Source organism: Pullulanibacillus pueri (assembly GCF_014639255.1).
Taxonomy (GTDB): Bacteria; Bacillota; Bacilli; order Bacillales; family Sporolactobacillaceae; genus Pullulanibacillus; species Pullulanibacillus pueri.
Genome location: NZ_BMFV01000008.1, coordinates 57672 through 115342 on the forward strand (window position 1 = coordinate 57672; position 57671 = coordinate 115342).

General features: G+C 40.3%; 63 protein-coding genes, 1 tRNA gene, 1 pseudogene and 1 riboswitch (2 of these 66 cut by a window edge). Of the genes and pseudogenes, 11 read left to right on the forward strand and 54 right to left on the reverse strand.

What is annotated here, in order from left to right; genetic code table 11:
* The 3 genes in view from IEV91_RS07085 to IEV91_RS07095 are tightly spaced (at most 43 nt apart) and all read right to left on the reverse strand, a layout consistent with a single transcriptional unit that may run on beyond the window.
* Positions 1–291 carry the beginning of a thiamine pyrophosphate-dependent dehydrogenase E1 component subunit alpha gene (locus tag IEV91_RS07085; protein WP_188496805.1) on the reverse strand. The gene continues 702 nt to the left of window position 1, outside the view, so only the first 291 of its 993 coding nucleotides appear in the window; the start codon lies at positions 289–291; its stop codon lies off the left edge, out of view.
* A 43-nt stretch (positions 292–334) separates the two neighbouring features.
* Positions 335–1756 carry a dihydrolipoyl dehydrogenase gene (gene lpdA, locus IEV91_RS07090; protein ID WP_188496733.1) on the reverse strand — a complete coding sequence of 474 codons (1422 nt, stop codon included), beginning with the start codon at positions 1754–1756 and terminating at the stop codon, positions 335–337.
* A gap of 36 nt (positions 1757–1792) precedes the next feature.
* On the reverse strand, positions 1793–2887 hold the full coding sequence (locus tag IEV91_RS07095) for a Leu/Phe/Val dehydrogenase (protein ID WP_188496734.1): 1095 nt from the start codon (positions 2885–2887) through the stop codon (positions 1793–1795).
* A 555-nt stretch (positions 2888–3442) separates the two neighbouring features.
* Between IEV91_RS07095 and IEV91_RS07100 the strand changes: the two genes are divergently transcribed.
* Both IEV91_RS07100 and IEV91_RS07105 read left to right on the forward strand, forming a co-directional pair.
* Positions 3443–3682, forward strand: a complete 240-nt coding sequence (locus tag IEV91_RS07100; protein WP_188496735.1) for a DUF2627 domain-containing protein — start codon at positions 3443–3445, stop codon at positions 3680–3682.
* 62 nt (positions 3683–3744) lie between these two features.
* On the forward strand, positions 3745–4842 hold the full coding sequence (locus IEV91_RS07105; RefSeq protein WP_188496736.1) for a mechanosensitive ion channel family protein: 1098 nt from the start codon (positions 3745–3747) through the stop codon (positions 4840–4842).
* A gap of 147 nt (positions 4843–4989) precedes the next feature.
* Here IEV91_RS07105 and IEV91_RS07110 read toward each other — a convergent pair whose 3' ends face one another.
* The 26 genes from IEV91_RS07110 to IEV91_RS07235 form a co-directional block, all read right to left on the reverse strand.
* The gene (locus IEV91_RS07110) at positions 4990–6204 is read right to left on the reverse strand and encodes an MFS transporter (RefSeq protein ID WP_188496737.1); all 1215 of its coding nucleotides are present in this window, start codon (positions 6202–6204) and stop codon (positions 4990–4992) included.
* 12 nt (positions 6205–6216) lie between these two features.
* Positions 6217–6651, reverse strand: a complete 435-nt coding sequence (locus IEV91_RS07115) for a MarR family winged helix-turn-helix transcriptional regulator (protein WP_188496738.1) — start codon at positions 6649–6651, stop codon at positions 6217–6219.
* Between the two features lie 296 nt (positions 6652–6947).
* Positions 6948–7745: a sporulation transcription factor Spo0A gene (gene spo0A, locus IEV91_RS07120; RefSeq protein WP_188496739.1), complete on the reverse strand. Its 798-nt coding sequence runs from the start codon at positions 7743–7745 to the stop codon at positions 6948–6950.
* A gap of 430 nt (positions 7746–8175) precedes the next feature.
* Entirely contained in the window at positions 8176–9471 is a 1296-nt protein-coding gene (gene spoIVB / locus IEV91_RS07125; protein WP_188496740.1) for a SpoIVB peptidase, read from the reverse strand.
* 120 nt (positions 9472–9591) lie between these two features.
* Positions 9592–11292 (reverse strand): DNA repair protein RecN, encoded by a 1701-nt coding sequence (recN, locus tag IEV91_RS07130; RefSeq protein ID WP_188496741.1) that lies wholly within the window; start codon positions 11290–11292, stop codon positions 9592–9594.
* Positions 11293–11343: 51 nt separating this feature from the next.
* Entirely contained in the window at positions 11344–12165 is an 822-nt protein-coding gene (locus tag IEV91_RS07135; RefSeq protein ID WP_229745453.1) for a TlyA family RNA methyltransferase, read from the reverse strand.
* Positions 12162–14063 carry a 1-deoxy-D-xylulose-5-phosphate synthase gene (dxs, locus tag IEV91_RS07140; RefSeq protein WP_188496742.1) on the reverse strand — a complete coding sequence of 634 codons (1902 nt, stop codon included), beginning with the start codon at positions 14061–14063 and terminating at the stop codon, positions 12162–12164. The genes IEV91_RS07135 and dxs overlap by 4 nt, the downstream gene beginning before the upstream one ends.
* Positions 14064–14876: 813 nt before the next feature.
* Positions 14877–15101 (reverse strand): hypothetical protein, encoded by a 225-nt coding sequence (locus IEV91_RS07145; RefSeq protein WP_188496743.1) that lies wholly within the window; start codon positions 15099–15101, stop codon positions 14877–14879.
* A 466-nt stretch (positions 15102–15567) separates the two neighbouring features.
* Positions 15568–16452 carry a polyprenyl synthetase family protein gene (locus IEV91_RS07150; RefSeq protein WP_188496744.1) on the reverse strand — a complete coding sequence of 295 codons (885 nt, stop codon included), beginning with the start codon at positions 16450–16452 and terminating at the stop codon, positions 15568–15570.
* Positions 16452–16718: an exodeoxyribonuclease VII small subunit gene (xseB, locus tag IEV91_RS07155; protein ID WP_188496745.1), complete on the reverse strand. Its 267-nt coding sequence runs from the start codon at positions 16716–16718 to the stop codon at positions 16452–16454. The genes IEV91_RS07150 and xseB overlap by 1 nt, the downstream gene beginning before the upstream one ends.
* Positions 16715–18067 carry an exodeoxyribonuclease VII large subunit gene (gene xseA, locus IEV91_RS07160; protein ID WP_188496746.1) on the reverse strand — a complete coding sequence of 451 codons (1353 nt, stop codon included), beginning with the start codon at positions 18065–18067 and terminating at the stop codon, positions 16715–16717. The genes xseB and xseA overlap by 4 nt, the downstream gene beginning before the upstream one ends.
* 53 nt (positions 18068–18120) lie before the next feature.
* Positions 18121–18516, reverse strand: a complete 396-nt coding sequence (nusB, locus tag IEV91_RS07165) for a transcription antitermination factor NusB (protein ID WP_188496747.1) — start codon at positions 18514–18516, stop codon at positions 18121–18123.
* A 129-nt stretch (positions 18517–18645) separates the two neighbouring features.
* Positions 18646–19080, reverse strand: coding sequence for an Asp23/Gls24 family envelope stress response protein (locus IEV91_RS07170; protein WP_373284406.1), 435 nt, complete (start codon positions 19078–19080; stop codon positions 18646–18648).
* Entirely contained in the window at positions 19080–20450 is a 1371-nt protein-coding gene (accC, locus tag IEV91_RS07175; protein ID WP_188496748.1) for an acetyl-CoA carboxylase biotin carboxylase subunit, read from the reverse strand. Before accC ends, IEV91_RS07170 begins: the two co-directional genes overlap by 1 nt.
* Before the next feature lie 11 nt (positions 20451–20461).
* Positions 20462–20953, reverse strand: a complete 492-nt coding sequence (gene accB / locus IEV91_RS07180; protein WP_188496749.1) for an acetyl-CoA carboxylase biotin carboxyl carrier protein — start codon at positions 20951–20953, stop codon at positions 20462–20464.
* Positions 20954–21222: 269 nt separating this feature from the next.
* Positions 21223–21756 (reverse strand): SpoIIIAH-like family protein, encoded by a 534-nt coding sequence (locus IEV91_RS07185; RefSeq protein WP_188496750.1) that lies wholly within the window; start codon positions 21754–21756, stop codon positions 21223–21225.
* 2 nt (positions 21757–21758) lie between these two features.
* On the reverse strand, positions 21759–22421 hold the full coding sequence (gene spoIIIAG / locus IEV91_RS07190) for a stage III sporulation protein AG (protein WP_188496751.1): 663 nt from the start codon (positions 22419–22421) through the stop codon (positions 21759–21761).
* Between the two features lie 3 nt (positions 22422–22424).
* The gene (spoIIIAF, locus tag IEV91_RS07195) at positions 22425–23099 is read right to left on the reverse strand and encodes a stage III sporulation protein AF (protein ID WP_188496752.1); all 675 of its coding nucleotides are present in this window, start codon (positions 23097–23099) and stop codon (positions 22425–22427) included.
* A gap of 11 nt (positions 23100–23110) precedes the next feature.
* Complete coding sequence (gene spoIIIAE, locus IEV91_RS07200) at positions 23111–24298, reverse strand: stage III sporulation protein AE (protein ID WP_229745455.1); 1188 nt, start codon at positions 24296–24298, stop codon at positions 23111–23113.
* A gap of 12 nt (positions 24299–24310) precedes the next feature.
* Positions 24311–24700, reverse strand: coding sequence for a stage III sporulation protein AD (gene spoIIIAD, locus IEV91_RS07205; RefSeq protein ID WP_188496809.1), 390 nt, complete (start codon positions 24698–24700; stop codon positions 24311–24313).
* Positions 24701–24712: 12 nt separating this feature from the next.
* On the reverse strand, positions 24713–24919 hold the full coding sequence (spoIIIAC, locus tag IEV91_RS07210; RefSeq protein WP_188496753.1) for a stage III sporulation protein AC: 207 nt from the start codon (positions 24917–24919) through the stop codon (positions 24713–24715).
* Between the two features lie 60 nt (positions 24920–24979).
* Positions 24980–25495, reverse strand: coding sequence for a stage III sporulation protein SpoIIIAB (gene spoIIIAB, locus IEV91_RS07215; RefSeq protein WP_188496754.1), 516 nt, complete (start codon positions 25493–25495; stop codon positions 24980–24982).
* Positions 25492–26424, reverse strand: a complete 933-nt coding sequence (gene spoIIIAA / locus IEV91_RS07220; RefSeq protein ID WP_188496755.1) for a stage III sporulation protein AA — start codon at positions 26422–26424, stop codon at positions 25492–25494. Before spoIIIAA ends, spoIIIAB begins: the two co-directional genes overlap by 4 nt.
* Before the next feature lie 345 nt (positions 26425–26769).
* Positions 26770–27327, reverse strand: coding sequence for an elongation factor P (gene efp, locus IEV91_RS07225; protein ID WP_188496756.1), 558 nt, complete (start codon positions 27325–27327; stop codon positions 26770–26772).
* A 128-nt stretch (positions 27328–27455) separates the two neighbouring features.
* Entirely contained in the window at positions 27456–27911 is a 456-nt protein-coding gene (gene aroQ, locus IEV91_RS07230) for a type II 3-dehydroquinate dehydratase (protein WP_188496757.1), read from the reverse strand.
* Positions 27912–27964: 53 nt separating this feature from the next.
* Positions 27965–28471: a YqhR family membrane protein gene (locus tag IEV91_RS07235; protein ID WP_188496758.1), complete on the reverse strand. Its 507-nt coding sequence runs from the start codon at positions 28469–28471 to the stop codon at positions 27965–27967.
* 252 nt (positions 28472–28723) lie between these two features.
* On the opposite strand from IEV91_RS07235, the gene IEV91_RS07240 reads away from it, so the two are divergent.
* On the forward strand, positions 28724–29620 hold the full coding sequence (locus tag IEV91_RS07240; RefSeq protein WP_188496810.1) for a DUF1385 domain-containing protein: 897 nt from the start codon (positions 28724–28726) through the stop codon (positions 29618–29620).
* A 33-nt stretch (positions 29621–29653) separates the two neighbouring features.
* Complete coding sequence (locus IEV91_RS07245; RefSeq protein ID WP_188496759.1) at positions 29654–30043, forward strand: SA1362 family protein; 390 nt, start codon at positions 29654–29656, stop codon at positions 30041–30043.
* Between the two features lie 94 nt (positions 30044–30137).
* On the opposite strand, the gene IEV91_RS07250 is transcribed toward IEV91_RS07245, so the two are convergent.
* The gene (locus IEV91_RS07250) at positions 30138–31031 is read right to left on the reverse strand and encodes a patatin-like phospholipase family protein (protein WP_239541160.1); all 894 of its coding nucleotides are present in this window, start codon (positions 31029–31031) and stop codon (positions 30138–30140) included.
* A 508-nt stretch (positions 31032–31539) separates the two neighbouring features.
* Entirely contained in the window at positions 31540–31965 is a 426-nt protein-coding gene (gene mntR / locus IEV91_RS07255) for a transcriptional regulator MntR (RefSeq protein ID WP_188496812.1), read from the reverse strand.
* Between the two features lie 581 nt (positions 31966–32546).
* Between mntR and IEV91_RS21965 the strand changes: the two genes are divergently transcribed.
* A complete protein-coding gene (locus IEV91_RS21965) occupies positions 32547–33116 on the forward strand; it encodes an AraC family transcriptional regulator (RefSeq protein ID WP_308420018.1) in 570 nt (189 codons plus the stop codon).
* A 104-nt stretch (positions 33117–33220) separates the two neighbouring features.
* Positions 33221–33460, forward strand: a complete 240-nt coding sequence (locus IEV91_RS21970) for a helix-turn-helix domain-containing protein (protein WP_308420019.1) — start codon at positions 33221–33223, stop codon at positions 33458–33460.
* Between the two features lie 485 nt (positions 33461–33945).
* Here the strand turns inward: IEV91_RS21970 and IEV91_RS07265 are convergent, their stop codons facing one another.
* The 4 genes and pseudogenes from IEV91_RS07265 to IEV91_RS07285 all read right to left on the reverse strand — a co-directional run bounded on the left by IEV91_RS07265 (position 33946) and on the right by IEV91_RS07285 (position 39091).
* Positions 33946–34758, reverse strand: coding sequence for an NAD(P)-dependent oxidoreductase (locus IEV91_RS07265; RefSeq protein ID WP_188496760.1), 813 nt, complete (start codon positions 34756–34758; stop codon positions 33946–33948).
* A 71-nt stretch (positions 34759–34829) separates the two neighbouring features.
* Complete coding sequence (locus IEV91_RS07270; protein WP_188496761.1) at positions 34830–35219, reverse strand: MerR family transcriptional regulator; 390 nt, start codon at positions 35217–35219, stop codon at positions 34830–34832.
* Positions 35220–35799: 580 nt separating this feature from the next.
* Positions 35800–36378, reverse strand: a pseudogene (locus IEV91_RS21975) (TnsA endonuclease N-terminal domain-containing protein); the annotation flags it as partial.
* A 145-nt stretch (positions 36379–36523) separates the two neighbouring features.
* The gene (locus IEV91_RS07285) at positions 36524–39091 is read right to left on the reverse strand and encodes a vitamin B12-dependent ribonucleotide reductase (RefSeq protein ID WP_188496763.1); all 2568 of its coding nucleotides are present in this window, start codon (positions 39089–39091) and stop codon (positions 36524–36526) included.
* 547 nt (positions 39092–39638) lie between these two features.
* Between IEV91_RS07285 and IEV91_RS07290 the strand changes: the two genes are divergently transcribed.
* Both IEV91_RS07290 and IEV91_RS07295 read left to right on the forward strand, forming a co-directional pair.
* Positions 39639–39962 (forward strand): rhodanese-like domain-containing protein, encoded by a 324-nt coding sequence (locus tag IEV91_RS07290; RefSeq protein ID WP_373284407.1) that lies wholly within the window; start codon positions 39639–39641, stop codon positions 39960–39962.
* A 114-nt stretch (positions 39963–40076) separates the two neighbouring features.
* Positions 40077–40153 (forward strand) — tRNA-Pro (locus tag IEV91_RS07295).
* A gap of 145 nt (positions 40154–40298) precedes the next feature.
* On the opposite strand, the gene IEV91_RS07300 is transcribed toward IEV91_RS07295, so the two are convergent.
* The 7 genes from IEV91_RS07300 to gcvT form a co-directional block, all read right to left on the reverse strand.
* Positions 40299–40544: a hypothetical protein gene (locus IEV91_RS07300; RefSeq protein WP_188496765.1), complete on the reverse strand. Its 246-nt coding sequence runs from the start codon at positions 40542–40544 to the stop codon at positions 40299–40301.
* A gap of 13 nt (positions 40545–40557) precedes the next feature.
* Positions 40558–40968: a DUF6220 domain-containing protein gene (locus IEV91_RS07305; RefSeq protein WP_188496766.1), complete on the reverse strand. Its 411-nt coding sequence runs from the start codon at positions 40966–40968 to the stop codon at positions 40558–40560.
* Between the two features lie 510 nt (positions 40969–41478).
* Positions 41479–42165: a response regulator transcription factor gene (locus tag IEV91_RS07310; RefSeq protein ID WP_188496767.1), complete on the reverse strand. Its 687-nt coding sequence runs from the start codon at positions 42163–42165 to the stop codon at positions 41479–41481.
* Positions 42143–43627, reverse strand: coding sequence for a sensor histidine kinase (locus tag IEV91_RS07315; RefSeq protein WP_188496768.1), 1485 nt, complete (start codon positions 43625–43627; stop codon positions 42143–42145). Before IEV91_RS07315 ends, IEV91_RS07310 begins: the two co-directional genes overlap by 23 nt.
* Positions 43628–43825: 198 nt before the next feature.
* Entirely contained in the window at positions 43826–45301 is a 1476-nt protein-coding gene (gene gcvPB, locus IEV91_RS07320) for an aminomethyl-transferring glycine dehydrogenase subunit GcvPB (protein WP_188496769.1), read from the reverse strand.
* Complete coding sequence (gene gcvPA, locus IEV91_RS07325) at positions 45294–46649, reverse strand: aminomethyl-transferring glycine dehydrogenase subunit GcvPA (RefSeq protein WP_229745457.1); 1356 nt, start codon at positions 46647–46649, stop codon at positions 45294–45296. Before gcvPA ends, gcvPB begins: the two co-directional genes overlap by 8 nt.
* A gap of 10 nt (positions 46650–46659) precedes the next feature.
* The gene (gcvT, locus tag IEV91_RS07330) at positions 46660–47754 is read right to left on the reverse strand and encodes a glycine cleavage system aminomethyltransferase GcvT (protein WP_188496771.1); all 1095 of its coding nucleotides are present in this window, start codon (positions 47752–47754) and stop codon (positions 46660–46662) included.
* Between the two features lie 168 nt (positions 47755–47922).
* Positions 47923–48016: riboswitch (glycine riboswitch) on the reverse strand.
* A gap of 127 nt (positions 48017–48143) precedes the next feature.
* Here gcvT and IEV91_RS07335 point away from each other — a divergent pair.
* Together IEV91_RS07335 and IEV91_RS07340 are read left to right on the forward strand one after the other, a co-directional pair.
* Complete coding sequence (locus IEV91_RS07335; RefSeq protein WP_188496772.1) at positions 48144–49829, forward strand: DEAD/DEAH box helicase; 1686 nt, start codon at positions 48144–48146, stop codon at positions 49827–49829.
* Positions 49807–50598 carry a YqhG family protein gene (locus IEV91_RS07340; protein WP_188496773.1) on the forward strand — a complete coding sequence of 264 codons (792 nt, stop codon included), beginning with the start codon at positions 49807–49809 and terminating at the stop codon, positions 50596–50598. The genes IEV91_RS07335 and IEV91_RS07340 overlap by 23 nt, the downstream gene beginning before the upstream one ends.
* A 292-nt stretch (positions 50599–50890) precedes the next feature.
* Here the strand turns inward: IEV91_RS07340 and IEV91_RS07345 are convergent, their stop codons facing one another.
* The 10 genes from IEV91_RS07345 to IEV91_RS07390 all read right to left on the reverse strand — a co-directional run bounded on the left by IEV91_RS07345 (position 50891) and on the right by IEV91_RS07390 (position 56210).
* Positions 50891–51091 (reverse strand): YqzE family protein, encoded by a 201-nt coding sequence (locus IEV91_RS07345; protein WP_188496774.1) that lies wholly within the window; start codon positions 51089–51091, stop codon positions 50891–50893.
* A gap of 15 nt (positions 51092–51106) precedes the next feature.
* Positions 51107–51625: a shikimate kinase gene (locus IEV91_RS07350; protein WP_188496775.1), complete on the reverse strand. Its 519-nt coding sequence runs from the start codon at positions 51623–51625 to the stop codon at positions 51107–51109.
* On the reverse strand, positions 51626–52015 hold the full coding sequence (gene comGG, locus IEV91_RS07355; protein ID WP_188496776.1) for a competence type IV pilus minor pilin ComGG: 390 nt from the start codon (positions 52013–52015) through the stop codon (positions 51626–51628).
* Complete coding sequence (locus tag IEV91_RS07360) at positions 52015–52452, reverse strand: ComGF family competence protein (RefSeq protein ID WP_188496813.1); 438 nt, start codon at positions 52450–52452, stop codon at positions 52015–52017. The genes comGG and IEV91_RS07360 overlap by 1 nt, the downstream gene beginning before the upstream one ends.
* Complete coding sequence (gene comGE, locus IEV91_RS07365) at positions 52431–52763, reverse strand: competence type IV pilus minor pilin ComGE (protein ID WP_188496777.1); 333 nt, start codon at positions 52761–52763, stop codon at positions 52431–52433. Before comGE ends, IEV91_RS07360 begins: the two co-directional genes overlap by 22 nt.
* The gene (comGD, locus tag IEV91_RS07370) at positions 52747–53220 is read right to left on the reverse strand and encodes a competence type IV pilus minor pilin ComGD (protein WP_188496778.1); all 474 of its coding nucleotides are present in this window, start codon (positions 53218–53220) and stop codon (positions 52747–52749) included. Before comGD ends, comGE begins: the two co-directional genes overlap by 17 nt.
* Positions 53217–53528 (reverse strand): competence type IV pilus major pilin ComGC, encoded by a 312-nt coding sequence (gene comGC, locus IEV91_RS07375; protein WP_188496779.1) that lies wholly within the window; start codon positions 53526–53528, stop codon positions 53217–53219. Before comGC ends, comGD begins: the two co-directional genes overlap by 4 nt.
* A 37-nt stretch (positions 53529–53565) precedes the next feature.
* Entirely contained in the window at positions 53566–54597 is a 1032-nt protein-coding gene (gene comGB / locus IEV91_RS07380; protein WP_188496780.1) for a competence type IV pilus assembly protein ComGB, read from the reverse strand.
* Entirely contained in the window at positions 54584–55660 is a 1077-nt protein-coding gene (gene comGA / locus IEV91_RS07385) for a competence type IV pilus ATPase ComGA (protein ID WP_229745458.1), read from the reverse strand. Before comGA ends, comGB begins: the two co-directional genes overlap by 14 nt.
* A 166-nt stretch (positions 55661–55826) precedes the next feature.
* Positions 55827–56210 carry a Spx/MgsR family RNA polymerase-binding regulatory protein gene (locus IEV91_RS07390; protein ID WP_188496781.1) on the reverse strand — a complete coding sequence of 128 codons (384 nt, stop codon included), beginning with the start codon at positions 56208–56210 and terminating at the stop codon, positions 55827–55829.
* 359 nt (positions 56211–56569) lie between these two features.
* Between IEV91_RS07390 and IEV91_RS07395 the strand changes: the two genes are divergently transcribed.
* Complete coding sequence (locus IEV91_RS07395; RefSeq protein ID WP_188496782.1) at positions 56570–56815, forward strand: DUF2626 family protein; 246 nt, start codon at positions 56570–56572, stop codon at positions 56813–56815.
* A gap of 39 nt (positions 56816–56854) precedes the next feature.
* Here IEV91_RS07395 and IEV91_RS07400 read toward each other — a convergent pair whose 3' ends face one another.
* Together IEV91_RS07400 and IEV91_RS07405 are read right to left on the reverse strand one after the other, a co-directional pair.
* Positions 56855–57571: a class I SAM-dependent methyltransferase gene (locus IEV91_RS07400; RefSeq protein WP_188496783.1), complete on the reverse strand. Its 717-nt coding sequence runs from the start codon at positions 57569–57571 to the stop codon at positions 56855–56857.
* A gap of 79 nt (positions 57572–57650) precedes the next feature.
* On the reverse strand, positions 57651–57671 hold the end of the coding sequence (locus IEV91_RS07405; protein WP_188496784.1) for an MBL fold metallo-hydrolase. It continues 609 nt past the right edge of the window; 21 of the gene's 630 nt are visible here — the last part of the coding sequence; its start codon lies beyond the right edge, outside the window; the stop codon is at positions 57651–57653.

Below are 57671 nucleotides of genomic sequence, written 5' to 3' on the forward strand. Positions count from 1 at the left end.
AGCCTTAGCAAAACCTGAAAGCATCAAATCACGTGCCGTCATTCCAAAGCTCAAAACAACGCCAAGATCGCGATAGTATGGAGCGATGACATCTTTCTCACGATCTAGGGCAAAAGCAGCTCCCACCTGAGCAGCTTCTTGCCCTTGGCAGGAAATAACAAATGGAATTTTACCTGCACGATTTAATTTCCACATCCGCTCATCTACTTTTCTTGCAAGTAGCATCGTTTCATACATCTCTAACACCTGATCATCTGATAATCCAAGCGCCTGATGGCGATTTTCTACCATTACCATTCTAATACCCCCTTCAGAAAGCTACTTACTATCTATGTCAAAAATGAAGCGCTCGTCCGTCAACAGCCAAAGCCGCCTCACCAATGACTTCGGATAATGTCGGATGAGGATGGATGGTTTCGGCCACTTCCCAAGGTGTGGCATCAAGAACCCGTGCTAAAGCCGCTTCAGAAATCATATCGGTCACGTGTGGACCAATCATGTGAATGCCCACAAGATCGTTGGTTTTCTTATCAGCAATTAGCTTGACAAATCCATCAGTTTCTCCATGAACAAGGGCTTTACCAATAGCTTGAAAAGGAAACTTCCCAATTTTAATGTCTAGCCCTTTTTGTTTTGCTGCTTCTTCTGTAAGGCCAACCGAAGCCGCTTCAGGATGTGTATAAATACATTTGGCTACATCGATAGCCTTTAATGGTGCAGGATTTTCCCCAGCAATATGCTCAACCGCCTTGATTCCTTCATGGGAGGCCACATGGGCAAGTTGAAGACCCCCAATCACATCACCGATGGCATAAATATGACTTTCTGCTGTTTGATAGTGTTCATTTGTTAAGATAAAGCCTTTTTCGGTTTTAATGGTCGTATTTTGCAGTCCAATGTCTTCCACATTAGGCGCACGGCCAACAGATACTAATATTTTTTCTGCGCTATAAGTTTGCTGCTGACCATTCACTTCAGCTTGAATGCTGGCTTGTGCTGTTTTCGACACTGTCTCCGGAAGGACTTTGGCTTCAGTAACCACGGTTATGCCCTTTTTCTCAAGTTGACGCTGCATTTCCTTGGAAATGTCTCTATCCTCTGTAGGTATTACACGATCGGCGTATTCTAGAATGGTTACTTCCACTCCAAAATCGGCAAATAACGATGCCCATTCCACACCAATGACACCACCACCGACAATCATGATTGATTTCGGAAGTGATGTTAACGCTACAGCATCATCCGAAGTAAGAACAAAATCACCGTCAATCTCTAAACCAGGAAGCGTCCTTGGCTTTGAACCGGTGGCTATGATGAGATGTTCAGGGATGACAATATCATTTTCCTTACCATCGCTGTATTCCACAGAAATTGCACCTGCAAGTGGAGAAAAAATGGATGGACCCAGAATCCGCCCATGACCTTCATAAATGTCGATCTTACCTTTTTTCATTAATCGTTGAACACCATTGTGCAATTGCTCTACAATTTTTTGCTTTCTTAAGTGTACTTTCTCAAAATCAAATGAGACATTCTCAGTTAAAATGCCATAATCTTCAGCTGAACACGCTGTTGTATAAACTTCAGCACTTCGGAGTAAGGCCTTACTTGGAATACATCCTCTATGAAGGCAGGTCCCTCCTAATTTGCTAGCCTCAATAATTGCGGTTTTAATACCCAGTTGGGCAGCACGGATGGCAGCAACATAGCCACCCGTTCCACCTCCTAGGATCACAAGCTGATAACTTTCAGCCACGAATAAGCACTCCTTCCAATCCTATTCTTTACTTTATTAACGGTAAGATAACAAGTGCTTTTCATTTTGCAAGAACGTGCTTCGTGATTGTTTCAACTGAGCAATTCGACCCTCAGCAAGGCGGTCTGCTGCTATATAAGTCGGGACATTCTCACGTTCAGCGATCGCAAAGATTTCTAGAAGTTTGTCATATAGACCTTCTACCTTTTTCATCGCACGGTCGCGATTATACCCGAGTAATTCGTCAGCAACATTGATGACGCCACCAGCATTGATCACATAGTCTGGAGCATAAATAATCCCTTTCTCATGAACAATATCGCCGTGACGCTCCTCTTTGAGTTGGTTATTGGCACTCCCGGCGATGACCTTTGCTTTAAGCTGAGGAATGGTTTCATCGTTAATGATGGCACCTAAAGCACAAGGCGCAAAGACATCACAATCGACACCATAGATATCGTCAGGATCCACTGCCGTTGCATTAAAAGCTTCTACAGCTCGGCTAACAGAGTCCTTATTAATATCGGTTACGATTAATTTCGCTCCTTCTTTATGGAGCAGTTCACAAAGAATATAAGCAACATGCCCAACCCCTTGAACAGCCACTTTTTTACCTTCTAAAGAATCGGTTCCAAAAGCCACTTTAGCCGCAGCCTTCATGCCTTTATAAACGCCGTATGCCGTAACCGGTGATGGGTTACCTGAAGAACCAAATGCAGGTGAAATCCCAGTCACATAATTGGTTTCTTGATGAATAACATCCATATCTTCCACTGTTGTCCCTACATCTTCAGCAGTTATGTATCTTCCATTTAAACCTTGAATAAAACGTCCTAAAGCTCTGAACATAGCTTCGTTCTTATCTTTTCTAGGATCACCCATAATGACTGTTTTCCCGCCTCCAAGATTTAAACCTGCAGCCGCATTTTTATAAGTCATGCCCTTGGCGAGTCTTAGCGCATCTTCAATAGCCGCTTCTTCAGACTTGTAGGTCCACATCCGTAAACCACCTAGAGCTGGACCTAAAGTAGTATCATGTATGGCAATAAAGGCCTTCAAGCCAGATTCTTTATCCTGACAGATGACAAGTTGCTCATAGTCATATTTCTCCATATATTTCATTATTTCCATGCTAAATGACCTCCTTGAATTCTTAGAAGAAGTGTTTTCATGTGACCCCATGTATTCAAAAAAATGACCCCCTAAATGATTCCTTCTCTTTCTATTATAGATTAACATCAATCCCATTATAAATGAAAGCGCTTTATTTTTCCATTCCCAAATATATCCTCTTATCATTTTGAGAGAATCCCAAATATCTGCTAACGGTTGAGGCTTGTTCGCATGTCTCTTCTTATCACTTTACTCATTTAAATGTGAGGGGATGAAACTTAACCAAGTGGGGCACCATCCAACGCTTTACTTTCTTTCTTTTGTTGTTTATTATCTTTTGTAAATCTTAAGGGTCTTATCAGTTCTTGCCTTTTAAAGGGGGAAATTAAATAGACGTGATGAACTGCAATCATATTAAAAGAGTTTTTTCTCTTTATACCAGTCTTTACAAATAGATTCATCTTATATTGTACCCAATTTTCATCAACTACACAAATGGACACTTTTCTTGAGATCCGCTAGAATTATATAAAGAATGCAATAAATATATTTCGATTTATAAAGGAGTACACTATGGCAAAATATATGGCACTCATTATTATCGTTATTCCCATTGTTTTAGCTGTTATTGGGGTTAAGCTCATGCGTGATACTGTTTTTGATATTATTAATACCCCCTTCACTAATCTGTGGCTTCAATTTATAACCGGTCTCCTTTTATTTATTATAGGAATTGCTTTTATAGGCGGTTGGATCTTTTATCGTGATCGGAAAAGAAATTACGTCGCCAAACGTTTCAAGAAAAAGAAATAAGTGTGTTTAACCATGCACGTTAAAAACCGTATTAAAGGTTAAATGTTCATTGGAGGATCAATATGACGCAAGAAATTATGAATTGGGTAACTAGCCTCACCTGGAAAGACGGGCTCATTTCCTTAGGGATATGCATTGTCTTTGTCGTCTTGGGACGGCCCTTCACCACCTTTCTTCTAAAAATCGTGACGCATTTCACACAAAAAACAAGGACTAAAATAGATGATCATTTTATCGAAAGTTTTCATAAACCAATCTATTATTTGATCGGACTATCTGGACTTTATTTCGCATTAAACTACCTGGGGCTTCCTCCAAAATTGGATCAGGTCCTTTTAAAACTTTATCGCACGAGTATTATTCTTTGTATTGGTGCTGGACTCTTTAAATTATGTAATTCAACTGAACTCTTTTTTGGGCATTTCAATAAAAGGCTAAACTTGCAGTTTGACCGTATTGTCATCCCTTTTTTGACAAGAATATTAAAATTTATTGTTATAGCGCTTATGGTCACAATGGCTTTAGCAGAATGGGGTTACAGTATAAATGGCTTTGTCGCCGGCCTCGGTCTTGCCGGATTAGCAATATCTTTAGCCGCCAAAGATACAGCAAGTAATTTTATTGGAGGCTTCATCATCATTACCGAGACACCTTTTTCCATTGGTGATTGGATCATGACGCCTAGTGTTGAAGGTGTAGTGGAGGATATTTCCTTTCGATCCACAAAGATTAGAACCTTTGCCGATGCCTTAGTAGCTATCCCGAATTCCACACTTGCAAATGAAGCTATTACAAACTGGACAAAGATGAACAAACGACAATTAACCTTTGAAATTGAACTGGATCTTCGAACACCCAGGGACCGCATCGAAGCTTGTCTCAAGGATATCAGAGAGATGCTACATAACAATGAAGCAATAGATAAAGATGCCATCTTTGTTCATTTTAAAGACATGAAGACCACCGGCTATACGTTGTACTTTTATTTTTTCACTAAGACTACTGTTTGGGAAGAATGGCTCACAATCCGAGAAAGCGTCAATTTAGAGGTGTTAAAAATTCTTGAAGCTCACCATGTCGAGCTCTCAATACCGGGGCGCACCGTTTTTTACCAAAACGATCACCCTTCTGACGCCCTTGAACGTTCCCGAGATTCATAAAAAGCTGCCTTTTAAGCAACATTTAACTGTGGTAAATCACGAGCACATTCAAAAAGGGTCTAAAAAATTCGATGAATGAATTTTTTAGACCTTTTTTATATTTCTATAAAAATAAATGATGGTAATAACTTTCTCTTGTCACTATGCTTATGCCCCTCTCCTTTGCTCCTGTAAAGAATGTTTATTTTTCGTTGAGCGCCCCGATAACGTTGTGACCAAAATATAGAGAAGGATAAAGACAAAAATAAGGACTGAAGAGGTTCCAAACATTTTATGAAAACTTGTGGCATCGGCTACGGTTCCTAATGAGACAGCACCAAGGGCCATCCCTAAATCCATAAAATTAAGGGTCATGGCATTCGCTGTACCTTTTTTATCTGGAGCTACCCGACTCACTGCCCAGGCTTGAAGTGTAGGCTGAATGACCCCATAGGCGATACCATAAAATACTGCAGATAAGATTAATCCTCCTGTCGTCCCTGTCTGTGATAAGCATAAAAGTCCAACAATCCCACAAATCGCTGAAGGAATAATAAGAAATTTGTGTCCGAAACGGTCATAAATTCTTCCTGAAAACGGACGTGTTACAATCATCGCAACAGCGGTAACCAAGAAAAACAAGGAGGTATGATCCTGAATATGAGATTCTTTTCCTAGGCCATCGATAAAATTGACGATTCCTGAAAACGTAATATAAAATAACATCACCAAAAAGGTCGGCATAAAGGCTTTTTTATCAAAAGCATAAGAAAGAACGGATCCTCTTGGTGTCTTAGTTTGCGCAAGGGGTTCTGAACGTTTATTCTTTATAAAAAAGCTACCCACTAAGGTCAATAGGGCCAATACAATGGTCAGACCTAACAACCAAATAAAAGGCGTTGATTGTAAAAGCGCTAAGGCTAGCATTGGCGCTAAACTGGTTCCGAGACTTGTAGCCAGACCAAAATAACCAATGCCCTCACCAAGCCTTTTCGTGGGAATTAATTGCGTCGCGAAGGTCGCTAGAAGCGTCGTCGCAATACCAAAGGTCATACCCTGTAAAAACCGAAGTAGCATTAATAAAGAAAAAGACTCTTGACCTAAACTTGCCGCAAGAGTAAGTGTTAAGAATATTAATGTTGAAATTAATGTGATTTTCATGTTGATTTTATGAACGAATATACCAATAAATGGACGAATAACAATAGCCCCTAACATAAAAAAGGTCGTCATCAGCCCACCTTTTGATGAACTTCCGGTTGTTCCTGTTATAAATATGGGAAACCCCGCTGTTAATGATTGTAAACATAGAAAAAATAAAAATGTTAAAACGATGACCATTACAAATTGGGTGGTCCATAGCTTTGATGATTGATCTGTCATGTATTATCCCTCTTAATCTTTGATGTCTTGAATATTATGAATGATTTTTCTTAACACGTCTTGGTAGTTGCTTAATTCCTCAGTAGAGAGTCCTGCTACTATTTGTTCAAAGATCTCTTCGATAACAGTATATATGCTTTTCGTGAGTTCGCGTCCCTTTGGCGTCAGACAAACAAGAAAAGAACGGCGATCATTAGGATTTTTCACCCTCTCAATAAATGCATGGGACTCCAGCAAATCTAAAATTTTTGTAAGTGTCGCCTGGTCCTTATCCGAAGCCTCTGCAAGCCTCTTTTGGCTACTATCCCCCTGTTGATCCAATCGTTTTAAAACCGTCCACTGCTCAGCTGTCAGATTATAAGGCTTTAAACGCGAATTAAGTAAGCGCGTTATGTGCTTCCCGGTTTTTACAGTATTAAATCCAATGGCTTCATCATAATCCACCATAATTAATCCCACCTTTTTCAACTTCCTTTATTATATCAACGGACTTATATGGTGTAAATATAATTTGTGCACTAATTATTTTTATACAAATAAAATGCACCCTTACTAATGGAGGGCTTCCAATAAAAAAAACACCTCTATCTACTGAATTCTTTCCAAATCCAATAAATAAAGGTGTTTAATTGTATTAAAAAAGTCCAGTAGTTGACTTTCCAAACAGCTTAGTTGGCTCCTTGCTTTGGTTACTAATTATTAACAAGCACTATTGATCCTTATGTAGCAATGCGGGTTACCTACTATCCTGCCTTATGTTCAATTCTCAGTTTGTCAGCAACCATCGCAATAAACTCTGAATTGGTTGGCTTTGCCTTTGTCATGGAGACGGTGTAACCAAAGAGATCGGAGATGGAATCAATGTTACCCCGACTCCAAGCGACTTCTATAGCATGGCGGATCGCTCGTTCAACACGGCTAGCGGTTGTTTTATATTTTTTGGCAATATCCGGATAAAGAACCTTAGTAATGGATCCGAGAAGCTCAATGTCGTTATAAACCATCGAAATCGCCTCTCTTAAATACATATAGCCCTTAATATGAGCGGGTACACCAATCTCATGAATTATACTTGTGATATTCGCATCTAAATTATGCGATTTTTGAACAGGCGGTTGTTGTGTAGTGGTAACAAGTGGACGGCTAGGCTTCAAAGTTGGAACCTTTTTTCCATGAACCTGACGAATATTATTGATCAAATTCTCAATATCAAAAGGTTTAAGTATGAAATATGACGCTCCGAGTTCAACCGCTTTCTTTGTCACATCCTCCTGGCCAAAAGCCGTGAGCATAATGACACTCGGTTGTGGTGATGTGATGTCTTCGCGCATGCTCTTAAGGACACCGAGTCCATCGAGATGAGGCATAATTATATCTAAAACCAAAATATCTGGTTTTGTTTCTTTAACAACAGATAAACAATCCTGCCCGTTATTTGCTACACCAACGATTTCAATATCTTCTGTTGCCTCACAATATTCCTGTATAAGATGAATAAGTTCTTGATTATCATCAGTTAAACACACCCTGATCTTTTCCAATTTGCTGCTCCTCCTTGAGTTCTTCTATTTTCTCTGTGATATAAACTTCGACAATCACTTTCCTGTTCCCTTTTAATCATAACATTAAATAGAGTGGCGTTAAGGGGCACTCGATTCTATTTTTATCACTTTATTTCGACAATTATTTACATTTAAAGAGAAATTCTATTCTGAAATGACTTGATTGCCTATCACAATTTCGACGGATTGTTCTTAAAATCTGTTTTTTAATTCTTTAAGTTTGTTGTTTCAATTGAGGTTTTGTCGAAAATTATTTTAATTGTTTTTCGAAAAAAGCATCAAAAAAGACAGGAAATAGGAGAAAAACGATTCAACGTCTAATTATTGGAATAAAGAGGTGATCCCTAAAGAGAATGGCTCCCATAACTAAGACAAGCAAAAAGGTGCAAAAGAAAAAGCGAGCTGCCATTTAGCTCGCTTTCTTCTTCTCATGTTGATCATTATAAATATCAATACCCGCTTCTTTTAACATCCATTCGATATGACATCCATACCCACTGGTCGGATCATTGACAAAAACATGGGTGACCGCTCCAATGAGTTTGCCATTTTGAATAATGGGACTGCCGCTCATCCCTTGGACAATACCTCCTGTTTTGTTCAGAAGTTCTGGATCTGTAACCTTAATGACCAATCCCTTCGTGGCAGGGAAATCTTGTTTCACCGAATTAAGGATTTTTACATCATAAGCCTCGACTTTACTTCCATTCACTACCGTTAAGATTTTGGCTGGCCCTTCCTTGACTTCATCTTCTAAAGCAATTGGCAGACCCTTTTCAAACATTCCATTCGAAATGTCTTGATTAAGTTTACCAAAAATGCCAAACGGTGTGTTTTTATCTACACTTCCTATTGGCTTTTCATCAGAAGGAAAGCTCGCAATTTTCTCTCCTGGATGACCATCCTTGCCTTTATCAATTGCGCTCACTTGAGAATTTACAATTTGTCCATTATGGACACGGATCGGTTCCTTGGTATCAATATCTGAAATCACATGGCCTAAGGCCCCGTATTTACCTGATCTAGGATCGTAGAATGACATGGTGCCTATACCTGCTGCCGAATCTCTAATGTATAAACCAATTCTATACTTTTGATCATTCTGATCCTTTAATGGCTGCAAAGTAAGTGTCTTCTGTCCTCCATCGCTACGCACTACCACAAGTTTTAACGCTTTTCCTTCAGCATCATTGATGGCATTTTTTACATCTGCCATTTTCTCAATTGTTTCACCGTTTATCTTAGTTATAATATCGCCAACCTTAACACCGGCTTCTTCCCCTGGCGATTTTTCTCCAGCCTTTGTATCCACTAAATGATAGCCCACAACAAGAACGCCAACAGAATTCAACTTAATTCCAATTGACTCTCCACCTGGAACTAAACGAATATCTGGTACCACATTAACTCCCACCTTTTTTACGGGAATGTGTCCGACGGATACCATCATATCAGTTTGACCTGTCTGTTTTCCGTGTAGAGTTCCTTTGGTTTGACCGCTAACGGTTATGACCTTGGGGTTTTGACTTGTGACATGGGTAGCTGTTGGTAATTGAGATGCTAAAGATGATGTTTCTTGACTGAAGATAGTTAAGTGATGCGGTATTGCAAGATACTCGTGTACGGGTTTAAAAAATCCTAGGCTTATTAAGAAGCCAAGGAGAACCAAACCAATCGTGCGTCTTATTACCTCCGACTTCTTCATGATTCACTCTCCTCGCTCCTAACCTACACCTTATTGCATTTATTAACTTTGCCTTTTATGGGGAGAAATATAACTGCTTCGATGAAAAAAAGCTATCCAAAAGGTGGATAGCTAGTCATGTCATGCTTTTACTTCCTTTGCAAGCCCTAACAACTCGTAGGCGTGTTGTTTCGTCAAATCCGTCATTTCTACCCCCGAAATCATCCTGGCAATTTCTGATGCTTGATCATCCTCATTTAAACGGGTCACGGTCGTCTTCGTGCGGTTTCCTTTAACCTCTTTGGAAATAAACAAATGATGATCTGCCATGGCTGCGACTTGAGGCAAGTGCGTAATACAAAAAATTTGTGAGGCCTGTGATAATTGAAAGATTTTTTCTGCCATCGCCTGAGCCACTCGACCGCTCACTCCAGTATCAACTTCATCAAAGATAATGGAAGTGATGCCTTGGAAGGACTTGAAATGAGACTTTAACGCCAGCATAATACGTGACATTTCTCCACCTGATGCAATACGCGCCAACGGCTTTAATGGCTCTCCTGGATTAGTTGCAATGTAAAATTCGACGCGATCAATGCCTTCACGTGAATAAGTATTCAAATCCTCAGGGGCTTTGTTGGATGCTTTGACAACAACATCAAACCTGGCCTTCTCCATATATAGATCCTTAAGTTCACGATTAATGGCTTTGGTTAATTTCTGTGCAGCCTGCTTCCGAATGGAAGAAAGAGCCTCAGCGTGGGTGCGGAGCTTGTCCATATACGTTTTTAATTGTCCGCTTAAATCCTCAATCGTTTGGTCACGATCCATTAAATCATCATACTCACGCTTGATGTCTTCATAATACGCCAGCACATCGGATAGCGTTCGTCCATATTTTCTCTTTAAATTATTGAATTCATTCAAACGGGCTTCCACTTGATCGATTCGACCTGGCTCATATTCCATCTGATCAAGATAATCACGCAGGCGATACATCTGATCCTCAAGTGTATAAAAATGATTTGATATCGCATGGGTCATTTCATCTAAATCAGATTCAAGTGCTTGAACATGTTCGAGCTCATTGACTGCTATTCTTAACCAATCTAAGCCTTTTTGTTCACCACTTAATGCTTCATAACTTGTGGCAACGGCTTCATGAATACGTTCAAAGTTATTGAGTTTTCGCTTCTCCTCCATCAGAAAGGTTTCTTCGTCTTCCTTAATAGCAGCCTCTTCAATCTCTTTCATCTGATAACGTAAAAGATCTAATCTTTGCGCAATATGACGTTCATTATCACTAAATTGTTGTATTTTAGAATAAATTTCCCTAGCCTCATGATAATAAGCACTATATTCCTTTTTGAGGCTCTCGAGTTTGGGGCCGCCAAATCGATCAAGTAGCTGAATATGATTTTCTGAATGCAACAATTCCTGGTGTTCATTCTGACCATGGATATCAATAAGATATTGACCCACTTCTCGCAAATGAGAAAGTGTCACCATTTTGCCATTCACTCGACATACACTTTTGCCATTGCTATAGATCTGTCTTCTCAGAATGACCATATCATCTCCATCATCAATCCCAATATCCTTAAGAACAGCTTTACAAGCATTGGATCCTGTAATGTCAAACAAGGCTTCAATCTCGGCTTTTTGGGCGCCATGTCTGACATATTCAGAGGAACCTCTTCCCCCAACCAAGAGAGTAATAGCATCTATGATGATGGACTTACCAGCTCCAGTCTCACCTGTGATCACCGTTAATCCGTCTTCAAAAGAAATATTTAACTTCTCTATAATCGCAAAATTTTCCACTCGAAGTTCGACAAGCATATCCCTTCCCCTTTCCAACTCCTAACCCTTTACAAAAGGAGGTGTTATACTTTATGAATGAAAAGACCGATGAGCCAGCTGAATGACTTCTTGAAGACGACCTGGTTCAAGAGTACTCTGCCCCTGGTCATCTGCTCCCGACCACTTAAGATGGGCTAGAAATTCTATATTTCCTTCTCCCCCCGTGATCGGTGAAAAGTCCACACCCATGACACTATAGCCTTCCTGGATAGCAAAGGAAAGAATCTCCTCAAGCACTCGAAGATGAATTTTGGGATCACGTACAATCCCTTTCTTTCCAACTTCTTCGCGCCCGGCCTCAAATTGAGGTTTGACGAGAACCACCGCTTCACCTTGAGGAATGAGGATTTCTTTTAACGGGACAAGAATTTTCTTTAAAGATATAAATGATACGTCTGCCGTTGCAACATCAGGAAGACCCACTTCAAAATCCTCTGGCCTTGAATATCGAAAATTTGTCTTTTCCATAACGATAACACGTGGATCATTACGTAATTTCCACGCCAACTGATTATAGCCTACATCAAGGGCATAAACGCTTAACGCCCCATTTTGCAAGGCACAATCAGTAAACCCACCTGTGGAAGAACCAATATCCAACATTTTTTTGCCATTGACTGAAAAAGAAAAAACTTTCAAGGCTTTTTCAAGTTTTAGTCCGCCTCGACCGACGTAAGGCAATGGATCCCCCTTTACACGTAAGGCAACATCGGCACTTAACTTAGTCCCTGGCTTATCAATACGCTCATTTTCATGGAAAACAAGCCCGGCCATAATTGCACGCCGAGCTTTCTCTCTTGATTCAAAGAATCCATTTTGCACTAGTAATATGTCCACACGTTCCTTCATCATTTATAAGCCCTTTCTGTACTATTTTGGGGCAATAAATGTTGGATACGAGCAACAACATCGTCTGATGTCAGCGCAATTTCCTTTAGAAGCTTCTTCACACTGCCATGCTCAATAAACCGATCAGGAATCCCCATGCATTCGATTAGGTGGTGATGATACCCATGTTCATGGAAAAATTCTAAAACACCACTGCCAAATCCACCCTTAAGGACCCCTTCCTCCAGTGTGAGTATGGGGATATTTTCTTCAGCTAAATGTTCAAGCATTTTTTCGTCCATTGGCTTTATAAAACGAGCATTGATGACTCTAACAGAGATGCCTTCCTTCTGTAGGCTTTTTGCAGCCTCTAACGCTTCCTGAAGCATCGGCCCAAAGCTAAGAATAGCGACATCATGCCCTTCACGAAGAACCTCCCATGAACCAAAAGGAATGGGGTGAAGTTCTGTGTCCATTTTAACCCCTAGTCCGTTCCCTCGCGGCAAACGTACAGATACAGGTCCATGTTGATCCTTTATAGCGGTATAAACCATATGTCTAAGCTCATTCTCGTCTTTGCCCATCATGATTGCCATGTTAGGAATACTTCTCAAAAAGGCAATATCAAAAACGCCCTGATGTGTTTCTCCATCAGCACCGACTAATCCAGAACGATCAACTGTGAACACAACATTGAGATTTTGTCGGCAAACATCATGTAAAATTTGGTCATAAGCTCTTTGCATAAATGTTGAATATATTGAAACAACTGGCTTCATATTTTGAGTAGCCAGACCCGCGGCCATTGTTGTAGCATGCTGCTCAGCAATGCCAACATCGAAAAGGCGTTTGGGAAACCGTTTTTGGAAGCCCTCCAATTTTGAACCGACAACCATGGCAGGTGTAATCACAACAACTTTTTCGTCTTTTTCAGCAAGCTCTGTTAACGTATCTCCTACAACCTGACTATATGAAGGAGCCGAATCGACCGGTTTAATAAAAGCACCAGATTCAATTTTATAAGGCCCAGGTCCGTGCCATTTCCCTGTTGCATCGGATTCCGCAGGTTGATACCCCTTCCCTTTTTGGGTTAACACATGGACGATCACGGGACCGTTAGTCTTTTTAGCATAATTCAAATTATCCCTAAGATCATCAAAGTTATGACCATCTACTGGACCTAAATAGGTAATACCAAGTTCTTCAAAAAAGATGCCCGAAACCAATAAATACTTAAGGGTATCCTTTACACGTTCAGCTGCAGCTGAAATTTTCCCACCAAAGGCAGGGATCTTTTTCATTAGATATTCCAAATCTTCTTTGACCTTTTGATATCTTCCGGCTGTTCGCAAACGCCCTAACATATTATTTAATGCACCTACGTTAGGCGCAATGGACATTTTATTATCATTAAGGATAATAATCATGTTTTTTTGTTCATGTCCGATGTGATCTAGGGCTTCTAAGGCCATCCCTCCGGTTAATGCACCATCACCAATAATAGGGATAATATACTCATCAGTTCCTCTTAAATCACGCGCGATCGCCATTCCCATAGCGGCAGACAATGAAGTCGAACTATGCCCTGCTTCCCAAACATCATGAACGCTTTCATTTCTTTTAGGAAAGCCACATAATCCTTTATATTGTCTCAATGTATCAAATTGATCGGCGCGCCCTGTTAATATTTTATGGACATAAGCTTGGTGTCCCACATCCCATAAAAATTTGTCCTTAGGGCTATCAAAGATTTTATGAAGCATAAGGGTTAATTCAACGACACCTAAATTAGGTGCGATATGCCCTCCGGTGACGGAAAGTTTCTCCACAAGAAATTGGCGGATATCACTTGCCAAAGCTTCTAACTCTTGCTTGCTCGTATTTTTTAAAAACGTCGGATCCTTAATTGTATTTACGTCCATTTTTGAACACTCACTTCATTTCGCATTCTAAGCTATTTGAAAAAATAGCCGCTAACACAAGCGTGATAACGGCAATGCATATGACTCCATTTAAGTGACTTCTGTATATCAACCTGAGCCTAATCAATTTCTCGACCCCGAATCTACACACTATGTAGATAAGGTGGTCATTTAGAGAGTAAACGCTGCGGCTTAGGTCCAGTAGGTTTTCCCGTAAAGCTACCCGAGCGTCGCCACTCTGGCAGTTTCCCTTTAAAGCTTTACCAATGCCGTCACCGAACATTGAACTAGATCACCACTTAGTCCGCACTATAATCCCCTCTAAATGTCTTACGAACAGTCTAGGAGTTTTCCTCAGGCAGTCCGCTGCCATTTCCTAGCCTCTTTTGCAGGATTGATTTCATATGTCATAAAGTGCCGTTGTTGGCCGACAAGCGCCAAATTATGAACATAATCCCCTCAGGACCCCACTCAAGGCAGGCTACGCTGTCCGATCCATAGGACCCAAGACAGGTTTTCCAATGCTACTTGCCCTTGGGCAGCAGCAAAGTCTCCGCGAATGCAGGGTCATCGCCCACATGCCATTGTGGATCGCCCTACATTCTTTACTCCCAGAATTAACCCAAGGCTGGGCGCCCCGAGCCAATACTAAGAACTTCATCGATGTGCCCTTTGGCGGATTTTTAGGCCCGCCCTCAGAAATGGTGGACTGACTAGAATACTGCACCACCTTCTAACTAAGTATATTATACCATAAATCTTAATGGGTCTCAATGAATGGTGATGGCTTGATAGGGCTTATAAATGGATCATCTACTGATAGTACTGCCATTGATTCCATACATTTGAGGAGATTTTAGATTTATTCACAAGGTCCATTGAATCATCATAACCTGTCAATTCATCCTCATCCCAGATAACATCTCCAGGATGCTCTTGATAGGTTTGAGATTCAGATTGGATCCAATCATTAAGCTCTATTGAATCTCCGCCTTGTTCTCTCATTTTATAAACGTGTTGACGTCTTATCTGACTCATTCCTACCACTCCTTTTCCCCTTAGTTTGTCTGTTTTTCAATAAAAATACGCATAAGAGTGGATAAGAAAAACCGGCAAAGAGCACCCGGTCCCATTTAGACATTGAAAAAGTTTTTAACCAAAGGCAGCGTCAGCAACCCAGTTGATTGGAACGGAAGGTGTGAGACTCCTTCGGGAATAGCACGCGTCCGAAGATCCACTTGGGAAATCTTATAGAACATCCCAAGTTAGCTGAGGCCACTAAGGACGATCGGCTAAAAGCGTCACGTCCTGTGACAACGCCGACCCTACCCACATCGAAAAATCGTAAAAACACAATTTTTCTGCGAGGATTATCCTCTTAGAAGCTTTCCTTAGTCGTGTGGGCATGAGGAAAGCGAGCAGCCTGGAGTGGAGATCAACACCTATTTGATGACCAAAAGTTATACTTTCTTACTTCTCAACAAAGGAGTCAAGAGAGGTCGTTTTAATAGGTACGTTCAATAATAAAGCGAGCGATGCCTTCTAAAGCTGTATCATTGATCTTCGCATCCTCTAATGCGTCCAAGGCTTTTTCAAAATGCGCTGCTAATTGTTCTTTAGCGCCTTCTATACCTAGAATTTTTGGGTAAGTATTTTTTTTATTGCCTTCGTCACTTCCGATGGGTTTCCCCATACGTTCTTCTTCTCCTTCAACATCCAAAATATCATCTTGGATTTGAAAAGCGAGACCGAGATGGCGAGCAAACATTTTTAGTTTCTCTTTTGTTTGCGCATCTGCACCTGCAATAACTGCGCCTGCCATCACAGCATATTCAAGCAGACGGCCTGTTTTTTTCTGATGCACACGTTCTAATGCAATCAGATTGAGATCAGCGCCTTCCGCTTCAATGTCCTCGATCTGGCCACCGACCATTCCAGCAGGTCCAGCAGCAGATGAAAGGGCTTGTACGAGCCATACTTTTTGTTCAGCCTCTAAATGTGGCGCCCGTGTAAGACACTCAAAGGCAAAGGTTAATAATCCATCCCCTGCTAATATAGCGGTAGCCTCATTGAATTTTTTATGGTTGGTTGGAAGACCGCGACGCAAATCATCATTATCCATTGCCGGGAGGTCATCATGTATAAGCGAATAGGTATGAATGTACTCCAAAGCACAGGCGGGTTGAATCCCTTTGCTAATCTCACTATTTAAAGCCTCAATAACCGCGAGCATTAAAATGGGTCGAAGCCGTTTTCCACCAGCCTCAACCGAGTACAACATCGCTTCTTTAAGTTGTTTAGGGGCTTCTGCCATTTTAAGCAATTGGATCAGTTGATAATCAACCAATTTCTTTTTGTCATCAAGATACCCTTGAATAGTCACATTCATTATTGATCATCCTTGTCTAACTGAAAAGGTTCTTCTGTGCCATCTTCGCGAAGAATTTGATCCATTTGCTCTTCGACCTTCTGTAATTTTTGATGACAGGTTTTAGAGAGGGTGACCCCTTTTTGGAACAAATTAATGGCCTTTTCTAGTGGCACCTCATTTTCTTCAAGTTGCTTTACAATGATTTCAAGTTCACGCATGGCGTCCTCGAAGCTAGCCTCACCCTTATTCTCCTCTTGTGTTTCTAATTCAAATGGCTCACTCATCCTTTATCTCCTTCCTCAATTCCCCATACCTGGCAATCCACAACACCATCTTGTAAACGGACACTCATACTTTCTCCAGGGTTAATATGTTTAACAGATTTAACGAGTTGCTGGTCAGCGTTATAAGCTAAGGCATACCCACGTTCCATAATACTTAAGGGGCTCAAGGCATTTAATTGACGGATTAATGTTTGCAATTGCGTTTCCTTTTTTTCCTCATGCTGCTTAAATGCCCGTTCTAGCCTTTGAGAGAGATTCTCTCTATCTTTTGCCGCTTGTCTTAATTGCTCTTCCGGATGATGTTTATAAATTAATCGCGTAGCATGCTCTGTTCGTTGTCTCCATTGATGAAGAATGCGCTGTGACTGATGGGTTATTCTTTCAAATGCGCGATCGAGATCTTGTTCTTTTTGTCGTACAAGCTGCATAGGATATCTAAAAGCATACGAATTTCTTAGGACAGATAACCGCTCACGTTCATTGGCCAGCCGCCGTTTCATTGCCTGAAGTAAGCGTTTCGTACGATCATCTACTTTTTCTTGTAATTCCAATATATGAGGAACGACAAGTTCACCCGCCGCTGTTGGGGTGGCCGCGCGTAAGTCAGCAACAAAATCAGAAATAGTAAAATCCGTTTCGTGACCAACAGCTGAAATTATCGGAAGGTTCGAGGCGTGAATCGAGCGCGCAACACTTTCTTCGTTAAAAGCCCAAAGCTCCTCAATCGAGCCTCCCCCACGACCAATAATCAAGACATCCACATTTTTTTTGGCGTTCGCAAGATTAATGGCTTGGACAATCGAGGGAGCCGCATACTCTCCTTGAACAAGGACTGGAAAAACAGTGATCCCCGCCACAGGATAACGCCTTTTTATTGTTGTGAAAATATCACGGATTGCAGCACCTGTAGGCGATGTGACTACGCCAATTCTTCTCGGATAAGTGGGGAGGGGTTTTTTTAAACGTTGATCAAAAAGACCTTCTTGTTCAAGCTTGTTCTTTAATTGTTCAAAAGCTAAAAATAGATTCCCAATCCCATCTTGCTGCATTTCTTTGATATAAATTTGATATTGCCCATACGGTTCATAAACAGAAATCTCACCACGCACAAGTACCTTCATCCCATTTTCCGGATTAAAAAGTAACCGCCGATTATCAGCAGCAAACATCACTCCAGATATGCGTGATTGCGTGTCCTTTAGGGTTAAATACATATGTCCACGACTATGTTTTTTAAAGTTAGATATTTCTGCACGTATCCACACATCTTGAAGACGCCTGTCATGATCAAATAAAGTTTTTATATACCGTGTTAACGCCGTCACACTTACATAACGTCTCTCAGCCATGAAACCCTTCCTTTTAGTAGTTATCTCCGTTTTGCTTTTATAAAAATTTTTCTTTATTGATCCAATTCCTGATTCGCAATCTTTGAAAGAACCCCATTTGTAAACCGACGTGTATCATCATCACCAAAAGTTTTTGCCATTTCAATCGCTTCATTTAAAGTGACATTTGTCGGAATATCCTTGATATATTTAAGTTCACATACCGCCAGGCGCATAACTGCCTTATCAATATTCCCAAGCCGTTCAAACGGCCATTTAATAAGATATTTTTTGATAAGGGCATCGATTTCATCTAAATGTTCAAGTGATTGATTCACAAGATTTTCTAAAAACGGGTCACTTTTTTGCCCATCTAAAGCACTTTCGAGTGCATCTCTAGCAGAATGCTTTCCCACGTCAATTTGGAAGAGCACTTGTATAGCCTTTTCTCTTGCCTTTCTCCGGTTCATCCTATTAAGTCTTCCCTTCTCTAGCTGCACATAGGTCCATTAAACTTACGATGGCTTCCATCATTATATTTAACATATTGTGCTTGTCCTAAAACATAGTGAAAAAATCAAAGGGGGACCCCCTTTGATTTATTGAAAGTGATCTGTACTTACGCTACCCGTTTGTTCAAATTCTACACCCACAACGTGAATGTTTATTGCGTTCACTTCTAGGGCTGTCATCGTCCGTAAGGTTTGGGCGATATTCTCCTGTACGGCACGCCCAACCTCTGGAATAGAGACACCGAACTTCATTCGGAGTTGAACATCGATAGAGATGCCCTCCTCTTTCAGGTCGACTTTAACCCCTTTTCCCAAATTTTTTCGGCCCATTTTTTCAGCAACACCCGAAGCAAAACCGCCTTGCATAGAGGCTACGCCAGCCACTTCATTTGCAGCCATCCCAGCGATAACCTCAATAACCTCTGGAGAAATTTCCACTTTACCCAAATCTGTTTGGCTTTCTTCCATTTCAAACATCGGTGTCGTGTCTACATCATCAAAAAAGTGATTTTTCTCATCCATCACTCTTCACCTCCGAAGTTTTCTTGACCAGTAATAGGATATTTCTCTAAGAATTTCGTATTAAAATCTCCTTTTACGAAAACCGGATGATTAAACAAACTCAAATGGAAAGGAATCGTTGTGTGAATACCATCTACGACCGTTTCCCCAAGTGCGCGTTTCATTTTGGCAACGGCTTCTTCCCGTGTAGCGCCATAAGTGATAATTTTCGCGACCATGGAATCATAAAAAGGAGGAATCTTATAGCCAGGATAAACAGCAGAATCCACACGAACCCCTGGTCCACCTGGTGGAAGGTACATGGTGACTTCCCCTGGGGAAGGCATAAAGTTTTTAGCCGGATTTTCAGCGTTAATTCGGCACTCAATAGCCCAACCTGTAAATGTCACATCCTCTTGCTTAATCGTTAACTTTTCACCAGAAGCCACGCGGATTTGTTCTTTGATAAGATCAATTCCTGTGACGTACTCGGTCACCGGATGCTCCACTTGAATACGCGTATTCATTTCCATGAAGTAAAAAGAACCGCTCGCATCGTAAATAAATTCAATTGTTCCTGCTCCAGAATAATTGACAGCCTGTGCTGCTTTAACTGCCGCGTCACCCATTTCTTGGCGTTTTTCCGGCGTTAAAGCTGGCGACGGTGATTCTTCAACTAATTTTTGCAAGCGACGTTGTATGGAGCAGTCCCTTTCACCTAAGTGAATGGTGTGACCATAATTGTCAGCTAACACTTGAATTTCGACATGGCGAAAATCTTCAATGAATTTTTCAATATAAACCCCAGGGTTTCCAAAAGCTGTTGCGGCTTCTTGTTGGGTAATTGAAACCCCTTTTCTTAATTCCTCTTCATTTCTCGCGATTCTTATCCCTTTACCTCCACCACCAGCCGTGGCTTTAATGATGACCGGATAGTGAATATCTTCGGCAACTAAGAGCGCATCTTCAATGGTTTCCACTACACCCTCGGAACCAGGAACAACCGGAACTCCCGCTTGTTTCATTGTACTCTTAGCAACGTCTTTTATTCCCATTTTACTAATCGCTTCAGGGCTAGGACCTATAAACGTAATCTTGCATTCTTCGCACAGCTCCGCAAAATCTGCGTTTTCTGCAAGGAAACCATACCCTGGGTGAATAGCGTCTACACCTGTAAGTATAGCCACACTCATGATACTCGTGAGATTAAGATAGCTGTCCTTTGAAGCGGTGGGTCCAATACAGTAAGCTTCGTCAGCCAACTGAACATGTAGGGCTTCCTTATCTGCTTCTGAATAGACAGCCACTGTTTCAATATCCATTTCTTTACATGCTCTGATAATCCGAACTGCAATTTCACCACGGTTAGCAACAAGTATTTTTTTTATCATATGTAAAACCCCTATTCTGCTTTAACAAGGAAAAGTGGTTGTCCATATTCAACGAGCTGGCCATCTTCAACGAGCACTTCAACTATTTCGCCTTTAACATCTGCCTCTATTTCGTTGAATAATTTCATGGCTTCAATGATACAAACCACTGAATCTGCATCGACCTTGGAACCTTTTTTAACAAAGTTTTCTTTTTCTGGTGAAGGCTTTGCATAAAAAGTCCCAACCATTGGAGATTCGATTTTATGTAGATTAGAATCTGTGTTCAAGTCCTCTTGTGCGTTATTGTCCACTGGCTTTTGTGTGGATTGAGAAACCTGGGTTGGTTGTGCTGGTGATTGTGGTGCTACATGTTGGACGACTGGTTCAGCCACCGTTGTAACCACAACTTCTTTATTCTTTTTTAAAACAACTTTAGAATTCTCAACTTCATATTCAAATTCATCGATCGATGAGTCATCGATTAACTGGATAAGCTCCTTTAATTCTTCAACTTTCAACAAGGTTTTGCACTCCTTTTTCATCTCTCATATTAAACCTTCTTAGCTTGATGCCTAATGGTAAAAATGAGAGTATTCACTTTTCTTATCTCTTGTCCTATACTTTGCCTCTAAGGCATTATAAAACCTTATACTAGTAAAAGCAAAGATAATTATACTATATCACTATTTTGCCTGTGTGAAAACGTCTGACCTCTTCTCAAAATAATTAAATAGAAAAAAATAAAGAGACTGCGGTTAGACCAACAGCCTCTTAGGGTCAATCAATGCCATTACTTAACAGGTTCACGGGTAACCGTGACTTGAACATCTCCTAGCTCGCTATTGACCATACGCATGATCTCATTTGTTTGCTTATTGGAGAGGCTCCCTGCTTTAACATAAACACTCACCGTCGAACCTGAAGTACTCACCACTGCATCTTTATAGCCTTTGGCCATAATTTCATCTTCTAACTTAGATTCTGTTTGACTCATTGTTTGTAATGATTCGAGACCATCTTGTGCTTTACTCACTTCAGCAGCTGTACTATCATCGGAAGCCATCGTGGCCTCATATTGTTGAGCTGTTTTTCTGTCTTCATCGTCCTTAGCTAAACGGTATTCGGAAAGTGCGTCATCACTAGTGGCATCGCTAGTCGTCAGTCCATCTTTTACATCAGAGCTTGCTGTGGCTTGATCTTTCGTCTTTGAAGACTGTGCTGTGGGTGTATTTGTCGTCGGAGACGAAGTGATATAGTATACCGATAAGACAACAATTAAACTCAACATCGTTAATAACCACACCGTTTGTTTTTTTAACACCATTATTATTCCTCCTTAGATTTCGCTTGTGTCACAGACACTTTATATGAAGGGATACTAAGCACTGAACTTACAGCATCGACAATCCATGATTTTACCGTTGGATTATCTACCCCATAAGCCACCACCCAAACCCCTTTAACAACAGGACTCTTTTGTGTCACAACTAATGGCTTTCCGTCAATAATGACCACGTCATGCTTGCTGCTTTTTTCATTAGAAACCCTTGTCCCTCCATCTTTATCCTCCTCATTGGTTTGATTTGTTTGTGTATCTGTGTTTTCTCCATAGACATTTTGCATGGTCGTGTCAATGGTCACCCACACATGAACATTAGAAACTCCCATCACTTCATTTAAAATATTTGTAAGATGGTCCTCGTAGTAAGAGGCATAATCTTCAAATGAAGAAAAGGTCTTTTGCTTTGTCGTCTTAAAAGTGGCCATATCTTGTTCAGCAGTCTGGCTTGTTGTCTCTACCGCTTTCTGCTCTGTGCTTTTACCAGAACCTGACCCATAAAAATGACTCATGAGCATTAAACCAACACCAATGACAAGTAATATTACGAGTGTTTGGAGTGGCGACTTTTTCTTTTTCTGCGCAGGCTTCTCAGACTTCTCTGTCAAAAAAAGCGACTTCAGATACTGCAGCAGTTTTTGCAAGGACATAGATTAAGAACCGCCTCCTTCCAGCTGGAGCGTTAAACTATCCGGCGGTATTTCCCATTTCTTTGCTAGAAATTGTTTAACTTCCTTAAGCGTGGCTTTTTCCTTCGAAGTAGGTTCTGTTTTTGTTTTACTTACTGACGCCACTTGAATCTCAACCTTTTTAACAGGTTGGATGGTATCCTCATCTTTTGATTTTGCTTGTGTCTGATCCTTCTCGGATTGATCTGCATGTCCTAAAACAACAACGGCATGTTTGATAGGGTTAGTGTCATCACTAGAGTCAGAAGCATCGTAATGAGAGTTAAGTTCCAAATCAATATCGCCGACAATGGCTAAATCATATTGATCCATCAACTCCTCTTGTACATAGTTTTTCATTTGGACAGCCACCATGTTAGATTTATATGCAGCTTGGTCATCTTCTATTTCACTTTTATACTGATTTATTGAATTTTTTAAAGGATCATCGTCATCAGGCTTAGAAAACTCCGATAAAATATGGTCAATCGGCATATGCAAGACTTTCATAATAGGACTCAGAAGGGCAACAATCAGCACGAGTCCAATGACGAGTTTGACGTACTTTTGAAAACTATCATTTGGTAATAACAATTCAAGAACAATCGCCAGTAAAATTAAGAGAACGATTTGTGAGATCCAGCTAGATATAGCAGACATCAAGAACCTCCTTACCGCACCATTAAAGATAAGTTTCCCGAAGCGATAATAATCGTGATCGCAAGAAAAAACATGAGACTGACAATCGCTAATGCGGCAAAAATATAAATCATACTTCTTCCTATGACGGACAGACATTCTATAATAGGACCACCGCCTAAGGGTTGTAAAATGGCTGAGGCCAGATTATAGATAAAGGCTAGGGCAAAGACCTTCAAAACCGGAAAAATAACAATGCCTACTAAAATAATGAGACCGGCAATTCCGACGGTATTTTTCACAAGTGCAGAAGCATTAAGAACGGTATCCGCCGCATCGGTAAACATTCGCCCAATGACTGGGACGAAATTGCCCGTTACAAATTTGGCCGTTCTTACGACAAGCCCATCTGAGATTGCCGTGGCTGCTCCTTGAACGGATAAGACTCCTAGGAAAACGGCGAAGAAAGCGGCCAGTACACCGATGCCCACATTCCGTAATAATTTGGCAAGTTGGGTCACCTTATAGTGTTCTGACAAAGAACTGACGATCAATAATAGAGCCGATAAAAATAATAACGGCATCACAATGGTAGAAATCAGCCAGCCGCTGACGTTGATCAGGAAAACAATAATGGGATGAAAAAAGGCAACGGAGGTTAATCCTCCTGAGCTGGCCATCAACGCTAAAATCAACGGCATTAATGCCAAAAGAAAGTGACTCATATCACTTATGGCATCAGTAGTATAGGAAATAGCAACTTTAAAAGAATTTAAGGCGAGAATGACCAAGACAATATAGACAATGGCATAAGCCACCTTAGACACCGATTTATTTTCAAAGGCATTCTGTATATTTTGTAAGATCATTGAAAACACCGTTAGCAATATTAAGGTCCCGAGGAGTTTCCCATTCACAAGGAGTTCATGAAATAAAAAACGTAACGTCCCAGATAACCAATCCTTTAATAAGTTTCCTTTATCTGCTTTAAGAAAATCACTAAAACTCATATGAGTACTTTCGGGCAAAAAGCCATTATACTGTGTGACCACTTTTTCCCAATAAGCTTTAATATCATCTGTATTTAAAGTTGAAATCTGCTTGTCCACCCATTCATCCGTCATCGCTTCAGCATGAACCTCTGTTGGAAACGTTAAAAAGGTGACAAAAAGAAGGACCATGAATAACAGTTTGTGTGTCAATTTAAATGGATGCCACATAGCGCAGCTCCTTTATTGAGGGATAAGGCCCAATACCGCTTTTATGATGGCGGTTATAATTGGAATCGCCATAACAAGGATCAATATTTTTCCTGCAAGTTCTATTTTGGAAGCTAGAGCCCCTTGTCCGGCGTCACGAGCAATTTGTACACCAAATTCCGCGATATAGGCTACCCCAATGATTTTCAATATTGTTTTGACGTAAACGAGATCAAGATGCGCATTGACTGCTAATCTCTGAAGCATCGTGATGATTTCATTGATTTTTCCGATCAGCATCAAGAAGATGGATACACCTACGAAGACAACGAGTAGAAAGGCAAAAGCGGGCTTTTGTTCTTTTAGAATTAATGCTAAAAACGTTGCAGTTAACCCAATGCCTACAATCTGTAGGATTTCGATCGCTCATCCCTCCTACCCTTGAAACAAAAAAACGTCCTTGATCTTGTCAAATAAATCTCCGATTAAGGAAGCAACCATATAAAGAATGACGACAAATCCAATTAAGGTCACCCATTGGGCCCAATCGTCTTTTCCCATTTGTTTCAGTACTGTCTGTATCATGGCAACAATGATGCCAATCCCCGCAATTTGAAAAATTGTATTGACGTCTAACGACATGGTCCTTCCTCTCCTTATCTATCCACCCGATACTCAGCCATTTATATAAAATGGATCGCTCTAAAAAAGCACTAAAACGACCAAGATCCCCGCTAAAAAGCCCATCGTATTAAGTAACTTTTCATAGGTCGCTTGCGCCTCACGCGCTTCTATCTCTTCGCGTTCAAGATGCGTTAAGGCTAAATGAATTTGTTTTTGCTGATTTTCTCTATCTGAAAGGCCTAAAGTGGTGCCAAATTGTTTCATAATTTCTTGTTCATTCTTTTTCAAGGCAGTGTACGGCCAAAATTGAGTCATCGTTGCATTCCAAGCCTCCTGTAAGGAGAGACGTTGCTTATTTTTTAACTGTTCTTGTAACAAAACGAAAAATTGATTTATAGGTTTGGGCATTTGCCCCGCTAATCGAGCCGCAGCTTCACTTATGGGTGTGAGACTATAGGTAATTTCAGTTTCTAACGCTTGTAAAGCCGATCGTAATTGTCTTAATTGTCGGGGGCGTTCTCTATATCCTTTTGCAAATAGGCGCCCTATCGCGGTTGAAGCCAAGATAATAAGTAGTGAACCAATGATCTTCATGAAAGTCTCAACTCGCTTACCGTCTGTAGTGGTTTCCCTTCAGCATTGTAGATGTGTTCTACCCCACCCGGTCCTCTCCGTCTGGATAAAACAACATAACGATCAAACAATCGGTGCTCCATTAAGGGTTTGAGATTAGGACGTGTTAAGAGTTGCTCGTAACTGAAGGCGTGTGCGCTTGCAATGACGCTGACCCCGGCATTAAGTGCCTCTAAAAGCGCTTCGGTATCCTCTTTTCGCCCTATTTCATCAACAATCAAGAGTTCTGGACTCATGGAACGGATAAGCATCATCATGCCCTCTGCTTTCGGACACGCATCAAGAACATCCACCCGAACGCCAAAATCATTTTGCGGAACGCCTTTTACACAGCCAGCTATTTCTGAGCGCTCGTCCACTATCCCGACCTTAGTAAGAGGGGCAGCACCTTCTCCAATACTTGCTATTCTTGCAATATCTCGGAGCAATGTCGTTTTCCCGGTTTGCGGAGGGCCAATAAGAAGTGTATTAAACCAGCGCGATTGTTTTAACAATTTCGGAATCATTGCTCGAGCGGCCCCTATTTTCTGTCTCGCGATACGGATATTAAATGAAGCAACGTCACGGATCAGCTTCACTTGACCATCATCGGTAACAACCTTTCCGGCAAGTCCGACCCTATGCCCCCCTTTAATCGTGATATACCCCCGCCTCAATTCCTCTTCAAGCGTATATAGGGAATAATCGCTAAGCTTTCCTAATAATTGTCTCGCATCGTTAAACGTAAAAGGATGATCCTTATCTAAAAAAAGGATGTCGGTCCCCATAATCAATTCAATAGGTCGGCCAATGCGTAACCTAATTTCTTCTAAAGCCTCTAGATGTTGTATTGATTGTTTTTGCATACTCTCACAGACATGCTCTGGTAAAAGGGCTAACACTTCTTCCATTAAAACCTCACCCTTTTTCTTACTTTTTGTTTTGCGCTTGTTCATATCTACATTCTGAAGCCTGACTGGTCTTATACTCCCCAGCTTGTCTCAAAGGCTTGTGGCCCCGAGGGGGGTTTTCTTTATCACCAATATATGCGCGCTTGTACACTTTATGCTTTTCTTTTACTAGAAATAATAGAAGAGTGAAGAGATTCAATAGAACAATAAACTGAGAGGAAAAAGAAGGAAAACAATTGAGGTAAGCTTAAGTTGCACTTAGAAGGGCTTCCGCAAAGTTCTAAATTGCGCACCTAAAAAAAGAACTTGGCAAAATGGCCAAGTTCTTTTAACTTTAATATAAAATTAAGCACGAGAGATATAGGCACCCGTTCTTGTATCAATATTAAGAACGTCCCCTTGGTTAACAAAGAAAGGCACTTGAACGGTATAGCCCGTTTCAAGAATGGCTGGTTTTGTTCCACCTGAAGCCGTATCCCCTTTAATTCCAGGTTCTGTTTCAGTTACTTCTAACTGAACAGTATTTGGAAGTTCAACACCAAGGGTTTCACCCTCAAACGTTTGAATATGAACTTCCATATTTTCCTTAAGAAATCGGAGTTCATCTTGAATTTGATTCTCGTTCAATTCAATCTGTTCATAGGACTCTAAGTCCATAAACGTATGTTGATTACCATTGGCATAAAGATATTGCATTTTACGGTTCTCAATGTGTGCTCGTTCCACTTTTTCTCCGCCACGGAACGTTTTTTCTTGAATTGAACCTGTGCGTAGGTTACGTAATTTTGAACGAACGAATGCCGCTCCTTTACCTGGCTTAACGTGTTGGAACTCCAATACGGACCATATCCCATCATCCACTTGGATGGTTAATCCTGTTCGAAAATCATTAACTGAAATCATGTATATTTTCCCCTTTCACCCTGGGAGTGAAGACCGATTTTTTAAGAGGTTTTCAAAAAGATGAGCTCAAAAATGTTAAACAAAATATTGTTTTTGAAAACGCCCTTATCGTCCTAATTTTACCTTAATCATTCACCTAAGTCATTATGGTTAAGGAGTGTTTCCTCTAAATACCTTAAGGCTAATCGGTAGCCTTGAAATCCAAGTCCAACAATTTGCCCTGAGACAACCGGTGCGGTTACCGATTGATGTCTAAAAGGCTCTCTCGTATGAATATTGGATATATGAACTTCCACAACAGGAAGGCTTTGCCCAGATAAAGCGTCTCGGATCGCATAGCTATAATGCGTAAAAGCGCCTGGATTAATGACAATTCCTTGATACTGGGAAGCGGCTTGTTGTATCCATCCAATAATCTCCCCTTCATAATTACTCTGACAACACGTTACGGTAAAATTATTTTGGCTTGCAAAGTCAATTAACCCTTTTTCAAGGTCTTTTAATGTCTGCACTCCATAAATGCCCGGCTCTCTTTGTCCTAACGCATTAAGATTAGGACCATTAATCACTAAGTAATGATGCATCGGCGGTCACCCTATTCCCAGAAAGTATTCCACTTCAACATTCTACCATAGCCTTATTCGTTTGAGTAGTCAGTATCTTCATCCTCATGGCTGTTGATATCGAATGAGATAGAGTACCCCACAAAGAGTCCATAAAGTGCATATAAGCAAAGCGTTGTCGATATTGTATTTTTCCCAAGCTCAGTTACTGGGTCTAACCCGCTAATCCACGGCTGAAGTATGTAAAAGACAATCACCCAAAGCACTAAGCCAAATCCGACACTAATCCATAGATTTTTGATCCTCGACAGAGTAAGTTTATACGCAAATGCTATAAAAATAGAGACGATACAGATGAGCAAAATACCCAAAAACTGTTTTCCAACCGATTCTTTCCAATGATAAGCGGGAAAAGGCGCGAGTATAAGGGCAGGGCCGAATTTTGAAAAGTTCAAGGTATAAAAGACGAAGCCAAGCAAACTCCATATCCCCCCACCAAAAATACCAATGATGGCGACCCGAATGTAAGTAATGATTTTTCTTTGGTTTTTCTTATGTTCTGACTGCGATTGTTTGCTCACGATTTCACCTCCAAAAGTTAGTATGACCCAGAAGAAGCTGATATTTTCATCTAAAACGATGTTTTCTCCAAAAAACTTACTTTTATTTATAGGTGTATATTTTTGAAATTAAGGGAAATGAATAAATATATCGTCTCTCTCTAGTGTCTTTCATGTTTTTCTAGTAAAATAAAAGGAAACATTAAAGTGAGTTGGTGATTCCGATTGGAAAAACGACCTATTTACGGTGGTCAAGCTGTGATAGAAGGGGTCATGATGGGTGGTAGACATACCACTGTTACTGCTATTCGTAGAAAAGATGGTACCCTTGAATACTATGAAGTAAGAAAAGAACAAAAACCTTTAATAAATGCATTAAAAAAGATTCCCTTTGTGAGAGGGATCGTAGGGATATTAGATTCAAGCATCCTTGGGACAAAACATTTGAATTTTGCTTCAGAAAAATATGATGTTGATCCTGCTGACGACACTGACCACATAGAAGACACTGTTGAGGAAAAAGGAAAATGGGCGATGATCCTTGGTGTCAGCGTTCTTGCTGTCCTATCCTTTTTATTTGGAAAGTTCATTTTAACCCTTGTCCCTACTTTTCTAGCAGAGGCGCTTACCTTTATTTTTCCTGGTTATGTCGCTCAAATTCTTCTTGAAGGTTTCTTTAAGCTGTTATTGATTTTTGGCTATATTTACTTTATATCTTTAACACCTATGGTCAAACGACTGTTTCAATATCACGGTGCCGAGCATAAAGTGATTAATACTTTTGAAAACGATCAGCTACTGACCGTTGAAAATGTAAAAAAGAATTCCCGTCTTCATTATCGATGTGGAAGTAGTTTTATTCTTTTCACTGCAGTTATAAGTATTTTTTTATATTTCCTTGTGCCTATTCACCCCCTTTGGTTAAGAGTCGTGTCCCGAATCCTTCTCATCCCTGTGGATTTAGGTATTGCATATGAAGTCTTACAAGGCACAAATAAGTTGAGAGGCATTCCTGTCCTACGTTGGTTAGGGTATCCTGGCCTATGGCTACAATTACTCACAACAAAAGAGCCTGATGCTGAGCAGATCGAAGTTGCTATTGCAGCGTTTAATGAGATGAAGGATCGAGAAAATGGGTACATTAAAGAGAAGCATAGTGTCATAAGTTAGAAATAAAACAGCTGACTAGGAGGTGTCATGAACGTGAAGAAATCGTGGACTATCATTTTCTATCTCATCCTGTCATTTGGTGCTATCGGTTTATTAAGTATGTTGATTTCCAACCCTGTCTCTTTAGTTAAAAATCTTTTGATCATCGCTGTTGTTGCTGGTGTTATTTATTTTATTTATAGACTTTATCTTCGAAAATCCCCAAAGGATTATGCGAGGTATCGTCGTGCAGTCAAACAAACAAAAAAAAGAGCCAAAGACAAAGAACGTTCTCCATCAAGACCTGCCCACTTACAAGTGATTCAATCTCAATCTGTGCGTAAAACAACTCCGGTAACTAAGTCGCATAAACGTGCCACCAATCATCTTACTGTGATTGACGGAAAAAAACGACGGAGAAAAAAACTTTTCTTTCTAGAATAAAAAAACGACAAGTTTGTGTTCTTGTCGTTTTTTTTATTGCCGTATGTTAAATTTTAGGCTTGTCATTCTCAAGTGTTCAAATTTTACAGGGAGATTAATAAGTCCAATGCTTTAAAAATTTCTTTGTACGCTTCCTGCCAATTGCCACCAGCTTGTCGATTTCTTCTTTTGAAAGCTTGAAATTAGCAGTTTCAATATTCTCAACCGGTAAAAAGACAATGTTTGAGGCGGCATACTTCGAAATGTACTTCGCGTCATGAGCCTCCTTCATCGTCGTAAATAAACCGTGAAAAAGATCAAAAGCATTTTTAATCCGGCGAGATACATAAAAATCTGCTCTTGAGCTTAGCTGAAATCCCAAAAAAGGGCGCAGAGGTAATTGATTTTCTTCATCGTACAGCCACACAGGAAAATTACTCAAAACGCCTCCGTCAACAATAATGCACTTCTCACTCTTTTTATTAAACAAGGTTGTCGGCTCAAAGAAAAAGGGTAAACTACAGCTCATTCGAATGGCTCGTGCCACTGAAAAATTTTCTGGATGAATGCCATAATAGACGAGATCATCAGGGATTACAACCATCTTTCCTCTAGATAAGTCAGAGGCAATGATTTTTAATGAGTCTGGAGGAAGGTCGCTAAATCGTTCGACACCTTTGGCTTTTAAAACCTCTTTTAGCCACGCTTCAAACTTATTCCCTTTATATAAACCCATTCGCCAATACAAGGTTAGCCATTTAATAAATGGAAAATGATAAATCATTTTCGACTGGTCAAGAAAGATCGAAGGGTGCATTTCTTCCATGAGTTTGAAAATTTCTTTACTGTTGTAGCCCGCCGCAATAAAGGCCGCGATAATCGAGCCAGCACTCGTGCCTGCAACCCGTCGAAATTTAAAGCCCGCTTCCTCTGCCACTTCATACGCTCCCACAAAGGCAAAAGCTTTGACACCGCCCCCAGAAAACACACCGTCAATCCACACCATCATCCCTCCCCTAGCGATACAACCTATTCGGCCATCATTCACAATAAGGTTCCATTGCTATTTTAGTTGTAAAAGGAGAAATTTAGACCATATGTTTCAAAGAACAACCCTCTTCAAGTTATAAAAGTCTGAATAGCTATAGATTGCGACGTAAATTCGATCGGCGTTGGCATCTCATACCTTACTTTATTTGGTGCTAAATTACCGCTTCAGCAGAATACTTCGCTTTCCGTGGGCACGTCTTCAGCCTCCTCACGGACACCCCACCACTGAGGCCGTGCCCGAGGAAAGCGAGCGACCTGAAGCTCAAATCCACACCATAAGCAAGCAGTAATCACTTGTGAACTCTTAGCTTAATAGTTACGTCGCAATTTCCTTCTACTTATGCCACGGATCTTTTACTATTTATTATCGATACTGTCCGCTTTTTCACACTAAACAAACTTATTAATTTTTCTATAAAAATTTCTAAACATAGAAAAAAACCGTGAATCACGGTTTTAACCTATGCTTAAGCATCTTCCTTGTTCTTAAGCTGAATATTCTCCAAATCCTTTGCTCGACCTGGGTCTTCTTCAAAATACTGCACGAGGTCACCAATGCGATCAATTGCATCCCAACTGAGATGATGCTCGATGCCCTCGACATCCTCATAGATATGCTCTTGATTGACTCCTATGACTTTTAAAAAGTCCTCAAGTAATTCATGGCGATAAACCAATCTTTTTCCTAACTTCTTTCCTTTTGGCGTCAGTCCAAACCCTCTATATTTTTCATAGACAAGATAATCGTCTTTATCCAACTTTTGAATCATTTTGGTCACGGAGGAAGGATGTACTGCTAAAGCCTCAGCGATATCTGAAACACGTGCGTATCCCTTGTCTTCGATGAGTAAATAAATTCGCTCAATATAATCTTCCATACTGGGTGTCGGCAGCATGCATTTCCCCCCTATTTTCTCTAGAACCTGTCCCAACATCTATTGAAATGTTCGTAAGTTTGCCCTATGTAATAACCATACTATAAAAATCATACACCAGAAAAAATTGAATGACAAGTCATGATGAAACAAGCTCAAAAAATACAAGGATGGAGATAACGCTCTCCATGTTGCTTTTAAATAAAGTTTGATGATTTTGTTATGGTGAATCAATAATATTTCCAGATGATTGAAGAATCCTTAAGCCTTATAATCGATTAATTGTTCTTATACTAATGCAACCACTAATTTTTCACAATGAATAGGTGAAGAACGACTAATAAATTCAAATTAATAAAAATAAAAACTATGTATTTGATAAAATTCTAAGTACTTGGTAAATCGGTAAGTTCTTGGACCAATTATTCAAGTTTGTCCTGGCATTGTGTTCTTATTATTATTTAACTCAGAAGCCCCTATTACTGCGTTCCTTGCATAATTGTTTTAAATTGTTGCCTAATTCTATCACCTAGCTTTAACTGAGAAGGGGCATACATTAGAATGAGGGGTTAAGAACAAAAGTTATTTAGGAGGATTTTATGTTTGACCAAATCAATCACTTACAAAATGAGCTTGCTGAACTCATTGATCGTCATACTGACAGGGACGGCTATCAGCCTACAAAAATTCCATACCTTGGCTTCTCTCGTTATTCGACCTCTCATTACTCCACCTTAGCTGGACCTCCCTATGGACTCTATAACCCTTCGATCGGTATAGTCGTTCAGGGCTCAAAGGATGTAATCCTTGGTGGTGATCGCTTTAGGTATGATCCATCAAATTACTTTGTAACATCAATGGATTTACCCATTATCTTTGAAGCACTTGGAGCATCCTCTGAAGTCCCCAACTTATCATGTAAAATTGAATTTACTCCAAGCCTTATTTTTGAGTTATTAAGTCTTGAGGAATTTAAGGTAACCTCCAAAAAAATAGCTAAACGTGGTAAGGACGCTGCCAAGCTAGATGTATCCATGTTAGATGCTGTTGTAAGGCTTGTTCGTTTGCTCGATAAACCAGTCGATATTCCTGTACTTGCACCACTCTATACAAAAGAAATATTATACAAAACATTGCATAGTGAGCATGGTGGTTCATTAAAAAAATAATCACTGATAGGGGATCATCCATTCATATCCAAAACGCAATCCAATACATCCTGCAGCATTTTCATGACTCTTTTCGTATTGAGGATCTGGCAGATCTCGCCAAGATGAGTGTCCCATCATTCCACAGACATTTTAAAGATATAACCACCATGAGTCCCATTCAATTTCAAAAACAGTTGAGGCTTCAGGAGGCCCGACGTCTAATAATATCCGAGTCAACGGACGTCGCAGATGCAGCATTTCGGGTTGGCTATGAAAGTCCAACTCAATTCAGCAGAGAATACTCACGGATGTTCGGCTTTCCCCCTAAAGAAGATAGGAAACGACTTAAAGGGCTGATTTAGAAAAATAGTGATGCCTAAGAAACTAATCTAAATATCAAAGAGCGTGCATTGTTTCAATCACGCTTTTTTTGCTTCTATTATGTATGTTGTCCCAAGAACCCAGATTCGAGAATTCTGGGTTCTCTTTTCGCACTAAAGAAAAGAAAAAACCTGCATATTCTCCTTCTTTTAAACGTAAAAAGTACCTCTTCAGATCATAAAATCCAAAGAGGCATTTCTTCACAATCTTTTTAATAACATCACGGCTTCTTTCAAATCCACATCCATTGTTGATTTGAAAGAAAGTTTGATCAAAAATACCTCACAAACCCGTATTTTATGATAAATAAGAAGAACCTATTTTGAAAAAAAGATTGATCAAAATGGGCTCTTTCTTTGTGAAGTATTGTTCAATTTTTATAAAAAAGTTTGATCATTTCCTATCTAAGTTGTTCAACAATCGCGCCCTTTAACGGCACAACGTTTTTTTGAAGTTTGAACAAACTTTATTCCAAATCAGTTCTTAAGAGATCGTGTAAAAGACTTGAGATCGGTGTAGGTGACTCCACCTGTTGTGCTGTCTTTTTCAAAAGACCAACATCCTTCAGTGGTATCTCACTCTGATTTGCCTCTTTTTTCTCGGCAATCCTATTTCCAATGCTTTGATAAATCGGAGCAGGAAACAACGTTTGTGTCAGCATATCGACGACGGCTTTTGGATCGACACCGTTTTTCTCAGATATCGTAAGTGCTTCCCTTAGAGAATATGAAGCAGAAGAAAGCAAGAAGTTTCCCAAGAGCTTGACAAGCGTTGCCGCTCCGACCTCCTCCCCAAAATCGAAGATACCCTGTCCTCCCATCGCTTTTAGAAGGGGTTGGACTCGTTTCTTAGCTTGCTGCGACCCTGCAAAAGGAATCCAAAGCTTTTTGGCAGCCGCTGCTTCAGGTCTCCCAAAAATGGGAGCCTCAACGTAGGCACTGCCATGTTGTGCGTGCATGGCTGCAAGTTTCTTTGCTGTTTCTGGCATCACTGTACTCATAGAAATATGGATCCCATCTGGTCCCAGTTGTCCTAAAAATCCCGGACTTGTCACAATGCTTTCCAGAGCCGCATCATCCCATAAAAGAGTTACAACAATTCCACCGGTTGTCACGGCGTCAGTCGGTCGGTTCACCTGTTGCGCCCCCTCAGCAACCAGTGGTTCCGCTTTGCTTGCAGTCCGGTTATACACCCGGAGTGCATACCCAGCATTTAAAAGATTGGACGCCACAGGGAGACCCAAATTACCAAGTCCAATAAATCCGATCATTTCACTCATTTGCATCAATCCTCCTGAATTAGTTGGTTTAAAAACATTACGTTAACGTTATGTTTTGGGTAAAAAAAAACCTATCGAGGTTTTTTTTCTTCTAACCAGCGCTCAAAACGTTCAATATGATCCTCTAACTCAGCACGAAATTGCTGGTACTCTCTGATCTTCTGATCTACTTCAGCGAGATGTTGGCGCAGAACAACGAGCACTTTCTGTTTAGCCTGTACGCCACTAGGATCAATGAAATAGAAATCGATAACGTCCCGAATTTCATCAAGGCTAAGTCTAAGCTTCTTTAACTGGTTAATTTTCCTTAGGCGTGCGAGCGTCTCCTCTGTGTAATAGTGTTGCCCTTGGCCTTCACGCTCTCCTGGAGGGATCAATCCAATGCTTTCATAATATCGAACGGTGCGCGGAGTCACTCCGGCTCGTTCCGTCAATTCACCTATCCGCATGCGGCCATTCATCGCTCATCCCCCAAACATTACGTTAACGTTATGTTTATAGTATCATTTGAGCAAGCCATTGTCAAAACCATGCGCTTGTGTAGGATCTCTTGTGATAATTTCTCATGTTATTTCTGCCGGTTTACTTTTTGGCCAGTTTAACCATTTAAAGTAGCGACTTTTGGAAACTCCCAGGACTTTTCACATCTTCTCCTCTCGGAATCGGGAGCGATTTTCATGAATAAATTCATATTTTACCGAAGGCTTTTCGCAAAGTAGTGCATCGTCTTATTTAAAATTTCATTTTCCTCCTTGCGATCACGATTTCCTTCTAAAAAGCTCTCAATTCAGCTGCTTCTGAGGGAGAAGATTTTACAGCCTTTATCTCTGGCTGTGGGCCATATTCTTCATCCAACCATGTAAAGTATTCGCGTTCACGCCCACTTCTCTAGCTACTTGAGCTACGGGCTTATTTTTTACACTTATATACTTTACTGTTTCAATTTTAATTGCTCCCTCGAATTCCCTGCCTCTTGCCATATAGACATACCCTGTTATAGTTGATAAATTTATTATAACAATCTGTGTCTACTATTTAGACTAGCATCAGTGCATTCATTTCACGAAATGCATCGTAATCGTGAATATAACTGGTGCTTCTTGCCATTGTTTTAGGTATTTCTTCTTCTGTTACGATACCCCAATCAATTTCTTTTCGATGCCAATACTCACGTTCAATCTCAAACTTTTCAAGTATAAGCTCTTTTAATAATTCATCCTTCATTTTAATTGTACGAGCCTTCAAATACACCTTGTCCATTATTAATTGTTAATAAAAAATCCGTTGTCATCACAATTGGTTCACTTGTTTTAGGATCAGTAGGATGTTTAATACCTAACTCATCTGCAGTGACAATTGTTTCTTCCAACGGCAATAAAGGAAATTGTTCTCTAATACCAACAACAAAATCTGGGTATTCAGATAAGTAAAAGTAGTTTCGTTCTAAATCTGACAAAAATTCATGCTTTCTTTTTATTTTATACCTTTTAAACGGTGGGAGCGACCTAACGAGGATACATCTTGAATTCTTATCCACGGTTTATAATCTGAATCAATTCCAGAACCTCGATCTTCTTTAATCCACTTCTCAATTTGAGATAATCGTTTTGTTTTGGACATAAAAAATACCCCTTTAGATAATTTTATCCAAAGGGGTATAACGGTGCAACTTTTTATAAACAGTACAACTTTATTTTAAACGGTACATCTTTTTTATAAACGGTACGACTTTATTCAAATCCACATCCATCCTTGCAATAGGTGCTTATAGTCCACATTTCAGTTGTGCATTACAATTCGTGCACGTATTACAGCCACCTAATTCTTCAACCGTCCCTTGTCTACAAACCGGACACGTATCGCCGACTTCTGAACCATATGTGACATTGGTTTTATCTAATTCATTAATCGTATCCACGAGGACGACTTTGGCCTTCCTGTCTTCTTGTGGGGTATCATTGACTTCTGCTTCATCATCGAAAGCATTATCTTCTGCTTTCAAGGTCAATACTTGAGCATCACGACTGCCGTCTACGTAGACAGTTCCCCCCTTGGCTCCCCCTTTAAAGAGACGCTCATACACTTTCTTCACTTGGTCAACCGTATAACCTTTTGGTGCATTTACTGTCTTACTGATCGAACTATCCACCCAACGTTGAATGACGCATTGAGTATCTGCATGAGCCTCAGGAGAGAGTTCCATAGCTGTGACGAACCAGTGCGGAAGATTATCTGCATCGGCTTCAGGATGCGCTTCTAGATATTCACTCACGATGTCTGCCTTCACTTCAATGAACTTTCCTAAGCGGCCACTTCTGAAATAAGAGAAGGAGAAGTAAGGTTCAAGACCTGTTGAGACACCAACCATTGTCCCCGTTGACCCAGTAGGTGCCACAGTTAATAAATGAGAATTTCGGATCCCATGAGTTAAAATAGCTTCACGAATATCTTCAGGTAAACTCTCAACATAACCTGTATTGATGAAGTTTTCGCGTAATTGCTGTTGTTCTTTAGCAGTTTTTCCTTCTAGGAATGGGAAGCTGCCTTTTTCTTTTGCTAATTCTACCGATACGCGATAGGCTGTCGTAGCAATCGTTTCAAAGATTTTATCAACAAGCTTATTGCCTTCTTCAGAACCATATTCGGTTTCACAATAAATCAGCAAATCATGAAGACCCATCACACCAAGACCCACGCGGCGTTCGCCAAGGGCTTGAATACGATTTTCTTCAAGGAAATAAGGCGTTGCATCGATGACATTGTCCTGCATACGGACACCCACTGCAACGGTTTCTTTCAATTTCTCAAAGTTAACGCATTTGTTTTCTTTATCAGCCATTTCAGCTAAGTTCACCGCTGCTAAGTTACAAACAGAGTATGGTGCTAAAGGTTGTTCACCACATGGATTTGTGGCTACAACTTTTTGACCGTATGCTTTGGCGTTCGTTTTTTCGTTAGCATTATCGATAAAGAAGATACCCGGCTCTGCTGAATAAGTCGCACATACATTAATAAGATTCCAAAGTTCACGCGCTTTAATTGTACGATAGGTCCGCACTGCAAACCCTTTGGCTTCCCATTCTCTTACATCTCCACATTCGTGCCACTCATTATTGTAAATCTCCATTTCTTCTGGAGAATAGTGCTCCACATCTGGGAAACGCAACGCAAAGTCACCGTCGTTCTCTACTGCATCCATAAAGTCCTTCGTTAAACACACAGAGATATTTGCCCCTGTTAAAAATTCAGAGTTATTCACAGAATAATGGCCACCCTCGCGCAGCTTTAATTCTGCTTCTTTAAACACCTTGTCTGTGAAGCCACCTTGACCAGGAATATGCTTATAATTGACAATCCCTTGATACATGTCAATTTCTGACGGACTTAATGGTGTAAACTTTAATTTGTCTTTCGCTAGGCTACGAATCTGCTCATCTTGCGAATTTTCGATGAGATAGCGCAAAATACGTGGATTTTGCATTTTTGAGATGATGAATTCGATAATATCAGGGTGGGAATCAACGAGCATGATCATTTGTGCCCCGCGTCTTGAGCCGCCTTGTTCAACTAAATGGGTTAATTTTGCAATATCATCAAGCCAGGAAACTGAGCCTGAAGATTTACCGTTAACTCCTCTTGCCAAGGTATTACGCGGGCGAAGCGTTGAACCATTCGTTCCCACACCACCTCCACGTGACATGATTTCCATAACCTTCTTACGATGTTCGGCAATGCCCTCACGAGAATCTTTAACATAAGGCATGACATAACAGTTAAAATAAGTCACTTCTGTATCGGCACCAGCACCGTATAACACACGTCCAGCTGGGACAAAGTTCATAGAAACGAGCTGTTCATAGAACTTTTTGAAGGATTCCTTGCGTTTTTCCTCTGTCTTTTCTACAGCAGCTAAGCCCTTGGCATTTCGTTTAGCAATCTGCTCATAAAAAACTTCAAGAGGCTTGTCTATAATATCAAGGGAGCGACGAATAAGCCCTGTCTCTTGCTCATCCTCTTCTAAGACATGACGATACTCCTCGTCAACCAAAACAGTCGCTTCGTTAGTTTCCCAGTGTATCTCTTGAATTTTCCCTAGACCTCTTGCGGGAAATTTCGGATCTGACTTCACCGTCAAGACCACAAAGTCACCGGGTTTAATGGTCTTCTTTTCTGTATCTTTAAACGCATAACGATCTAACATTACCAGGCGAGATACCCCTGATTTCGTAATCGTCATATCATTTGTAATGGGAAAAACTTGCGGGAATTCAGCGATATCTTGATTTAACTCCTCAGTATTCACATTGATTTGTGTCTTAGTTACCACACTCATTCATTCTCCTCCTCCATGAAATTAAAACAGTCGATGTCTTACTAAAAGAAAGTCCACAAAAAAGAAGCTAATCAAAGTCCACCCTTTTGACCTCTCAAAACTAGTAAACAACCGCTTTATGTATGTCGATCATTGTTGTTTGTGTTCATCTGTCTCTTATTGTAGCTCTAATTTAAGCAAAACACAATATATAGTGTTGTATTTTTATCATTCTCCAACATATTGTATAGTCGATCAAAAATTAAATGAAATGTCAAGAGTGGAATTCGTTAATATCCGACGAAATTTGAAGAGATTTTGAGAAATTAACGCCAAAACAAATGAAAACCGACTAATTTATCTCTTGATTTTTTCTATGATTCTTCATGAAAAAGAATAATCTATTTTTCATTTGAAAAGTATCTGGCTCGAAGGTTATAATATATAAAAAGAGGAATAGAGATTGATTAAGAAGAATGAATTAAAGGGGTCCTGAGACAGAATGTTGTGGCAATGGCTAATTTTAATCGCTATTATTGTGATCTTTATCGGTTACACCATCGGTAAAATGCTCTATCAAAGAACGTATTTAAAAACACTCACACAAGAAGAATTTATCAAAGGCTATCGCAAAGCTCAGCTCATCGATGTTCGCGAGCCCAATGAATTTGATAATGGGCATATATTAGGGGCTAGAAATCTCCCAATGACTCAAATGAAAATGCGAAAAGGCGAAGTGCGAAAGGATAAGCCCGTTTACCTCTATTGTCAAAACGGTATGAGAAGCACTCGAGCAGCGGCAATGCTTAAGAAGCAAGGCTGTAAGGAGCTTTATGTATTAAAAGGTGGATTTAAAAAATGGACCGGGAAAGTCAAAACAAAGAACGCTTAAGATTCACTCTTACGTCATGAAAAGATCGTGCAAAACTATTGACATAAATTAAAAAAAATCGTATTGTTATTGACAGAGCCCACTGCTCAAAAGGGCTCTTTTCTTTGACTCTTTCGGGATGTGGCTCAGCTTGGTAGAGCGCAACAATGGGGTTGTTGAGGTCGCAGGTTCAAATCCTGTCATCCCGACCATGAACATATTTACAGTTTTTACATACCAAAATTGATCAAGCCACTTTTCCATAAAGGAAAGGTGGCTTTTGCTATAACTCTTGCGCTTTTAACCTCTTATCTCTTATTTAATTAATGAGTTTGGTTTCTTCTCCATCAAGGTCGTTTATTTATCTCTTTTGCCGATAGGATTTGAATCCAAAACGTCCCTCAACGCTTTATATTCCTGAACATCAATTTCTCCTGAAGCTAATCGCTTTTGTAAGATCCTTTGGGCCGTATTCTGATAAGCTGTATTTGAACACAACCCATTTCTCCTTCGGCGCCAAATGATCATATTAGTTATAAAAAAACCGATAATGATTAAGAAAAACAAGAATCCAAAAGGCGGAAAACATCCCCAATGATGCATTTTTATAACCCTCCTATCTTTTATTCACGGGACTTTTTAATAATTTTGTAGCTCCCTGTGCGATTACGAGTGACTCCCAAAATAAAACCAATGCAAGCACAGGATGCAAAGCTGTCAAATAAGGAGCAGCATCACTTAAGCTCACAGTGATATATTGCAACATAATCATAAGAAACAACCCTAGACAATGCCATTTTATACCCTTGGGCACTTTAGCTAATAATGATAGAAAAAGCATCAATAGTGGAACTAGGGTGAAATAATGAATAAAACTTTCATGATAATCCCACTTCCCTATTTGAACAAATAACGCTATCCCTGCTAAAAGGACTTGAATAATGACGCAAATTAACATGAGCCAGGCTACCCCAGCCAAAAGACCTCTGAAGTATTTCCTCAGCGTCACTATAGATTGATCACTCATCTCTCCTACTCCCTTCATTCGGCTTCACTATGACGCTTAACACCTCCTACTCAAACTTCCTACAACTCATATTTTATACTGCATTTCTAAACACCTAATAAAGCAATTCTTAAGTCTTTATAAACAAAAAATATTATTATGATCTTCATACCCACTGGAATAAATGATGAGTAGCCATCAATTGCTAAGAAAAACCGGGCGAAAGCATGCCCGGTCCTTATTAAAACAATGAAAAAAGTTTTTTACCAAAGGCAGCGTCGCGCACCACAGTTGATTGGAACGGAAGACGCGAGACTCCTTCGGGAATAGCACGTGTCCGAAGATCCATTTTGGAAAACACAGATAAACCATTCCAAAATTAGCTGAGGCCGTGCCCGAGGAAAGCAAGCGTTCTGGAGTGAAGATCAACACCATCTACTCTATCGACGTCCAAAAAAGGACACCCATAAGAATTCAACTTAAAAATTCTGATCATATAAATAAAAACCACTCAAAAAGTGGTTTTATAAACTAACCTCTAAATCTATAGCCGGCACCCCAGACAGTTTCAATAAACTGAGGATGGGCGGGATCAGACTCAACCTTTTCACGAATCTTTTTCACATGGACTGTAACCGTGGCCGTATCTCCCATTGCATCAAGCCCCCAAATCCTTTCAAAAAGATCCTCTTTGCTAAAAACAATATTGGGATGAATGGCCAAGAATACGAGTAAGTCAAATTCCCTAACGGTAAGAAAAACTTCTTTATCTCCTATATAAACCTTTCGGGAAGCACGCTGAATCGACAGCTCCCGGATTTGAATCATATCATCAGGTTCATTTTTTTGATTCCAGCGCTCGTATCTTGTGATATGTGCTTGTACGCGAGCAACCAATTCTCTTGGGCTAAAGGGTTTAACAATATAATCATCGGCGCCTAACCCAAAGGCTTTGACCTTATCTAGATCGTCATTTTTCGCTGTTACCATTAATATCGGTATATCTTTTATCCTCCGTATTTGCGCGCATAAATCCAACCCATTGATTTCAGGCAACATAAGATCTAGTAAAATAAGCTGAAAATCATTTTTCTTTATGCTCTCCAGACCCCTTCTTCCATCTAAAGCAATATCCACAGAAAAACCAGCAATCTCCAAATAATCCCGCTCTAATTCAGCAATGCTTAAATCATCCTCAATGATTAATATCTTTTTCATTTTCCTCACCTTTTGTCTCTGATTTTTGAAGGGTAAAAGAAATCCTTAGTCCTCCACCTGGATTATTCTCAGCCCAAATCGCACCTCCGTGCGCTTTTATAATCTGTTCTGCAATGGCAAGCCCCAGGCCACTCCCACCTGTATCTGCCTGTCGAGCGGGGTCACTTCTATAAAAACGGGTAAAAATGTGCGCCAAAGCCTCTTGAGAGACACCTGGACCATTATCAGAAAGAGTCACTTTTACCCTTTGTTTTTCCTCTGTTATAGCCAATTGAATGAGGCTCTCCTCTTTATCGTTATACTTCACACTATTATAAATAATATTGTTTAGCACGCGAATGAGCTTATCTCTATCTAATGGCACTTTGACGTGAACAGGTTCAGACACCAAAGAAAGCTGAACATTTTTCCCTACTAATTCAAGTCTTATTTCTTCAACATAATCTTTCATAAAACCTAAGAGATCCACCTTTTCAAAATGAAAAGGAAGCCTATTTAGATCAAGCTTTGAATAAAGAAATAATTCATCAATTAAGCGATCCATATATTCTGATTTCGTCTGAATCGTCTCTAAATACTGTTCAAGTTTTCCTTTTGTATCTGCTACACCATCCTTTATTCCCTCGACATACCCACGAATTGACGTCATCGGTGTTTTTAAATCATGGGAAATATTCGCAATGAGCTCCTTTCGATTGCGCTCATATCTATCTCTGAGCTCTATTCCTTCTTTTAATTTCGCACGCATATTTTCGAAAGTATTCACAAGCTTTGCTAGCTCATCCTTCTTGGTTGACTCCATATGAAAATCTAAGTTGCCTTGTTTCACTTGATCAGCAGCCCAGGATAACTGATGTACAGGTTTAAGAATCCCCCGCGATACAATGTAAGAAAGAACAATATTTGTGGTAACAACTATCCCAATTACCCCAAATATAATTAAAGGAAAAAACTTTCGAGCGAATTTATAAAACGCTTCACCTTTTTTTATAACAAAAATAGAGCCTTCTGATCCATCTTTAAAGAAAAAGTCATGCTGACTTATTTCATATTGTTCATGGCCTAGCCATGTTACAGGAGTATAACCTTCGTTTCCAAACTCAGGCAAGGTATGTTGTGAGACTTTTTCAACATCATCGGAAGTATAAATAATTGTGTTGCCATGACGAATAATAAGACCTGCTTGTTCACCATTAAGGCTACTGGCTATTTTATCAAGATATGATACGTTTAATAATTGTTCTGCGTTGAGAGACGCTACTTTTTGAAGTTGGGTGAATACCCTCTGTTCTTTTCCCTTTTGTTGTGCCGTTTTCGGCTCTCCGTGAAAACTATTGGACAGGTATCGTAAATCATTATCAAAAAATAAATGAAGTAAAATAAAGTAGAGAACAAACATGACAATCGGTGTGACTACCATTAGGGCATTAGAAAAAAAGAGACGTTTGCGAATAGACATCATTTTTCACCTTCAATCATGGGATCGTATAAAGCGCAATACTAATAAGATTAAACGATAATATTAAATTTAACATAATCAATTTATAAAATTTTTATAAACTTAAGGGGAACATGAAGGATTAAGAAAATTTATTGAAGAAATTGATTTTATCCATAAGAAAAAGCTTGGGTAGTGTCCCCAAGCTTTTTCTTATAAAATCTATTGTTTAACAGGTGTTGGTTTTTCGTATTTTAACACTGGTTGGCGCGCAGCGAGTGTTTCATCGAGACGGCTGATGACCGTATGGTGGGGTGCCTCTTGAACGACTTCCGGGGTTTCCTCTGCTTCTTTAGCAATTTGAATCATCGTGTCTGCAAAGGCATCTAAAGTTTCCTTTGATTCGGTTTCAGTCGGCTCAATCATCATCGCTTCATCTACAATCAATGGGAAGTAGATCGTTGGTGGATGAAAATCAAAATCAAGCAGGCGTTTCGCAATATCAAGTGTCCGAACGCCAAGTTTCTTCTGACGCTTACCAGAAATAATAAACTCATGCTTACAATGATGGTCAAAAGGTACCTCATAATAAGGGGCAAGCCGACGGAAGAGATAATTAGCATTCAGCACCGCATCCTTTGACACTTGTGCAAGCCCCTCCGGTCCCATTGTGCGAATATAAGTATAAGCTCTCACGTTGATACCGAAATTTCCATAATAAGGCTTCACTCTACCTATTGATTCAGGTCTATCCTCGTCAAAACGATAACCCTCTTCTGTTTTCACGACTTGAGGCTTCGGCAAATATGTCGCGAGTTCTTTTTTAACACCCACAGGACCTGAACCCGGACCACCGCCACCATGAGGGCCTGTGAAAGTTTTATGAAGATTTAAGTGAACCACATCAAATCCCATGTCACCCGGACGCGCAATCCCCATAATTGCATTGGTATTCGCTCCATCGTAATAAAGCTTGCCCCCTGCTTCATGAACAATAGCGGCCAGTTCTTCAATTTCCTCTTCAAAGAAACCTAATGTATTCGGATTCGTGAGCATTAAAGCAGCGGTATCTTCACCGACAACACGTTTTAAATCTTCGAGATCAACAAGACCTTTATCATTTGATTTGACGGTCACCGCTTCAAATCCCGCCACTGTCGCTGATGCTGGGTTCGTACCATGAGCCGAATCTGGCACAATGACTTTCGTTCTATTAAAATCTCCATTCGCTTCATGATAGGCGCGTATAATCATGAGCCCCGTCCATTCCCCATGGGCACCTGCTGCTGGTTGAAGCGTCACTTCGTCCATTCCTGTGATGGCCGCTAAATTTCCCTGAAGTCGGTACATTAATTCCAAAGCACCTTGGACGGTCTCTTCACTCTGATACGGATGAATATGAGCAAATCCATTTAAACGCGCGATATCCTCGTTAATCTTAGGATTATATTTCATCGTACAAGACCCGAGTGGATAAAAGCCAGAATCCACCCCATGATTACGTTTGGATAACGCCGTATAATGCCGGATAATTTGCAGCTCTGAAACTTCAGGAAGCTCCGCATCTTCCTCACGAATATAATCCTGAGGAAGAACGTCTGAAACCTTAACCTCTGGCACATCAAGATCAGGTAAACTATACCCGATGCGTCCAGATTTACTATACTCAAAGATTAATGGTTGATCGCTTTTAGTCATGAAGAACGCCTCCTAATGCACTAACAAAATCTTGTATGTCTTTTGCACTCCGTTGTTCCGTAACTGCAACAAGCATATGGTTTTTATAAAGATCTGACACTCTGCCTAAGTCAAATCCCCCAATAAAGCCTTTCTTCAGCAATTCACGATTGACCTCTGCTACCGGCTGACCACAATTAACCACAAATTCGTTAAAATAGGGCTTGCTGTCCCATACTTCAAAGCCCTTTTCTTTTAACAAGGTTACGGCATAATGAGCCTTTTGGAGATTCTGATAGGCTATCTCTTTAACGCCTTCCTTTCCTAGTGCTGTCATTGCCACAGAAGAGGCAAGCGCATTTAATGCTTGGTTCGAGCAGATGTTTGAGGTTGCCTTATCTCGACGAATATGTTGTTCACGAGCTTGCAGCGTAAGCACAAAGCCTCTCTGTCCCTCTTCATCAACCGTTTGCCCAACTAAACGTCCAGGCACTTTACGCATATTTTTCTTTGTGGTGGCAAAGTAACCACAATGAGGACCGCCAAAAGAAGCGGAAATGCCAAGCGGCTGGCAATCACCGACAACGATATCAGCACCCATGGCCCCAGGAGGCGTTAATAAACCCAAAGATAGAGGATTACTGGATACGATAAACATCGCTTTTTTGCTTGAGTGTGTTAATTGCTCAAGTTCTTTAAGTGGTTCAACATGACCAAAAAAGTTTGGGTATTGCACGATAACGGAAGCCGTCTCATCATCAACTTCCTTATTAAGGGCATCAAGATCCGTAACACCTTCAACCACAGGAATTTCCACCACTTCAAGACGCTGGCCACGAGCATAACTATCAATGACCGCACGTGCTTCAGGATGCACAGCTTCAGAAACAACGATCTTACGCTTTCTCGTCGTTCCAGCACTCATCAGTGCGGCTTCCGCTAAAGCGGTTGGACCATCGTACATCGAAGAGTTGGCGACATCCATTCCGGTTAACTCACAAATCATCGATTGGAATTCAAATATCGCTTGAAGTTCCCCTTGTGAAATTTCAGGTTGATAAGGCGTATACGCAGTATAAAATTCAGATCTAGAAATCACATGATTCACAATTGAAGGAATGTAGTGGTCATAGACACCCGCGCCTAAGAAGGAAGGCGTTTCCTTCGTATTGATATTCTTTGCTGCCAACTGAGACATAAAACGGTAGAGATCCCCCTCAGCTAATGATTCCTCTGCATCCAAATTCCCTCTAAAACGTACGGACGCCGGAACATCGGAAAATAAATCATCCACGGAATCGACACCGATGACTTCAAGCATTTCTTTGCGATCCTGTTCTGTTACAGGCAGATACCTAAACTTTGACATGTTCATCCCCCTATCGTTTATAAAAAGGTGCTTTGACGATTATAGCTTTACGGCGTTTTCCACGAATATCAACGTCCACTTCGGTTCCTAAAGCGGAGTGACTTTTATCGATCAATGCTAACCCTAGATTTTTCTTGAGTGTTGGCGACTGTGTCCCTGTCGTCACTTCACCAATCTTTACTTCTTCCAAATAAACGTCATAATGGGCGCGCGGGATCCCTTTATCAATCATTTCAAGACCAACAAGTTTGCGAGGAATCCCATTTTCTTTTTGCGCCTTCAAAACCGATTTTCCAATAAAATCACTAGGTTTATCGACTTTAACGGCAAAACCAATGCCTGCTTCAAGAGGCGAAATCTCCGGCGTTAGCTCTTGACCATATAAAGCATGTTTGGCTTCAAAGCGTAAAGTATCACGAGCCCCTAACCCACATGGAAGAATCCCTTCCTCTTCCCCTGCGTCAAGAAGAGCGTGCCATAGGTTCACAGCCTCTCCCCATGGACAATAAATCTCAAACCCATCTTCTCCTGTATAACCTGTTCTTGAAACAAGACTTTGTATGCCACCGACATTGACAGCATCCACAAATTTGAAAGCACCTAAAGAGCTTAAATCAATCTTCACAAGCTTCTGAAGTACTTTTTCAGCTAATGGACCTTGAATGGCAATTTGAGCAATGTCATTTGAACTATTTCTGACCGTAACCCCTTCTGGCACATGGGACAAGATCCACTCAAAGTCCTTATCCGTATTTGAAGCATTCACGACAAGTAAAAAATCTTCAGACTCTTTTTTGTAAATAATAAGGTCATCAACGGTACCGCCATTTTCATAACACATCGCTGAATATTGTGCGCCACCCACCTGTAATTTGGAAACGTCATTAGTCATGAGATATTGAAGAAAATTTTCAGCTTCGCTTCCCTTTACTTCGATTTCTCCCATATGTGAAACATCAAAGAGTCCAACACGCTCCCTAACCGCTTGATGCTCTTCTTTAATGCTGGAAAACTGCACCGGCAGGTCCCAACCTCCAAAATCGATGGTCTTGGCCCCTGATTTTTTATACACTTCTGCCAGCGGCGATTGCTTTAAATCACCCATCCAATCCCTCCCTTTCCTATTTCGACAAAAAAAGACACAAAAAAAGACAGTAGGAAACATACTACGTATGTTCCTCTGTCCTTTTAACCGGAAAGTTTACTCCAAGCATCATGGTTTACCTATGATGTCGGGCCTCGTCGGTAGCTACTAGAGCACTCTCCAGAGGTGCGTCTAACAAGAGTCTTTTTGCCTGAGAGATTCACACGTTTTTGGCTTGCTCCTTCGGCGTCGTTTTAGAAACGATCTCTCCCCTTGTCATCATTCGCCCACATATATTTTTTTGTTATAAGCTTTAAAGTATTCGTGAATACTAACTATCATTATCCTATCATTACACTTAGCCGTTGCGCAATAGAATATTTGTTTAAGATGAGAATGGGAGGATCTCGATGACACAATTACCTAAGATCACATTTGATCGTTCTTGGTATGAGCCCTTTATAAAGAATATTGAACAGGATGGACCTTGGGCAGACTGGGAATTATATCGCCTCGCATACGAATCTGAGAAACAATTGTCCGTCCCTCATTTTAGAGGTTTAGTCGCACCTGATCATTTGCCTGAATTACAGCTCTTGCCTCATCAAAGAGAAACAGCAGAAAGAGTCATAGAACAGATGCATGGTAAGGCAATACTCGCTGATGAAGTGGGACTAGGTAAAACCATTGAAGCTGGTCTCATCATGAAGGAGTATATGATTAGAGGATTAGCCAAAAAAATTCTAATCTTAGTGCCGGCCTCTCTCGTCCTACAATGGGCAAAGGAATTAAACGAGAAATTCTATATCCCTGCGGTACCCCAGAGAAAATCCTATGTCTGGGAGCAATGTGATGTTGTGATTTCTTCCATCGATACTGCTAAGAGAAGCCCTCATGCAGATATTATTTTAGAACAAAATTATGACCTCATCATTATTGATGAAGCCCACAAGCTTAAAAATCATAAAACCAAAAACTATCAATTTGCTCAAAAGCTGAAAAAGAAGTTTTGTCTCTTACTCACCGCAACCCCTATTCAGAATCGTTTGAGCGAGCTTTATTATCTCGTTACCTTGCTTAAACCTGGCTATCTTGGAGATGCAGAGTCTTTCTTTGAAGACTACCGTTCTGGAAAAAACAAAGTCAAAAATGAAGAAAAGCTGCGTGAGCTCGTCAATCGGGTCATGGTCCGAAATCGTCGAAGTGAAACAGAGATGGATTGGCCAAAACGACATGTTCAGTCTATTGAAATTCCTTTGACCCCTGAGGAGCGGCAATTGTACGACTCACTCTCTCGTTTGAAAGATACAGACTTTATCCAAGGCTTCTCCCTTCTCACTCTCCAAAGGGAAACCTGTTCGAGTCGGGAAGCGCTCTATATGACGATAAAAAAGATGCTTGAGGCCAACCAAAATTCAGTATTCCATGAAACCCTTGCGCCCATCGTTGAAAATATCCAAGCCGTTACGACGAATTCAAAGGCCGAAAAAGCTTTAGAACTGATCCAATCGATTAATGATAAAGTGATTATTTTTACTGAATACCGCGCCACACAGCTTTATTTGCAATGGTTCCTCAAACAAAAGGGGATTACCTCCGTTCCTTTTAGAGGTGGCTTTAAAAGAAGTAAGAAAGACTGGATGCGGACGCTCTTTCAAAACAATGCTCAGGTTCTCATTGCAACCGAGGCGGGTGGAGAAGGGATCAACCTGCAATTCTGTCACCATGTGATCAATTACGATCTCCCTTGGAATCCCATGCGTATTGAGCAGCGGATTGGTCGTATCCATCGCCTTGGTCAAGAACACGATGTCCATATTTACAACTTTGCGACCAAGGATACTATTGAAGAACATATTTTACATTTGCTTTACGACAAAATTAATCTCTTTGAAAACGTCATCGGGGAACTCGATGAAATTCTTACTCGATTAGACCTAAAGGATATTGATAAAGAAATTGCTGATATCTTTACGCATTCCGAATCGGAAGGAGAGATTCGCATTAAGATGGATAACTTAGCGAGTGTTATTCAGGCTGAAGGTATGGGCTCTGAGGAAGGGGATGAACTCCGTGAAACAGGAAGCGATACATGAGTATTTATTCCATTATTTCAAAGCCAGTGGCTGTGATATCTTAGAGGCTAGACCTGGCTTTTTAAAGGTAAAGCTCACGATTGAGTTGGATAAATTACTAATGAACCGGCCCTTCTATTGGCACTATGTTGAAAAAATTGGGCAAACACCCGAGACTCAGACGTTAATTTTAAAAACAAATCCTAACGAAGAGGAAGGGGAATTTGTTCATTTTGGTTCCCCCCGCCTGCACCAAATTTTCGCCTCAGCGCGGGAACTTTCTCCTTCTATCCGTCTGTATGAGGTCCAAAAGGGTCAAACCGGACAAACCGCCCTCTATCCTTGGCTAGGTCTTAATGCTAAAATTAGCTATTGTTCAGACTGGAAGCGTGATTTTATTCTATCGTTAGGCTTAAATCTTGTTAGTGGCATGGTCGTCAAATCATTCCAAGAAAGTCTGGAAAACATGGCCCTAACACCCAAAATTCCTGATTACTGCTATACCTTATCGCCCATGATCAAACCAATGAGCGGCTTGACCCGGCTTGAACGTGTGATTGAATCCATTATTTCAGAGGATGATCACACTTGGGCCGAAGAGGCAAGAAAAAGATGGGAATCGGATTTAAGTCTCTTAACACAATTTTATGAGGATTACGCCGGCGAAGAGGAGCTTTTAGAAACCTTTGAAAAAGAAAAACAAGCCCTCCAGGAGCAATACGAACCTAATGTAAAAATTAACATTATTAATGGGGGATTATTTTACCTAGGGAACCACTCCATTGCTTAATGGGCATTATACTCAACCTCAAAATGACCGAGTGAAAACCACTCGGTTTCATGCTGTTTGAGACTATTTCTATGAAGCAATAAGACTAACGCTTACCTAACAGAGCATGATACATCCATTGCACCCAGACCTTATTAAGCCATCGAAAGCGTTTTAATACTAACCTGCTCTGGAAGATGGACAAATTGATTGCCCCAGAACCAACACCTCCCACTCTAATGACGCATAAGCTTATCCGTCTAAACTAAAAAACCCGCCCCTCTGTAAACTGCGGGACAGATTTTTTACGCTTTTAATGTCTTCGGTTAAACATTCTTTTGATATTACTGATGTAATGGGAACAGGCATAAGGTAAAAGGCCAAAGAGGTGATAATGCACAGGCCCTCTCATATCTTTTCGTTCCTCACGCTGTGTTTTGCGTTCATCTCGAGGCCGATTCATATATTGCACAAATTGTTCTGTTAAATATTTGACATAATCATTCGAATTCAAAAGACATCACCATGATTATTTTACCCAAAATCTGCTATCTCTAGTCAAGAAGCCCGTGATTTCATCGACAATGGTATCCACCGATTTAAATGAGGTATTTACTGTGTAGTCAGCTTCTAAATAAAGGGGAAGACGCTGATTAAGCAATAAAGTCACCTGTCGTTCTCTGTCTTCATTCAATAATGGTCGGGTAGTATCCTCTGCCGTTCTTTCCAAAACAACTTGAGGATCAGAATGAAGAAAAATCACAATCCCGTTATTCTTCATAAACTTGCGATTCGCCTCAGTAATAATAATGCCACCCCCTGTGGTTACGATCGTACTTGGCCAAGCAAGGGTTTGCAGGACTCTTTGCTCATACTGACGAAAAGCCGCCTCTCCTTCTTCTTTAAAAATAGAACTAATCGATTTTTTACAGGCCTTCTCAATCATCTCATCTGTATCGACAACATTCATTGATAAACGCTGTCCTAATTCACGACCTACCGTTGTCTTCCCGGCGCCCATAAATCCAATGATGAATAAAGTTTCCATTTAATCCACCCACTTTATAATTTTGTCCTTATCAATATTGTAAGAAAATTGAAATGTTGCTTGGTGCTCAGGAGGAACAAGTAGAGTGACCTCTATCTTTTTCTCGTCTTCATCTCCGTCTACCACCTGATAATGAATCGTTCCTACTGTATAGTTCAGATCATCCGTAGTTATTAACATTGGATCTTTGCGTAATCGTTTCACGATATCCCGCGCTGCCATTTTCTTTAATTCCTCTTCTTTGACAAAGAGTGTTCGTTCTTCAACTATTTTCCGATCTAGTGTGAGCTGAGAGATATCGTATAAGATAAAGGCTGAAAAAAAGAACACCATGATTAAGGTGACAGGCAATATAAATCCTGCTTCTTTAATAACACTTTCTTTCTTCATTATTCTATCATGTTTAAGACCGTCCAACGATACATCTTTCCTTTCAAATCGACAACTTCAATAGAAACGAGCGCGGGTTCTTTTTGACAGCTAAAGCGATTTAGCGCTTTAATTACCACTTCATTCCCAGTCGCATTCACCTTTCTTTGAAGATATTGACCTCTCATTTGGAGCGTGATTTCCTGATTATCCTTTCGAAAGTTTAACCTGTTTGAAATACATTCTATATGTGTAGCGCCGACAAGCTCCATTTCGGTTTGATGAAAGAAAAGCCAAATATCCTTTCTACCCACTTCATCATTGGCAGATTGACGAAAGGTAACCGTTGCGATGGAGGCAAGTAAAATGACTAAGAAACAGAGCACAGCCAGCGCAATCATAACGGATAATAAGGTAAAGCCAGTTTGCGAGTTCTTCAGTGTATTCCCTCCCCACATAGCTCCCTCCCCCTCTTTATTTGACTTTGCCACATCACGCATACTTTCCCGTCATCCCCCCGAATATCCCAGTTCAAATGAAAGGACATCCCCGATTGCTTCACAATCGAGGGATGTTTTGAAGGATCGCTTATCCAATGGTTAAGAGCATTATTTAATACGGATAAAGCTTCTTCCTCTTGTACAATGGCCTGTCTTTCTTGAAGGGTATGCATGTAAATCGGAATTAAAAAACTGGAGCAAACCGTAATGACAACAAGAGCAATTAATGTTTCCAAGAGTGTAAAACCTTTTTCATATCGCTTCCACATAAAATCTTCCTTGTCCTATTAAAAATGTCAATTTATAAGCGTAATGAGCCGACTGAAAGATGATTGACCCCGCTTGATCCACAGAACCTTTGTAATTAAATTGAATGGTTAAGCTGTGGGTATTCTCGTTAATATCAACGCCTGGTGGAATAGGTAACCGATAGATCTCATGAAATATATCCGTCTGAACCGTCACCACACGGTCACTTTTATTAAAATGGAGGACCACCTTCCTCTCCTCTGCTATGGCAGTAAACTGTGCTAAATAAACAAGATTCTGGATCTGTAATTCAAAGCTTTTTAACCCTTGATGTTCATGGAGAGTGGCTGATTTTAGGAAAACAAGGGGAAGCACCATGAACATAACCGAGAGGACCAACATGACTTCAATCAAAGTGTAACCTGAAGACTTCTCCTTTTGTTGACGCCATTGCCTATCGTTATGGAACTGCCTCAATTTTCACCTAGAACCACTTGACCGTCAGCATCTAAGACTAATGTCTCATCACTTGGACAAGTAATATTCTCCACGTAACCATCAGTCTTAAGTGTTTCTAAATCTGCCGGCAGTTCACCGGTATCCGCTTGGTAAGCAGCAACTTGGCTCTGTAAGAGATTCATGGTCGCTTCGCAGGTTTTACTGGCCGCAACTTCATGGCTCTTCGTCATGCTAGGGATAACAATCAATAGCAATATGGAAATTATAGCCAAAACTATCATCATTTCAATCAAAGTAAACCCATTCTCCTTTTTAACAATTTTCACTTATCCTTACTCCTCTCAATTTCATTTTTTTATTACTTTAAATGCCATCAATCATATGAAAAATGGGTAACATGATGGCTAAAAACAGAAGGATAATCAGTCCGCCAAATAGGACAAAAAAGAGAGGTTGAATGACGGCCATTGAATGTTTAATTTTTTGTTCCATACTCTTTAAGACAACCGAACTATAATCCGATAACATAGCTCCCAAGCGTCCATAGGCATTCCCATTGGAAATCACAACCGCTAATTCCTGTAAATAAAAAGAGCGTTGCTTTATAACTTCACCGAGCGTTAAGCCTTGATTTAATGTCGCTCTCATCATGACGGCTTCATTTTGAAAAAAAGGTTGGTAATGTTGTTCAGCCATCATCACAAGCGCCTCATTAACAGACATCCCTATTTTCAGTAACCCCCCCAGATGAAGGGAAAATAAATAAGTGAGATATAATTTGGCATAACTTGAAACTACCGGTATCCATAGTAATAAAGCTATTTTTTTCTCGGTAGAAATCACTTTTTTAAGAAAGAGGAAGAGGCTGACGATACAGCCCACAAAGAGAGCAAGGAAGATTAAGATACTTAAAAAATGTCCACTGAAAACAAGGAGATATTTTATAAAACGAGGTTGTGGGAGTGCCATGGAGGCGTAAATTTGTTGAAAGCTGGGCAGAAGATGGTTGATGGCGATATAAAACATAACACCAAAAACCCAGAGGAGAAAAAGCGGATAACGAAGGAGTCTATCTAAGGTCTTCTTTTGTTTAACACGAAAATGCAATAGACGGCCACTCTCTTGAAAACCTTCAGCTAGATCGCCCCGCTTTTCGGCAAAATAAAGATAACTACATATATCTTTTGAAAACTCATGATCATAAAGAACATCTGCAAGCGGGGTTCCACGAGAAAGTTGTCTGAGGATGTTATCAATGGACCGCTGAGTGATTTCGGTTTGTTGGTAAGCTTGCAAGTGGATGGCCGCTGAGAGTGTATAGCCTTTTTCTAAACTTAGTCCAACGTGGGTTAAAAACTGAGCCTGATCCTTCTGCTTCCACTTACGGAAAAACATCTTTATGCTCTCCATAATTTAGGGCATTATCTTGGGGCAAGTAACCTAATGAGGCTGCTTGACGATAGTAATCCTCCAAGCGTTTATACGGTCGCATTGTCTTGATCTCACTTGTTTTCAATAAATCACGAAGAGGCAATCCCGTAAGAATTTCAAATATGGCGGTCTGGCGCTTTTTAAAGGTTTTAAAATGAGGGCAGTCCTTCTTGCAGAAGCTTCCACAACGCGGGCACTGTATATTAATGAGCCGTTGGGCCACGACACCCACGAGTGTTTCTTTGAGATCAAAACGACTGATCCCGAGCTCCATGAGACGTTGAAGGGTGCGAACAGAGTCTGAAGCATGAATGGTAGAAAAGACAAGATGACCGGTTAAACTGGCACGAATCGCAATTTTAGCCGTTTCGCTATCCCGAATTTCTCCAACCATAATGATGTCGGGGTCATGCCGTAAGATCGCTTTAAACCCTGTATCATAGGTGAGGTTAGCCTTTTCATTAACCTCCATCTGGAGAAAATTTTCCGTTTGTTTTTCAACCGGATCTTCCAATGTTACAATCCTTGCATTAAATCGACGTTTGGCAGCAGTCAAAAGGGCATACATCGTAGAAGACTTTCCAGAGCCGGTTGGGCCTGAAAACAGCAATAATCCGTGCTCTACATTAAGAAAACGCATGAGTTGGGCAGTAGACTCAGAAAAGATAGAAAGATCGGAGACTTGGGTGTCCATCGCTTGGGGCAGTAAGCGAATGACAAGACTTTCGTTATATTTCGTCGGTAAGGTAGATAAACGAAGGTTGACAGGTTCATTATGAATAAGCGTATTTAATGCGCCATCCTGTGGCCGACGTCTGTCACCTATATCCATACCTGCACGAAATTTAAAATGGGAAATCATACGTTCAGCAAAATCTGTGGGGAGAAGGTCTAACTCAAAAAGATGATGATTGACACGGAGTTCGATGAGGATGTCCCCTTTGCGTGGGACGAAGTGGATATCTGAGGCATTCATCTCATAGGCAGTTTGTAGAATGTCCTCACTTTTGGCCTCTACTTCATTCAATGAAACACCTACTTTCCATATTAATTTTAACTCACACTTTAGTCATTCGACATCTTTCTCTCTATCCCTTCTTTTTATTTGATTTTTTTAAATTTTATTTTTAAAGTGCCTTAATAAAATGGAACGTGAACTCGTCGCTTTTCACGTTCCACCTCATTTTTTCACCTTAAGAGACATGTTTTGAAGAAATCCTTTTTTGATCATTTAACATTTGCAAACGATTGGGATTAAAACCGACGATTAAGTTTTCACCATCTGTAAGTATGGGGCGTCTCAACAACTTTGGCTTATCATGGAGTAATTGTAAAACTTCACTCACCTTTAGATCATTAATATCGACCTCAAGACTCTTAAACGTTTCACTTCTTGTCGCCAAAATTTCTTTCAATCCATCATTGGTCAGTTTAATAATATTCATTAATTCATCAATATCAGGTGTCTCTTTAAAAATATGGCGTTCTTCGTAACTGATTTGATTCTGTTTCAACCAAGCCTTCGTTTTCCGACATGAGGTACAACTTGGATAGGTGTAAAATACCATCTGTGACATCTGTCAACTCTCCTTACGTTTTCTTCCTTTATTCAAATTGTTCCCCTATTCTTATAGTTTATAAACACAATTGAGACAAAAAATTCCTATTCATTGAATTTTGCAAGAAAAATCTTAGCTTACGCCAAGTCCTTATCCATGAAATAAGTTTTTCTACCGATCTCTTTATTGCTTCGATGGCTTATACTCTCTTATTTTTCAAAAAACCTTGAAAGCTTTTTCGGTTTTGACTGGCTATTTTTATTCTTGTCAGGGTATAATAATTAAAGGGTTTACATTTGTTTTTTTGAAATATTTACATTTAATACACCATTGTTTATAATCACTGTATATGGAATGCGTCAGGAGGGATTTTGCTTATGTCAAATATGTATCGAGTAATGGCATTTTTCACTTGTGCCTTTGCAGTTATGGCTCTTGCCGGTGGCTTATTACCAATGGCTTTCATTTTCTTCGCCAATACTGTGCTTTTCGTCGCTGTAAGCTTCTTGAACTTATCTGAGCGTATGTACATTTATATTTTCGGTGCCTACTTAACTTTATTCTTTGTCCTCTTTACATACTGGTCTGCTTTCATGATGGACACTGCTAGCAGCACCCAATGAAAAAAATACCGCCAGGGTGATTTCTTCCTGGCGGTATTTTTATGCATGAGCAATATAAATGCGATAATTCAATTCGTGATACTTATCCATGATTTTTATATGACTTAACCACACACCAAAGGCTTCTGCATCCATTGATTGTGATAAATCAATAGAGGGTGCACTTGGCATCTCCATGTTATATTTAAGAAAATCCAGACCATTATATATCTTCACCTGTTTAAAGCCCGCTTGTTTCATCGCCGTTTCCCATTGTTGTTCAGTCAGGACATGGTGAATTCCGTACACCTGTTTAATCTCATGTTCTTCCTCAGGGGTCAGCTGGCGTTCAGATGTCATTTCAATATCAATAAGTATCCCCTCGGCTCTCAATACACGATGATATTCCCGCAATGTTTTCTCAATATTAGTAAATACTGTGACCGATTCTGCCAGGACTTTATCAAAGGCATCATTCTTTAATGGAAGATGTTCTACATTTGCTTGTAAAAGTTCTACGTCCGCTGCTTCCTTCTGAATTCTTTCTTTTGCCCGGGCGATCATTAACGGGTGATTATCGACAGCAACAACATCACTTGCATAATGTTTTGCCAGATAAACTGAGGTTTCTCCTGTTCCACAACCGACATCTAAAATACGTTCTCCTGACTTTAATTGTACAAAATCTAAAACGGTTTTAGTTAAAGGAAGGCCACCTGGATGGGCACTAGATATCCCTAACTTGGCCAAGAAGTCTAAATATTTTTTATCGTTCACTTCAATTCAAGTCTCCCCTCCATACATCGTCACACTATCGTATGAAGAAGAAGGCAATTCCGTTCAACGTTTACTAGCATTAGACGAGAAAAGGATTGGT

Coding starts and splice junctions, on each gene's coding strand:
- IEV91_RS07095 (WP_188496734.1), bottom strand. CDS start 2,887: ATGGAAATAATGAAATATATGGAGAAATATGACTATGAGCAACTTGTC.
- IEV91_RS07100 (WP_188496735.1), top strand. CDS start 3,443: ATGGCAAAATATATGGCACTCATTATTATCGTTATTCCCATTGTTTTA.
- IEV91_RS07105 (WP_188496736.1), top strand. CDS start 3,745: ATGACGCAAGAAATTATGAATTGGGTAACTAGCCTCACCTGGAAAGAC.
- IEV91_RS07110 (WP_188496737.1), bottom strand. CDS start 6,204: ATGACAGATCAATCATCAAAGCTATGGACCACCCAATTTGTAATGGTC.
- IEV91_RS07115 (WP_188496738.1), bottom strand. CDS start 6,651: ATGGTGGATTATGATGAAGCCATTGGATTTAATACTGTAAAAACCGGG.
- spoIVB (WP_188496740.1), bottom strand. CDS start 9,471: ATGAAGAAGTCGGAGGTAATAAGACGCACGATTGGTTTGGTTCTCCTT.
- recN (WP_188496741.1), bottom strand. CDS start 11,292: ATGCTTGTCGAACTTCGAGTGGAAAATTTTGCGATTATAGAGAAGTTA.
- IEV91_RS07135 (WP_229745453.1), bottom strand. CDS start 12,165: ATGATGAAGGAACGTGTGGACATATTACTAGTGCAAAATGGATTCTTT.
- dxs (WP_188496742.1), bottom strand. CDS start 14,063: ATGGACGTAAATACAATTAAGGATCCGACGTTTTTAAAAAATACGAGC.
- IEV91_RS07145 (WP_188496743.1), bottom strand. CDS start 15,101: ATGAGTCAGATAAGACGTCAACACGTTTATAAAATGAGAGAACAAGGC.
- IEV91_RS07150 (WP_188496744.1), bottom strand. CDS start 16,452: ATGAATGTGACTATTCAAGGGTATCTTGATGACAAAAAGAAATTGGTT.
- xseB (WP_188496745.1), bottom strand. CDS start 16,718: ATGAGTGAGCCATTTGAATTAGAAACACAAGAGGAGAATAAGGGTGAG.
- xseA (WP_188496746.1), bottom strand. CDS start 18,067: ATGGCTGAGAGACGTTATGTAAGTGTGACGGCGTTAACACGGTATATA.
- nusB (WP_188496747.1), bottom strand. CDS start 18,516: ATGAACCGGAGAAAGGCAAGAGAAAAGGCTATACAAGTGCTCTTCCAA.
- IEV91_RS07170 (WP_373284406.1), bottom strand. CDS start 19,080: ATGGATGAGAAAAATCACTTTTTTGATGATGTAGACACGACACCGATG.
- accC (WP_188496748.1), bottom strand. CDS start 20,450: ATGATAAAAAAAATACTTGTTGCTAACCGTGGTGAAATTGCAGTTCGG.
- IEV91_RS07185 (WP_188496750.1), bottom strand. CDS start 21,756: ATGGTGTTAAAAAAACAAACGGTGTGGTTATTAACGATGTTGAGTTTA.
- spoIIIAG (WP_188496751.1), bottom strand. CDS start 22,421: ATGTCCTTGCAAAAACTGCTGCAGTATCTGAAGTCGCTTTTTTTGACA.
- spoIIIAF (WP_188496752.1), bottom strand. CDS start 23,099: ATGTCTGCTATATCTAGCTGGATCTCACAAATCGTTCTCTTAATTTTA.
- spoIIIAE (WP_229745455.1), bottom strand. CDS start 24,298: ATGTGGCATCCATTTAAATTGACACACAAACTGTTATTCATGGTCCTT.
- spoIIIAC (WP_188496753.1), bottom strand. CDS start 24,919: ATGTCGTTAGACGTCAATACAATTTTTCAAATTGCGGGGATTGGCATC.
- spoIIIAB (WP_188496754.1), bottom strand. CDS start 25,495: ATGAAGATCATTGGTTCACTACTTATTATCTTGGCTTCAACCGCGATA.
- spoIIIAA (WP_188496755.1), bottom strand. CDS start 26,424: ATGGAAGAAGTGTTAGCCCTTTTACCAGAGCATGTCTGTGAGAGTATG.
- efp (WP_188496756.1), bottom strand. CDS start 27,327: ATGATTTCAGTTAATGATTTTCGAACAGGATTAACCATCCAAGTGGAT.
- aroQ (WP_188496757.1), bottom strand. CDS start 27,911: ATGCATCATTACTTAGTGATTAATGGTCCTAATCTTAATGCGTTAGGA.
- IEV91_RS07240 (WP_188496810.1), top strand. CDS start 28,724: ATGATGGGTGGTAGACATACCACTGTTACTGCTATTCGTAGAAAAGAT.
- IEV91_RS07250 (WP_239541160.1), bottom strand. CDS start 31,031: ATGATGGTGTGGATTGACGGTGTGTTTTCTGGGGGCGGTGTCAAAGCT.
- IEV91_RS21965 (WP_308420018.1), top strand. CDS start 32,547: ATGTTTGACCAAATCAATCACTTACAAAATGAGCTTGCTGAACTCATT.
- IEV91_RS21970 (WP_308420019.1), top strand. CDS start 33,221: ATGAGTGTCCCATCATTCCACAGACATTTTAAAGATATAACCACCATG.
- IEV91_RS07265 (WP_188496760.1), bottom strand. CDS start 34,758: ATGAGTGAAATGATCGGATTTATTGGACTTGGTAATTTGGGTCTCCCT.
- IEV91_RS07270 (WP_188496761.1), bottom strand. CDS start 35,219: ATGAATGGCCGCATGCGGATAGGTGAATTGACGGAACGAGCCGGAGTG.
- IEV91_RS07285 (WP_188496763.1), bottom strand. CDS start 39,091: ATGAGTGTGGTAACTAAGACACAAATCAATGTGAATACTGAGGAGTTA.
- IEV91_RS07290 (WP_373284407.1), top strand. CDS start 39,639: ATGCTCTATCAAAGAACGTATTTAAAAACACTCACACAAGAAGAATTT.
- IEV91_RS07300 (WP_188496765.1), bottom strand. CDS start 40,544: ATGCATCATTGGGGATGTTTTCCGCCTTTTGGATTCTTGTTTTTCTTA.
- IEV91_RS07305 (WP_188496766.1), bottom strand. CDS start 40,968: ATGAGTGATCAATCTATAGTGACGCTGAGGAAATACTTCAGAGGTCTT.
- IEV91_RS07310 (WP_188496767.1), bottom strand. CDS start 42,165: ATGAAAAAGATATTAATCATTGAGGATGATTTAAGCATTGCTGAATTA.
- IEV91_RS07315 (WP_188496768.1), bottom strand. CDS start 43,627: ATGATGTCTATTCGCAAACGTCTCTTTTTTTCTAATGCCCTAATGGTA.
- gcvPB (WP_188496769.1), bottom strand. CDS start 45,301: ATGACTAAAAGCGATCAACCATTAATCTTTGAGTATAGTAAATCTGGA.
- gcvPA (WP_229745457.1), bottom strand. CDS start 46,649: ATGTCAAAGTTTAGGTATCTGCCTGTAACAGAACAGGATCGCAAAGAA.
- gcvT (WP_188496771.1), bottom strand. CDS start 47,754: ATGGGTGATTTAAAGCAATCGCCGCTGGCAGAAGTGTATAAAAAATCA.
- IEV91_RS07335 (WP_188496772.1), top strand. CDS start 48,144: ATGACACAATTACCTAAGATCACATTTGATCGTTCTTGGTATGAGCCC.
- IEV91_RS07350 (WP_188496775.1), bottom strand. CDS start 51,625: ATGGAAACTTTATTCATCATTGGATTTATGGGCGCCGGGAAGACAACG.
- comGG (WP_188496776.1), bottom strand. CDS start 52,015: ATGAAGAAAGAAAGTGTTATTAAAGAAGCAGGATTTATATTGCCTGTC.
- IEV91_RS07360 (WP_188496813.1), bottom strand. CDS start 52,452: ATGTGGGGAGGGAATACACTGAAGAACTCGCAAACTGGCTTTACCTTA.
- comGE (WP_188496777.1), bottom strand. CDS start 52,763: ATGTGGAAGCGATATGAAAAAGGTTTTACACTCTTGGAAACATTAATT.
- comGB (WP_188496780.1), bottom strand. CDS start 54,597: ATGTTTTTCCGTAAGTGGAAGCAGAAGGATCAGGCTCAGTTTTTAACC.
- IEV91_RS07390 (WP_188496781.1), bottom strand. CDS start 56,210: ATGTCACAGATGGTATTTTACACCTATCCAAGTTGTACCTCATGTCGG.
- IEV91_RS07395 (WP_188496782.1), top strand. CDS start 56,570: ATGTCAAATATGTATCGAGTAATGGCATTTTTCACTTGTGCCTTTGCA.